A 49,401-nucleotide genomic window follows, 5' to 3' on the forward strand; every position below is an offset into this window, starting at 1 on the left:
CGGCGCCAGGCGGGGACCCGGAAAAACCCCGCCACGGCTGGAAAGTCGGGCCCTCGGCGTCCCAGCCGCTGCCGCGAGGTCGGCGCTCAGCCGGCCAGGGTGGCGGAGACGAGTTCCTTGGCCGCGGACTGCACCTCGGCCAGGTGCTCGGCGCCGCGGAACGACTCGGCGTAGATCTTGTAGACGTCCTCGGTGCCCGAGGGCCGGGCGGCGAACCAGGCCGACTCGGTGGTCACCTTGAGGCCGCCGATCGCCGCGCCGTTACCGGGCGCCTTGGTCAGCTTGGCCGTGATCGGCTCGCCGGCCAGCTCGGTCGCGGTGACCGCGGACGGGTCCAGCTTGGCCAGCTTGGCCTTCTGCTCCCGGTTGGCCGGCGCGTCCACCCGGGCGTACGCGGGTGCGCCGTGCTGCTTGATCAGCTCGGCGTACAGCTCGCTCGGCGAGGATCCGGTGACGGCTTTGATCTCGCTGGCCAGCAGGGCCAGCAGGATGCCGTCCTTGTCGGTGGTCCAGGTGCTGCCGTCGAGGGCCAGGAACGATGCGCCGGCGGACTCCTCGCCGCCGAAGCCGATCTCGCCGCTGCGCAGGCCCGGCACGAACCACTTGAAGCCGACCGGCACCTCGACCAGCGTCCGGCCGAGGCTCTCGGCCACCCGGTCGATCATCGACGACGACACCAGGGTCTTGCCGATCGCGGCGTCGGCCCGCCAGCCGTCCCGGTGGGCGTACAGGTATTGGATCGCCACGGCCAGGTAGTGGTTCGGGTTCATCAGCCCCCAGTCCGGGGTGACGATGCCGTGCCGGTCGGAGTCGGCGTCGTTGCCGGTGGCAATCTCGTACTTGTCCTTGTTCGCGATCAGGCTGGCCATCGCGTTCGGCGAGCTGCAGTCCATCCGGATCTTGCCGTCGGTGTCCAGGGTCATGAACGACCACTGCGGATCGACCGTCTTGTTGACCACGGTGAGGTCGAGATCGAGGTATTCGGCGATGTATTCCCAGTACTGGACGCTCGCGCCGCCCATCGGGTCGGCGCCGATGTGTACGCCGGCCTCGCGGATCGCGTCCAGGTTCAAGGCGTTGGCGAGGTCGTCGCAATAGCGGCTGAGGTAGTCGAACCGGTTCAGCTCCGGCTCCACCTCGCGGAACCGCTTGCGCCGGATGTCGGAGCCGTCGGCGAGCAGCTGGTTGGCCCGGGCCGCGATCGCGCTGGTCGCGTCGGTGTCGGCGGGTCCGCCGTGCGGCGGGTTGTACTTGAAGCCGCCGTCCCGCGGCGGGTTGTGCGACGGGGTGACCACGATGCCGTCGGCGGTGTTGCCCTCGTGGCCGGGGTCGGCGTTGTGGACGACGATCGCCCGGGACACCGCCGGGGTCGGGGTGTAGTCGTTGTCGCCCTCGCTGCAGACCGTGACGCCGTTGGCGATCAGGACCTCGATCGCGGTGGTCCAGGCCGGCTGGGACAGGGCGTGGGTGTCCTTGCCGATGTAGAGCGGCCCGGTGATGCCCTGGGCGGCCCGGTACTCGACGATCGCCTGGGTGGTCGCGGCGATGTGGGCGTCGTTGAACGCCGTGTCCAGGCTGGAGCCGCGGTGGCCGGAAGTGCCGAACACCACCTGCTGGTCGGGATCGGTCGGATCCGGGGTGAGGTCGTAGTACGCGTTCAGCACCGCGTCGACATCGATCAGGTCCTCGGGTAGCGCCTTCTGTCCGGCGCGCGGGTGTGCCATGAGGGTCATTGTGCCGATACCCGGACGAGTTCGGATCTGGGGTCGGCTCCGCTGGACGGGGCGGCACCGGCTTGGCCGGTTTGGCAAGATGGTCCCTCGTGAGTACGTCGAGTTTCAACCGTCCCGGGGCGATCGACCTGTCCGGTCTGGCCGCGAAGGCCAAGGCGAGCCAGGCGGGCAGGCCGGGCGGGCCCGGAGCAAGCGGCGCGGCCGGCGGGGGCGGGGCGTCCGGACGTGGGACGTACGTCGTCGAGGCGACCGAGCAGAGCTTCGAGACCGAGGCGATCCGCAAGTCGCTGATCCACCCCGTCGTGGTCGAGCTGTACTCACCGCGGGTGAAGACCGGGCAGCAGCTGTCCGACGCGCTGATCGAGATCGCGAACGCGTCCGAGGGCAAGTTCCTGCTCGTCCGGCTGAACGTCGACAGCGCGCCCTCGATCGTGCAGGCGCTGCAACTGCAGGCCGTGCCGACGGTGATCGCGCTGATCGGCGGCCAGCTGGCACCGCTGTTCCAGGGGGTGCTGGCCAAGGCCGAGGTGCAGCAGGCGATCGACAGCGTGATCAAGGCGGCGGTGGCCAGCGGACTGGTCGGCCGGGCGGAGCCGGTCGCCGGCACCGGGCCGGATCCCGACGGGCCGGCCGAGGACGAGGAGCCGGTCGCCGATCCGCGGTTCGCGGCGGCCGACGAGGCGCTGGAGCGCGGCGATTTCGCGGCGGCCGTGACCGAGTTCGAGAAGCTGCTGCAGGCCGACCCGAACGACACCGAGGCCAAGCTCGGCAAGGCCCAGGCCGGCCTGCTGGCCCGGACCGTCGCGCTGGATCCGGCGGCGGCGATCGCCGCCGGTGACGCGGCCGGTGCTTCGTTGGAGGCGCGGCTGGCAGCGGCCGACGTCGAGGTCGTGCTGGGCACGCCGGAGGCGGCGTTCGCCCGGTTGATCGCGGTCATCCGCGGCACCGCAGGCGCCGATCGCGACACCGTCCGCACCCGGCTGCTGGAGCTGTTCGAGACCGTCGGTCCCAACGACCCGCGGGTGCTCAAGGCGCGCCGCGATCTGATGGCGGCCCTGTTCTGACCTGACGCCGGAGGGGCCGCGGAGCCGACCCACGACGTCAGTCGACGGCGAATCCCTGCTCGCCGACCGGGTCCTCGGCCACGACCTCCACGCCGGTGACGTAGGTGTGGCCGGGTCCGGTGCGGGTCCACTCGATCATCTGCTCCACCGCGTCGGGCTCGCCCTCGAAGACGGCGTCCACCCGCTCGTCGTCCCGGCTGAGCGCCCAGCCCCGCACACCGAGCCGTTCCGCCTCGCGGAGATAGCTCTGCTTGAACGTGGGGTGTTTGACTCTGCCGGTCACGACGAGGCGGCGCCTGATCACGTCTTCATGATGCCCGAGCGGTCGGCGCCGGGCCAGTGCTCAGATCAGCCGGCGTTCGCGCGCGACCCGGACGGCCTCAGCGCGCGAGGAGGCGCCCAGCTTGCGATAGACGCTCTTGGCGTGCGTCTTCGCGGTGTTCGGCGAGATGTACAGCGCAGCGGCGATCTCGGAGAGGCTGAGCACGGAGTCGAGCCTGGACAGCAGCTCGGTCTCCCGCCCGGTGAGCGGCTCGCCGTCCTCCGTCGGATGGTCGGACCGGATCGACCGCCGGATCTGGTCGGCGCGCGCGGCCATCGCCGTCATCCCCTCGTCGAAGCCGGCCATCGCTCGGAGGGCCTCCGCCAACAGCGTCCGGGCCAGCGGCAGGTCGGCCAGCAGGACCGCGGTGCGGCTCATCGCCAGCAGGTGGTGCACGAGCGGCCAGGGGCTGAGCCCGGGGATCCGCCGGCGCAGCGCGAGGCCGAACTCCATCGTTGCCAGCGCCTGTTCCGGTTGGCCGGCGTCGGCCTGCACCTGACCCATCGCCGTGTACGCCAGCGAGACGGCTGGCATCGCCGACATGCTTCGCTCCTGGACGATCTCCATCGACGCCTGGGCGGAGGCCCGGGCACGCTCGGGCCGGCCGAGCTCGCTGAAGGACAGCGCCAGCAGCGCGAAGGCCTGGATCCGGACCACCGACGAGCCTCGCACGTTGTGGCCGGCCTTGCCGAGCACGTCCACGGCTTCCTCCAGGCTGCCCGTGACGTAGAGGGCGTGCCCCAGCGCGCTGTTGGCGAGCGCGTGCCACGGTGTCGTGTCGTCGATCTCCAGCGCCGCAGCGCGCCGGGCGGCGGCCAGCATCGGCGCGGGTCCGCGATAGCCGAACTGACCGCGCAGCATGGCGAGCACGGCGTCTGTGGAGTGAGCTCCGTCGGGCAGCGTGGTCGCCGGGCCGGAGGGATCCAGTCGATCGAGCCCGGCGAGTCGATCCAGCTGGGTGAGCCGGCGGTCCAGCTCGACCGGGACACCGGTCACCGCCGCGACCCAGGCCGCCGTCACGACCGTCGAGCGATGGTCATCGGCACCGGCGGCGACGATGTCGCGGACCCACCGCTGCGCCTCCGAGACCAGACCGGCGTCGTAGTAGGACAGCCAGTTCCGCTGGGCCATTCGGGCCGCCGCCTCGACCATCCCCGCGGCGAGCGCATGGTCGACCGCCGCTCCGATCTGGCCGGCCGCCTCCAGCCACTCCGCCGCCCGGCCGTGCAGGACGATCATTCGCTCCGGCTGCTCGGCCTCCAGCAGACTGCGCGCGACGGCCCGGAAGAGGTGGTGGAAACGGAACCAGCCCGACTCCGCGTCGAGCGGCACGATGAAGAGATTCGTCGTCGCCAGGTCGCGCAGCATCGCCGCGCCATCGGTGCGACCGGTCAGCCGATCGCACAGGGGCGCGCAGAACTCGTCCAGGATCGCCGCGGCGAGGATGAAGTCGCGGACCTCCGCGCTCTGCTGGCTCAGCACCTCCTCGATCAGGTAGTCACCGATGTAGCGGTTGGTGCCGGCAAAGCTCCTGACGAACTCGGTCGGGTCAGGCCAGCCGGCGGCGGTGAGAGCGGCCAGATAGAGACCGGCCGGCCAGCCCTCGCAGCGGTCGAGCAGCTGGCGGACGACCGGCTGGGAGAGCCCGAGACCTTCGGCGGCCAGCAGCCGCGATGCCTCGTCGAGGGTGAACGCGAGGTCGGCGGCGCGTATCTCCGGCGGCTCCCGGGCAGCCCGGGCGCTCCCCAGCCGCAGGCTCGGATCCGCGCGAGCGATCAGGACCACGTGCGCGCAGGCGGGCAGCCGCTGCAGGAGTGCCTCGACCTGGGTCAGGCATGCGCGCGAACGGATCCGATCGAAGTCGTCGATGACCACGGTGACGTCGCCGGCCGACATCGCGCCCGCCAGCGGGGACACCACCTGGTTCTCGATGTCGTCCTGGCCCGCCGCCACGAAGGAGGGGACGTCCCGGGCGACCGCGAAGCCGATCTCCGCCAGCGCGGTCGCGACGAGGGTCCAGAGCCGGACCGGCTCGTCGTCGGTGCCGTCCGGGGTCACCCAGGCGACCGCTCGGCCGCGGCCCGACGAGGCCAACCACTGCGACACCGCGGTCGTCTTGCCGTAGCCGGCCGGTGCGGATACCAGCACGACGGGCAGTCCGGCCGCGCGCTCGAGCTGGTCGATGAGCCGCGCGCGGACCACCGAGCCCATCCGGACCTGGGGCGGGCGCAGCTTGGCGTCCAGCAGCGCGTGCGCCGGCCGGCGTAACGGGTCTGCGACGACGGGCGGTTGCTCCGGCGGCGACGGATCGGGGGTGTCGATCCACCCATTGTGGGTGAGGTCGCGTACGGTCACGGTGCGACAGGCTGGGACGTCCCCGGCATCAGGTGATCACGAGAAGGAGTGCAGATGGCGATCGACACCTTCATGGTGTACGTCGGCGTGTACGCAGACGTCGAGCAGGCGAAGGCGGACTACGAGCTGGTCAAGGACCTCCACGTGAAGGCCGGCCTGATCGATGCGTACGACGCGGCCGTGATCGAGCGCCGAGCCGACGGCAAGGTCAAGATCGTGAGCAAGCACGAGACCCCGACCCGGGTCGGCGGGGTGCTCGGCGGCGGTGTCGGCCTGGCCACCGGACTGGTGGTCGCGCTGTTCCCGTTCGCGGCCATCGGCGGGGGCCTGCTGGCCGCGACCGCGGCGGGCGGAACGGTGCTCGGTGCGGTGGCCGGGCATGCCGCTGCCGGCATGAGCCGGGGCGACCTCAAGGAGCTGGGCGAGTCCCTGGACGCCGGGCAGGCCGGCCTCGTGGTGGTCGGCGTCTCGGACATGGGGGCGAAGATCGAGCGCGAGATGAAGCGGGCCGAGAAGATCGAGAAGACCCAGATCGAGGCCGATGTCGACGCGATCGAGCGTGATGCGGCCGACGCAGGAGCAGCGGGCTGAGCCGTCGGCCGGGCCGGAGCGGGGTGGCCGCGGGTGAGCGTCCCCAAGGGGCATCGCGATCCGTCTGCTCCGCGCCGGCCCGGTCCCGGCCTGGTTCCACTGATCGGGCAGCTGCGCTCCTACGAGCGCTCCTGGCTGCGCGGTGACCTGGTCGCCGGCATCGCCGTCGCCGCCCTGATCATCCCGAAGAACCTCGGCTACGCCGGGATCGCCGGCATCCCGCTGCAGAACGGGTTGTACGCGGCTGCAGCCGGGGCGATCCTGTACGCGATCTTCGGCAGCTGTCGACAGATCTCGATGGGACCGAGCTCTGGCCTGGCCGCCGTCGCGGCCAGTGCCGTCTTCGCCGCGTCGATCACCGACGGGAACGCCGTCGCCGCCTTCGTCGCCGGCATCACCTTGCTGTCGGGCATCTTGTTCCTGGTCCTGGCCGTCGCCCGGATGGGATGGATCGCCCAGTTCCTGTCCCGCGCGGTGGTGACGGGCTTCCTGTTCGGAGCCGCGATCGACGTCGTCATCGGCGAGCTGCCCAAGCTGACCGGAACCGAGGCGGACGGCTCGAACTCCATCTGGGAGCTGTTCTCCTGGGTGGCCGGGCTGCCGGACACCCACCGAACGACCCTGCTGGTCGGCGCGGCGTCCCTGGTCGTCGTCTTCGGACTCCGCGTGGTCGCGCCGAAGGTCCCCGGTGCGCTGGTCTTGGTGGTCGGCGGCCTGCTCGCGAACTGGCTGCTCGATCTCGGCAACCGGGGCGTGGCGCTCGTCGGCGACATTCCGAGCGGGTTGCCACGCCTGGTCGTGCCCGATTCCCGGCTGCTCGCCGAGCACGCCGGAACCGCGGCTACCGCGGCACTGGCACTGGTGATGATCGGGTTCTCGCAGACCGCCGGCGACGCACGGGCGTTCGCGGCGAAGCACCGATACCAGATCGACATCAACCAGGAGTCGGTCGCACAGGCGCTCGCCAACGGTGGCGCCGGACTGTTCCAGGGGATGCCGGTGTCGACCAGCCTCTCGGCGAGCTCGCTGAACGACCACGCGGGCGCTCGAACCGGCGTCGCCTCGATCGTCTCCGGGGTGACGGTGCTGCTGACCCTGGTGTTCCTGGCTCCGCTGTTCGCCGGTCTGCCCAAGCCGGTGCTCGCGGCACTGATCATCGAGGCGGTGGTGATGGGGATGATGGACGTCCCCGAGCTCCGCCGGCTCGCCCGGGTTCAGCGGTTCGACTTCGCCATCGCGGTGCTGGCGGTCGTTGCGACGCTGCTGGTCGGGGTGCTGGCCGGCGTGGTGATCGGCATCGGTCTGTCACTGCTCTGGCTGATCGCGGTCACCACCCATCCACACCTCCCGCTGCTGGGTCGAGAGCCGGGCACGCAGGCCTATCGCGATCTCGCCGCGCATCCCGGTGACGAGGAGATCGAGGGGGTCGCGGTCGTCCGGGTGGACGGCGGCGTCTTCTTCGCGACCGCGGACGCGGTCGAGGACCGGATCCGGGACCTGATCCAGGAACGCCCCGGCCTCGGACTGCTGGTGCTGGACGCCGCGGGGGTCAACCTCGTGGACGCGCAGGGCTCGGCGGAGTTTCGGGAACTCGTCCGGCTGGCCGGCGAGGCGCGGGTCGAGTTCCGGGTCGCGCGGCTGAAGCCCGCCGTCGCGGCCGTGCTCGAGCGGGACGGGGTGCTCGACGTCATCGGCCGGGACCACGTGCATACGAACGTGCATCAGGCGGTGGAGGCCGGCGTACGGCGTCGGGAGGGCCGGGCCACGGAAGCTTGACCCGGGCGGCCAGGCGGCCCGCGGCGACGCCGACGGCGGCACCGACGGCGACGCCGACCGCCACGTCGCCGGGGAAGTGGACGCCGGTGTAGACCCGCGAGAAGGCCACGGTTCCCGCGGCCAGCCGAAGGGGGAGCCGCAGCGCCGGCACGAGGTGGCCGACCGACATCGCGAACGCTGCCGCGGAGGCGGAGTGTCCCGAGGGGAACGACGTGGAGCCCGGCATGTCGACCCAGCGACTCTCCGGGACGCCGAGGCCGATCCGGTCGGGACGCACGCGCCGGCGGGCGCGCTTCATCGGTTGATTGACGACGAACGAGGTCGCGCCGATGGCGAGGACCCCGGTGATCGCCGCCCGCCGGCCGCGTCGACCGCCGAAGGCGGCGAGCGCGGCCGCGGTCAGGAACCACGGCTTGGAGTGGTTCGCGAAGTCCGAGATCAGTTGAAGCGGACGATCCAGCGCGGGTGTCGAGGTGTCCGCCACCAACCGGTAGACGGCGTGGTCGGCCCGCCGGAGCCGGTCGAGCAGCATCGTCATGATGTCATTTTCCGTTCTCCCGCCCGGCTGCCCGCGCGCCGAATGCGATCTGCCAGAGCCCGGCGACCGTGGCAGCGTTGCCGGCCGGGCGCCGAGAGGTCGAGCCCCGCAGCGCAGCCGCGCGCAACGGAAGGCGCACCGTCAGCGCGCCCGGCCGGCTGACGAAACGCAGCGGTGGTTCCAGCACCAGGGCCTCGCCGTCCACGCCGACCTCCACCGGCTCGCTCGAGCGGACCTCGAGCTGCCGCGCCGACCACTCCCGCCAGCCCTCGAACCGGGACAGCCGTCCGCTGAGCTCGAGCGCTGTCAATCGCTCGGCCTCGGCCGCCGAGGCAACGGTCAGGGCGACGACGCCCAGGATGCCGCCGTCGAGCCGCTGGCGGGTGGCGCCACCGCCCAGCTGGCCGATCCGATACGGGTTGTTCGAGACCAGCAGCAACTGGCCCGGGGCCACGTGCTCGCCGCCGGGCAGGGTGACCTCGAGCGTGGGCGGGGCAGCGCCGGGGCCGATCAGGTCGGGCAGCATGGCAGCCGCCGTCTGGAGCTTCGCGTCCCGATAGTCGGTGGACTGGACGACCTTCGCGTACACCCCCATCGCCGCGTTGTTGACGAAGGTTCGGCCGTTCACTTCGGCCAGGTCGACGACGACGTCGGCGCCGTCGCGAAACGCGTCCAGGGCCGCCGGTACGTCTTGGCGGTCGATCCCCAAGTCGAGGGCGAAGTGGTTGCGGGTTCCGGCGGGCACGACCACGAACGGGATTCCGGCGCGGCTGGCCAGCGAGGCGACCAGGGCCTGCGAGCCGTCCCCGCCCGCCATCCCGATCAGGTCGGCGCCACCGGCGATCGCGTCCTCGGCCAGCTCGCGCAGGTCGTCCTCCGGCGCGAGCACGATGGGTTCCACGCCCAGCGCGCGGCAGCGTTCCGCCAGGCCGAACCGGATCGCCTTGCCCCCGCCCGACTTGGGATTCATCAGCAGGACGGGACGGCTGGCCGGTGGCGCGGCCGTGACCGGCAGCGGCCCGTCCGAGTGCAGTGCGTAACGCGCTGCCGCTACCGAGATGCCGGCCAGCACGAGGCCGACGATCAGCACCCGCACGGTGTCGCTGTGCACCATCACCACGACGAAGCCGGCCAGCGCCGCGGCGCCGACGACCGCTGCGATCGCCCGGATCGCGCCCCGCCTGGTCATCACGTACCAGGCGGCGACGACCAGCACCGACAGCGTCAGCACCCCGGAGGCCAGCACCTCCCAGCGCTGCAGCACCGACAGCGCGACGTAGCCGATCGCGATGATCAGCGTCGCCAGGGCGAGGATCGCTGCGATCCGGCGGCTCGGCTTCACTCGCGCGGACCGACCGGTGCTCACCGCTCGCCCTGCGGTGACTGCCAGGTCGCCCCTGTCTGTCGAACGTAGGCGGCGACCGCGTCGTCGAGGGTCGGGTAGAAGTGACCGGGGTCGATGGTCGCGGTGAGTTCGTACCGCTCGATCTTGTCGCGGACGGGGTCCTTGAGCTCGGCGAAGACGAGGGAGATGCCGCGCTCGTTCAGCCAGCCGTCGAGCTCCTCGAGCATGTCGGCGGCGGTGGTGTCCACGTCGGTGACCGGCTCGGCGGCGATCACGACCCAGGTCAGCCGCTCGTCGGTGGTCGCGAGGTCGCGGACGGCCTCGGAGAAGGTCCGGGCGTTCGCGAAGATCAACGGCGCGTCGAAGCGATAGACGACCAGACCCGGCAGCCGTTCCGCATCGGGATAGCGCCGAGTGTCGTGCAGTCCGGACACGCCGGGCGCGCGGCCGAGCTCGGCCGCGTGCGGCCACCACGTCCGCCGGAAGACGTTCAGGATGGACAGGGCGATCGCGAGCGCGATGCCGGGCAGCACCCCGAGCAGCGCGACACCCAGCAAGGCGACGATCGAGAGCAGGAACTCCGCCCGGCGCTGCTGCCAGAGCCGCCTGGTGCCGGCGATGTCGGCCAGTGACAAGGCGGCCGCGACGACGATCGCGCCGAGCGTCGGCTGGGGCACGTACTGCATCAGGCCGGTCGCGAAGAGCAGCACGACGGTGATCACCACCGCACCCACCAGGCCGGTGACTTGCGACTTCGAGCCGGCCTGGTCGGCCACGGCGGTCCGCGAGCCGCTGGTGCTGACCGGGAATCCCTGGAACAGTCCGGCGGCGATGTTGGCCGCGCCGATGCCGATCATCTCCTGGTTGCCGTGCACCTGCTCACCGCGTCGGGCGGCGAAGGCCGACGCCGTCGACATGGTGTCGGCGAGGGCGACGACCGCGATGCCGATCGCCCCGAGTGCGAGCACCGGCAGGTCCGACCAGCGCACGATCGGCACCGTGAACGGCGGAAAGCCCTGCGGCAGTACGCCGATGGTGTCCAGTCCCTGATCCTGCAGGTCGAACGCGTTCACCGCGATCGACGCGAGCACGACGACGATCAGCACGCTGGGCAGTTTGGGCAGCAGGCGGTTCAGCAGCAGGATGCCGGCCAGACACGCGAAGCCCATCACCGCGGCGGTGGGATTGACCATCCCGGCGACGATGCCGCTGAAGACGGCACCCATCTCGCGCAGCAGGCCGTCGGCGTCGACCGAGAACCCGAGCAGCTTGGGCAGCTGACCGACGATGATGGTCAGCGCGAGGCCGTTCATGTAGCCGATCTGGGTCGGCTTGGAGAGCAGGTCGGCGATGAAGCCGAACTTGGCCAGCCCGGCGACGACCATGATCACCCCGACCAGAATCGCCAGCAGCGACGCGAGCACGATGGCCCGGGCCGGATCTCCGTCGGCCAGCAGCAGCGGTGCGATGGTCGCGGCGATCATCGAGCCGAGAGCCGAGTCGGGACCGAGCACCAGCACCCGGGACGGTCCGAAGATGGCGTAGCCGATCAGGCACAGGATCGAGGTGTACAGGCCGGTCACCGGCGGCAGGCCGGCGAGCTCGGCGTAGGCCATGCCCTGCGGCACGAGGAGGGCGGACAGCACCAGTCCGGCGACGATGTCGCGACCAAGCCAGGCGCGCTGATAGTTGGTGACGAGTGCGATGCCGGGCACCAACGACTGCCATCCGGCGCGCTCTGCGCGCGGGTGGGCGTCCGCGGTGCTCACGCGGTCCTTCCGCTCACCGTCGCAGGCTATCCGGCGGCCGTGTTGGTCGAATCGCCCGATCCGGGTGAGGGTCGGCACCGGCGACCGACGACGTCGATCAGCCCGTCTGGCCGGACCCGCCACCGGATCCGATCCGCCCAGACCCCCTTGGCGGCCGCGGAATGGTCCTTCACCCGATCAGGGTGACCCGCCGGCTCTGCCCGCCTCACTAGGCTCTCCGACGACCTCAGTAGGAAAGTGGTGACTCATGTCAGACCAGAAAATGCAGATGGCGGCGCCGTGGGCGCACGGCGTCACCGTCTTCGCCGGAGTGATCTTGATCGTCGGCGGCGGGTTCCAGGCCTTCGAGGCGCTGGCCGCGATCGTGCACGACAAGTATCTCGTCGTGCTGCCGAACTACATCTACGCCTTCGACCTCACCACCTGGGGTTGGATCCATCTGATCTTGGGGCTGGCGCTCGTGCTGGTCGGAATCTGTCTGTTGATGGGCCAGGGCTGGGCCCACATCGCGGGCATCGTGCTGGCGGGCCTGTCGGCGATCGTCAACTTCATGTGGCTGCCGTACTCACCGCTGTGGGCGATCATCGTGATCGCGATCGACGTCCTGGTCATCTGGGCGCTGATCTCCTCCCGCCGGTCGGGGAAGACGGCCTGAGCGCGGGCCCCCGGCAGGAGCGCGCCCGGGATGACTACGCCCACACTGGAGGGATCGACGGCGGACGGCCGGGCTAGCGCCGCGTATGCCCGGTCGGCCGCCGAGGTCCTCGAGGAGGCCGGCTCCGACGGCCAGCACGGGTTGGCCGAGGACGAGGCTGCCCGACGACTGACGACGTACGGCTCGAACGAGATCTCCGGCGAGAAGCCACCGTCGATCGTCGCGGTGGCGCTCGGCCAGCTTCGCGACCCGATGAACCTCATGCTGCTCGCCGTGACCGTGGTGAGCCTGCTCATCGGTGAGATCTCGACGGCCGTCATCGTGCTGGGGCTGATCGTGCTCAACATCGTGCTGGGGACGCGCCAGGAGCTGAAGGCGCGGGCCAGCGTCGACGCCCTGGCGAAGCTCCAGGTGCCGCAGGCACGCGTCGTCCGCGACGGGCGGCTGAGGATGCTCCCGGCGACCGGGATCGTGCCCGGCGACATCGTCGAGGTCGAGGCAGGCGACATCGTTCCCGCGGACGGCCGGATCCTGCGGTCGGCGACGCTGGAGACCCAGGAAGCGGCCCTGACCGGGGAGAGCGCGCCGATTCCCAAGGACAGCAACGTGCTCGCCTCCGACGACGTGGGACTCGGCGACCAGTCGAACATGCTGTTCCAGAACACGTCGGTCACCCGGGGAACCGGATCGATGGTCGTCACCGCAACCGGCATGCAGACCCAGATGGGTCAGATCGCCACCATGCTGACGAAGGTGACCAGGACGCGCTCACCACTCCAGAAGGAACTGGACGCGCTGACCAAGATCCTGGGCCTGATCGCCTGGGGCGCGGTCGCGGTGATCATCATCGTCGGCGTCGTCCGGGGGATACCGGTGCAGGAGGTTCTCCTGCTCGGCACCGCGATGGCCATCTCGGCCATCCCGACCGGTCTGCCCGCGTTCGTGTCCGGTCTGCTGTCGATGGGCGCGAAGCAGCTTGCCGAGGCGAAGGCCGTGGTCAAGAACCTGGCCGACGTCGAGACCCTCGGTGCGACCAGCGCGATCAACACCGACAAGACCGGCACGCTGACCATGAACGAGATGATGGTCTCGACGCTGTACGCCGGCGGCTCCTGGTTCGCGGTCACCGGGGAGGGCTACGCGAAGACCGGGGCGATCACCGCCGTTGCCGGCGCGCCGGTTCCTGACTTCACCCGGCTCGGCCTCGGGCTTGCGCTGGACACCGACGCCGTGGTCGGCGACGACGGTTCGGTGGTGGGCGATCCGACCGAGGCCGCCCTGGTCGTGCTCGCCGCGAAGCTCGGTGTCGACGTCGAGTCGACCCGCCGGGCCTACCCGCGGCTGGCCGAGGTGCCGTTCGACTCCGACTACAAGTTCATGGCGACGTTCCACCGGATCGCCCTGGACGGTGCCGAGCATGTGGTCGCGCTGGTCAAGGGCGCGCCGGACGTCGTGCTGGCGCGCTGCACCATGTCCGGCGGCCCACTCAGCGGGTCGCAGGTTCAGATCAGCGAGGCCGGACCGGGGATCGACGCGGCGAATCAGGAGATGGGCGAGCGCGGCCTGCGCGTGCTCGCGTTCGCGATCCGGTTGATCGAGAGTGCCGACGACCTCGCCGCCATGACCACCGATCCGATGTCGCTGATCCATGATCTCGCCTTCGCCGGGATGGCCGGGATCATCGACCCGTTGCGGGTCGAGGCGAAGGGAGCGGTCCGGGTGGCGCTGTCGGCCGGCATCGACGTTCGCATGATCACGGGCGACCACGCCGTCACCGCTCAGGCGATCGGTGCCGAGCTGGGCCTCGGCCCAGGCGCGATCAGCGGGGCCGAACTGCGGAAGCTGTCCGATCAGGAGCTGACCGGGCGGCTGCCACAGTTGCACGTCTTCGGTCGGGTCTCGCCGGAGGACAAGCTCCGGCTCGCCCGGACCATGCAGGCGCAGGGCCTGATCGTCGCGATGACCGGGGACGCGGTCAACGACGCCGCCGCGTTGAAGCAGGCCGACATCGGTGTGGCCATGGGCAGCGGCAGCGAGGTGACCAAACAGGCCGCCCGGATGATCCTCACCGACGACAACTTCGGCACGCTGGTGCACGCGGTCGAGATCGGGCGCCGGGTCTACGACAAGATCGTCTCCTATGTCCGCTACCAGATGACTCAGCTGCTGTCGCTGATCATGCTGTTCCTGGCGGCGACCGCCTTCGACATCAACGACGGCGTCGCGCTGACACCACCGATGGTGTTGTACCTGTTGTTCTTCGCCACCGCCGTCGGTGTCGCGATCATCGCCGTCGATCCGGGCGACCCCGACGTGATGCAACGCCCGCCACGCGATCCGAAGCTGGCGATCACCAATCGGAACGCGGTGATCATGTGGCTCTGCTATGCGGCCGTGCTGTTCCTGGCCGCCCTGGTTCCGCTGATCGCGGGCCCCGACCGGCCGAGCACGGACCAGCCGAGCATCTCGCTGACCATGACCTTCGTCGTGATGGGCCTGGGGACCGTGTTCAACGCGATCGTGAACCGGCGCGACCCGGCCAGCGGGCTGACCGCGCCGATCCTCAAGGCGCTCGCGATCGGCCTGATCCCGGTCGCGATGCTGATGCTCGGGACCCAGTTGCCTACTCTCCAGCGTGCACTGCTCACCACGACGCTCACTCCGCGCCAGTGGCTGGTCTGCACGGCGCTGGCGGCGGCGCTCCCGGTCGCGGTGGAGGTCGGCAAGGCGATCCGGCGGCGCCGGGCCTCCTCGACGGTGCCGAGCGACGTCGCCCATGCGGTGAGCCCGGAGCGGGCGCTGGCCGGCAGCCGCTGATCCGGGTCAGACCCCGGACTCGACAGGGATCCGGCCGTCCGCCGCCGCCTCGGTGAGCAACCCGAAGTCGTGCTCGTTCTTGTCGGCGTACGCGGCGGAGAACTCCGCGATCGCCTGCTCGAACGTGCCCTTGGAGCCGAGGTACGCCGCCACCGCCAGCCGATCGCCGGAGCGTGAGTGGGCGCGGGCCAGCGTCCAGGCGCAGTACTCGGCGTAGGCAGTCAGTCCCTCCGGGTCCAAGGTGTCGACCACCAGGGACCCCTTCCAGTCGCGCAGCTGCCGCAGGTAGTAGTCCGGGGCGACCCGGCGCCGGGAGTGGTGCCAGCCGAGCAGGACATCGCCGTACGCCTGCATCATCCGCTGGCCCTCGACCACGCGCTCGCCGTGGCTGCGGAACTCGGTCGGGGCGGTGTATGCCTCCAGCACCGAGCTGGTCGCCTCCTTGGCCTGCAGGATCAGTGGATCTTGATCGTCGACGCCGCGCAGCAGCACGATCCAGGCCCGGGTGCCCACACTGCCGACCCCGACGACCTTCCGTGCGATGTCGACGAAGGTGTACTGCTCGATCAGGTGACGCCGGTCGCGGACCAGGCTGCGGGCGTACTCCGAGAGCAGCCGGGACATCCACTCCTCGAGCTTGTCCGTCGCGACGCCGGGAAGATCGAGCTCGCGCGCGGGGACGACCAAGGGGGGGTCGCTGACGAAGCGCAGGCCACCGTGAACCGTCTCGGTCAGGCTCTTCAACGATCCGAGATGATCTCGTCCGTAGGCCTTGTCCAGCGATCGCCGCACCGTCCGCCTCGACTGCTTGGACCGGATCGCGCGCAGGCCGGGCAGCCCCGGCTGCACCGCCTGGTGGGCATACCAGACCGCCAGGTTCGACATGGCGGCGAACTCGCGCACCGCGGTGCGGTACGCACGCGTCGCCGTGACCACCACGCCACGCCGTTGCTTGGTGCTGAAGCCGTTGTTGCGGCCGGCGATCTCCAGGCTGGCGGCGAGTCTCTTCACGTCCCACTCGAACGGGCCGGGGTGGGTCTCGTCGAAGTCGTTGAGGTCGAACACCAGACGTCGCTCCGGCGACGCGAAGACCCCGAAGTTGCTGAGGTGCGCGTCGCCGCACAACTGGGTGGTGAGCTCGGTCCGCGGCCCACGGCTGAGGTCGTCTGCCATGATCAGCGCCGCGCCCCGATAGAAGGTGAACGGGGAGACGAGCATCCTGCCGTAGCGGACCGGTACCAGCTCGGGCACCCGGGTCGTCGACTGCCCGATCAGCAGTCCGATCGGATCCTGCTCGGAGTCGGCGCGAACGAGCTCGGCGTGGGCGTCGAGCGGCACGCTCGCGCGCGCCGACTTCCCGCTCTTCCATCGCTCTTCTCTGGTTCGAGGTCTCGGCGCGGCAATCATGATCTTGGACTAGCACCGCTCGGCCGGCCCGTCCAGCCGCCGCGGACAGCGTCGGGTTTCTCGTGGCGATCTTCACCCGAGCCGGGTGACGCCTCGGACGTCCGTCCGAGCGGTGGACGGACCGTCCCGGATCGGTCAGCCGCGTCCCGGATCGTCAGCAGAGCCCGAGCGCGCGGCCGCGTCGGAACGCCTCCGAGCGGCGGGAGACGTCCAGCTTGCGATAGAGCGACTTCAGGTGGGTCTTCACCGTGTTGGTCGACAAGAACAGGTCGGCGGCTATCTCGTCGTTGGTGCTCAGCGAGCCGAGGCGTTGCAGGATCTCCAGCTCCCGATCGCTGAGACCGACGTCCGCGTCGCCGGCTCTGGTCGCGGACGCGACCGCGGCCCGTTCCCGACTCGACCTGATCGAGGCCAGGAACGCGCCGTGCAGCTGCAGCAACGTCGAGTCGGTGGTCACGGCCACATGTAGCCAGCCCTTGGCCCACGCGATCGGCGTCCTGATCTGCTCGCGGCCCGCGTTGCGCAGAGCGCGGTCGATCAGGCCACGCTGCCGCCGGCCGTCGCCACGGGACTGGGCGAGCCGTGCCTCGATCAGCTCGAACTGGATCTCGCCGATCATGGACAGGGCTTCGACCGGGCGGGTACGCAGGGCGCTGCTCACTGCCGCGAGATCACCGAGGTCCAACCACGCTCGGGCCTGCAGCGCGGTTCCCTCCGCCGACGGATGCTCGTCGTCGTGCAGCAGCCGGAGCGCCTCCGCGGGCTGACCCAGATCCAGCTCGGTCTCGGCCCTGGCCAGGCGGAGCTGGCGGGCGAACCACCCCGTTCGGGCCACCGTGTGGTCGAGCGGGACGACGTCGCGGCTGATCCGCGGGTCGTCCACCGCCGCAGCAAGGCGAACCCCGGTCAGCCACGTCGCCGCGGCCACGCCTGGATCCGACCCACCGTCGGTCCGCCCGACGACTGCCTCGAGCCGCTGGCGAGCCTCGTCGAACTCGCCTCGGATCGCCTGGGCGAGGATCGTCGCGAGCTGGGCATGCACCACACCCGTCTCGGAACTGTCCGCCGAGCGATCGGTGAGCACCTGACGGGCGTGCCGGGTGCCCCGGGTGAGCTCGCCGCGCAGCGTTTCCAGCCAGGCGCGCTGACCCAGGCACGATGCCGCGGCCGCCTGGGCGGCAGTGCTCGACGACGGCACGGACCGGGACCGGAGGCTCCGTGCACCACGATGGAAGGCGACGTCGGCTCGTTCCGGGCTTCCGCGCCACAACAGGAAGGCGCCGAGATGGGAGTGCACGAACGGAACCAGCTCGGGCGCCGCCGCACGCAGGCTCAGCGACAGCTCCGATAGTTGTGTCCAGGCACGCTCGGCGTCCCGCAGACCTGCCGCCGCGTCTCCGCGGCAGCGTGCCAGCACCATCCGGAGCAAGGTCGCGGTGATCCGGTCCGCCGGGCCACCGGGAGTCTCGGCCGCACGATCCAGAGCGTCGGCGGCGGTCTCGAGCCAGCCCTCGTCGACCGCGACAGCGGCGGCGACGAGGGGTTCGGCCGCGGCCAGCGCCGACCTGACATCCGCGGGGCGAAGCTCGGGTGGCGTTCCCGCCGTCAGCCAGCGTGGCACGGCCAGCGTCTCCACGAGCCGGCGTGCGGCCCAGGCCCATTGCCCGGCGTCGACGGCGACCCGGATCGCGAGGTCCGTCTCGCCCTGCTCGTCGAGCCAGCGGGCCGCGCGAGTGGCGACACTGACGGTGAGCTCGGCGTCTCGGCCGAGCCGACGGCGCAGGGTCCGGCGGAGCAGCGGATGACAGCAGAAGCACCCGTCGGCTCCCAGCTGGACGAATCCGTGTCGGTCGGCCGGGAGAGCCGTCGGCAGGTCGGCCGGCTCGGCTGTGACTGCCTGGGCCAGTTCGGTGCTCACCTGCTCGACGATGCTGGTCCGGATCAGCAGATCGAGTGCCGCCGCGCTCAACGTCGGCAGCACCGTCGCGTCGAGATACTCCGTGATCTCGCGCTCGGTCTCCCGCAGCGCGGCCTCGGTCGTCGGGCAGCGCTCCAGGGCCGATGCGGCGAACCGGACGCCGCACGCCCAGCCAGCGGTCGTCGCCTCGACGGCGTCGACGGTGCTGGCGGTCGCGTCCACGCCATGCCGGCGCAGGATCTCCTCGATCTCGTCCGGAGTCGCCGCCAACTCGTCGGCGGTGATCGACGGGGTGTTCCCGGCCACGCCGAGCCGTTGGAGATCGAGCTGAGGGCGGCGGGTGCAGAGCAGAACGAATCGCACGCTCGGATCGGTGTCGCGCATCAGCCGTTGGAGCTCGCCGTTCAGATGGTCCTCGATGCCGGCCGCCGCGACATCCAGGACCACCACGACACGGCTCGCCACCCCCGTACTCAGCTGTGCGCGGAGCGCAAGGTCTCGGGTCGCGCCGGGCCCGCGCCAGCGAAGATCCGGCCAGAGCAGCACGGTGCTGCCCGGCAGACCGTCGGCCCAGGTCGACACGAGCGACGTCTTGCCTGATCCGCTGGGAGCGGAGATCAGCACGAGCCGGGATGCGGCGACCGCAGCATGCAGCCGTTCGGTGAGCCGCGGCCGGTCGACCACCCAGTCGGGCGTGCGCGGACGCGCGGTCAGCGGCAGCGGCGCGCGTCGGGTCGCGCCCTTGGTTCGGAGCACGTGCGGAAGGACCTTTCTGGGGCGCTCGGTTCTGCTTCCATTGACGCGCGATCCGGACCGGCTTGTCATCGCCCCACGCCGAAGTCACCCGGGTGAGATGTACGGCGACCCCGCCGGAACTCAGAGCAGGTGCCGGCGTCGTGCCGCGGCCACCGCCTCCGGGCGCGAATGCACGCCGAGCTTGCGATACAGACCCGAGGTCAGCGTCTTGATCGTGTTGCGCGATACGAACAGCTGGGCGGCGATCTCGGCGAGACTTCCCGTCCCGGCCAGCTTCTCGAGCACCTCCAGCTCGCGCGGAGTCAGCGATTCGCCGAGCGTCGAACGCTCCAGATCGCGCGGAGAGATCACCGAGGCCGCTCGGGCGAGCCTCGTTCGCATCGCCGCCATGCTGTCGTCGGACCAGCTGCACAGGTCACGCGCCTCGGCCAGCAGCCGCTCCGCGCGCTCCCGGTGACCGACCCGCGCGGTGGCGCGAGACATGGCGATCAGGTGATGGATCAGTGGCCAGGGACTCAGGCCGGGCACCTGCCGGCGAATGCGCAGTCCTTCGTCGAAGATGTCGGTCGCCTCCTCCAGCCACCCGGCCGCCGCCCGGGCGGCGCCCAACGCGGTGTAGGCGAACACGGACTGCGGGGATGCTCGCAGGGCGTGGGCACGGACCAGGGCCATCGCCGCCTCGGCCTGCTCGGTGCTCGCGTCGAGGTCGCCGGACTCTGCCAGGCACAGCGAGAGCGTCCCGACCGCCAACACCCGGACCGTGACCGGTGCCTCGGACGCCGCGGCGGCGCTGGCCAGCCGCGCGGCCGACTGCCGGAGGTCGCCCACGACGTACGTCGCATGACCGAGTGCCGCCTGTGCGGCGGCATACCACGGGGTACGGTCGTCGTCCTCCAGCTCCGTCGCGCGCCGCGCCTCCGAGAGCATCACCGCCGGCCCGTCGAACCCGAACAGCCCGCGGATGAGGAGCAGGGCGGACCGCGCCGAGCGCGTGCCGTCGGGCAGCGGGGACGGGTCGGTGATCCGCTCCAGTGCGCTGAGCCGGCGGCGCAGCTCCGTCCGCTGACCGGTGAGCGCCGCCATCCAGGCCGCCGTGACCGTCACCACGGCCCCGTCGCTCATGCCCTGGTCCGCCAGCGTCGCCAGCCAGCCGAGAACGGTCGCGGATCGGCCCGCGTCGAAGTAGCGGAGCCAGTTGGCTTGGACCAGGTCCGCGGCCCGCTGAGTTGCGGATGCCGCCAGCGCGTGCTGGACCGCCTCGTCCACGCGGCCGTGGGCGGCGAACCACTCTGATCCGCGCAGGTGCAGGGTCGTCGACCGGCCGGAATCGCTGGCCGCGAGGGCACTGCGCGCGAAGGAGGCGAACAGGTGGTGGAAGCGATACCACTTTCCGGCGCCGTCGAGCGGGACGAGGAAGATGTTGGCCCGCTCGAGATCACGGATCAGGCGGAACGCCGCGTGGGTCTCGGTGACGTGGTCGCCCAGCGAGGCGGTGAACCGGTCGAACACCGACAGATCCAGGATGAAGGCGCGCAGCTCGGGTGTCTGGGCGTTCAGCACCTCCTCGCTGAGGTAGTCGGCGATGAAGCGGTTGTTGCCGCTGAGTTCGTGGACAAAGTCGTCGGGGTCCGCCCGGCCGGTCAGGGCCAGCACACTGAGGTGGACGGCCGCCGGCCAGCCCTCGGTGCGCCGCTCGAGCTCGGTCACCGATCCGTTCTCGAGGCGGATGTCCGCGGCTCGCAGCAGCGTCTCGACCTCGGCGGTGGTGAAGGCCAGATCGCGGAGCCGGATCTCGGCGAGCCGGGCGTCGACCCGCAGGCGGCCCAACCGCAGTGCCGGGTCCGATCGCGACGCCAGCACGAGATGGGCGTTGCTGGGCAGATGCTCGATCAGCTGATCCAGCTGGGCACAGCATTCCGACGATCGGATCACGTGGCAGTCGTCCAGCACGATCGAGATCGGATCCGGTCCGGCCGACAGCGCGTCGCACAGCCGCGGGATGACGCGGGAACTCAGGGCGGTCGAGTTCATGGCCACGAACTCGGCTGCGGGTGTGGCGTGCCAGCAGCCGATCCGCTCCAGCGCGGAGGCGATGTGAGTCCACAGCCGCGTCGGGTCGTTGTCACCGGCGTCGAGGGTGACCCACACGGTGTGGCCGGCCGTGTCCCGGCTGCAGAACCACTGCGCGATCAGGGTGCTCTTGCCGTAGCCGGCCGGCGCGGCGACCAGGGTCACGGGCATCTGGACGGCGTCGGAGAGCTGCTGCAGCAACCTGGGCCGGTCGATCCACTCGGTTCGTGGGGTGGGCGGCCGGAGCTTCGCCATCTCGACGGAACTGAGCGCGGGCATCACCGATGCATCTCGGCGTCCCCCCTCGGGCCGGGCCGGCCGGACTGGTGGGCGCGGGATCGCCGACCTCCTCGGACCTTCGCGTGATGATCGAGCCGAGCCGGCGGCCGGCTCGACAATCCACAATAGTCCGACCTCCCGCCGCGAGTCGTCTCCGGCTCGGCGCCGGTGGAATCGAGTCATCGGCCGCCCACGCCGGACCCGCAGCCGCCACCTGATCCGGGTGAGTCGCCGATCGGACTGATTGTGCCAGCATCGGCTGCGTGACGACCGGTGCGACGCCGCCGAGCGGCGACCTGACGAAGCACGACCGCAGGCTCGGAATCCTGCTGGCCATGGCCATGTTCGTGCTGGTGGTCGACACCTCGCTGATGAACGTGTCGATCTCGGCGGTCGTCCACGACCTCGGCACGACGGTGAGCGGGGTCCAGGCCACCATCGCGCTCGAGGCGCTGGTCTCGGCCGCGTTCATCCTGATCGGCAGCCGGGTCGGCGACTTCATCGGTCGCAAGAAGGCGTACGTCCTCGGCCTGTGCGGCTATGGCATCGGGGCGACCGCGATGATGCTCGCCCAGAGCCTGACCGCGGTCATCATCTTCTGGGCGATCATCGGCGGGCTCGGCGCCTCCCTGCTGTTGCCCGCCATGCAGTCGCTGATCCACGGGAACTTCTCCGGCACCGCGCAGAAGAAGGTCTATGCACTGGTCGGGGCTGCGGCCGCCATCGCCGCCGCCGTGGGGCCGTTGCTGGGTGGGTTCATCACGACCTATCTGTCCTGGCGGGTCGGCTTCGGGCTCGAGGCCGTGATCATCCTGATCGTGCTGCTCGGCATCCGGCTGGTGCGCGATGCGCCGTACACCGGTCCGCGGGTGCTCGATGTCGGCGGCGCCGTGCTCTCCGTCCTCGGCATGGGTGGGGTCGTGCTCGGCATCCTCGTCTGGCAGGAGGGCGGCGAGGCGGTGGGCGTGCTGCTCGCCGTCGGCGTCGCGGCACTGCTCGGTCTGGCCTTCTGGCTGACCCGGCGTCACCGGGCCGGCAAGGCGACCCTGATCGAGCCCGACCTGTTCGCGTCCCCGGCATTCCGGCTGGGCATCTCCGGGCAGATGATGCAGCAGATAGCCCTCGGCGGGATGATGATCGCGCTGCCGATCTATCTGCAGATGGTGTTCGAGTACAACGCGATGCTGGCCGGCCTGTCGATGGCGCCGCTGTCGCTGAGCATGTTCGCGATCGCCCTGCTGGCGGGCAAGCGCGCCGGCAAACGTCGACCGAGCACGATCATCGGTGCCGGCTTCGCCCTCGCCACGATCGGAATGGTCATCCTCGTGCCGATCGTTCCGCGTGCGACGTCCGGCTGGTATCTGGTCGTGCCGTTGGTGCTGGCCGGATCCGGACTGGGAATGCTGGTCTCGCAACTGAACAACTACACCCTGTCGCCGATCTCGGAGGACCAGGTCAGTGAGGCCGCCGGCGTGAACTCCGCGGCCGGCTCGTTCGGGCTGTCCTTCGGACTCGCCTTCGCCGGCGCCATCATGCTGGCCAGCCTCTCCATCCTGTTCACCACGATGGCCGAACACAGTCCGGCCCTGTCCGCCGCCGATCAGCAGAAGGTGGCCGTGGCGCTGGAGGAGGACGCCCAGGTGATGAGCAACACCCAGCTCGATGCTCTCCTGGCGGACGAGCCGCCCGAGGTCAAGGCCGAGGTGCTCCGGATCAACGAGGTGGCACGAGCCCGGGCGCTCCAGGTCGCCCTGCTCGTACCGATCCTCGCCGGCGCGCTCGGGCTGGTGGGTGCGCTGCGGATGCGAAGACTTCCGGATCCCGACCCCTCGGCCTCGGTCGAGGGTATGGCCCTCGGCTGAGGCCCGACCCCGCCGCTTCACCATCGATGACACCGGCGGGGCCGGGGTCGTGCTCAGGCCTGGACCGGCTCCAACCTCAGCGAGACGGAGTTGATGCAATAACGAAGGTCGGTCGGGGTGTCGTACCCCTCGCCCTCGAACACGTGCCCGAGGTGGGAGTCGCAGGTCGCGCAGCGGACCTCGACCCGCTTCATGAACATGCTGTTGTCCTCGATGTAGCGGACCCGGTCCTCGGCCAGCGGGGCGAAGAAGGACGGCCAGCCGCAGTGCGACTCGAACTTCTGGTTGCTCCGGAACAGCTCGGCACCACAGGCTCGGCAGCGATAGACGCCCTCGGTCTTGGTGTCGGTGTACTCGCCGGTGAAGGGCCGCTCGGTGCCGGCCTGGCGCAGCACGTGGAACTCCTGGGGGTTGAGCTGCGCGCGCCACTCCGCCTCGGACTTGACGACCTTGCCGACCTGGCCGGCCGGGTTGTTGTTTGCGGTATCGGTCACGGTGGTTCTCCCTTCCTGACGTGGTTCATCTCTTCGGGCGACGGAGCAACAGCGCCCCCGCTCGGCTTGTTCCCTTGCGTCTGGAGTCGGTGTCGTACCCAGACGTTACGCTCGCGCTCATGCCCACACCTGCGGTGGAACTGGACGTCGCCGGCCGGACCGTCCGGGTCACGAGCCCGGACAAGGTCTATTTCCCCGACGTCACCCATGAAGGCTCGCGGGGCCTGACCAAGCTCGACGTGGTGTCGTACGTGCTGAGCGTGTCCGACGGCATCTTCGCCGCCCTGCAGGACCGGCCGGTGACGATGGAGCGCTGGCCCGGCGGCTATCGGCCCGACGCCGTGCTCTCCACCCGCGCCGACGGACACGGGGACGCGTTCTATCAGAAGCGGGCGCCGAGCCGTGGCATGCCGGACTGGGTGCAGACGGCGACCATCACGTTCCCGTCGGGTCGGACCGCCGACGAGGTGTGCACCACCGAGCCGGCCACCGTCGCCTGGATGGCGAACCTCGGCACGCTTCGCTGGCACCCGTGGCCGGTGAAGCGGTTCGACACCGACAAGGTCGACCAGCTCCGGATCGACCTGGATCCGCAGCCGGGCACGGACTTCCGCGACGCGGCCCGGGCGGCGGTCGAGCTGCGCGGCGTGCTGGCCGACGCGGGGCTCGCCGGTTATCCGAAGACCAGCGGCGGCCGCGGGGTGCACGTGTTCGTGCCGGTGGAGCCGACGTACGGCTTCGTCGAGGCCCGGCACGCGGTGATCGCGCTGGGTCGCGAACTATCCCGCCGGATGCCGGACCACGTGACGATCAACTGGTGGAAGGAGGAGCGCGGCGAGCGGATCTTCGTCGACTTCAACCAGATGGCGCGGGATCGGACGATCGCGTCGGCCTACTCGATCCGGCCGACCCCCGAAGCCCGGGTCTCGGCGCCGCTGAGCTGGGACGAGCTCGACGGCGCCGAACCGGAGGATTTCACCATCCCGACCATGCTGACCAGGTTCGCTGACCGGGGCGACGTCTGGGCGCCGTTCTACGCCGAGCCGGCCGGCCGGCTGGACGCCGCCCTCGAGCTGTACGCGCGGGACGAGCGAGAGCTCGGCACCGGCCACGAAGGCGGCGCCGAGATGCCGTATCCCCCCGACTACCCGAAAATGCCCGGCGAGCCGCCCCGGGTTCAGCCGAGCCGCAAGAACGAGGCGAACTGGTCCTGACTGGCCGCCGGGGTTCCCGCCCACCGGTCGATTCGGATCAGCCGGCGCCGCAACGCGCGGCCGCTGCAGCTGCGCACCGCGTACGCCCGCAGCAGTTCCCAGCCCTCGGCCAGGGGATCGGTCGGCGGCCGCCGACGCTGGTTCAGCTCGGCGAAGAACGTCACCTCGGGGGAGTAGCTCACGACGCTGCCTTCCTTGTTCGCCCGGTCCTCGGGACGATCCGCCCGCTGCGTCGTCGCCGCGGCTCCGCGCGTCAAGGAGTACCGTAGCGGCCTTTCCCGTGCGTGCCCATCAGCTGGACGGCGGATGTCCACCGGGCGAACGCAACCGGTCGCCGACCACCAGCAGGTCAGGCCCGGCGACGGTAGAGCAGGAACAGCGTCTCGTCCTCGGCGTGCAGCGCCTGGTGCAGACCGAAGTGCCGCGGGTCGGGCAGGGCCGGGCCGCGGGTGCTCCGCCGCCCGTCCCCGGCCACCATCATCGGCGAGATGGTCAGCGACACCTCGTCCACCAGATCGGCCGCGAGCAGATCGCGGTGCAGCTGCGGCCCGCCCTCGCACAGCACCCGGGACTGGCCGCGTTCGGCCAGCAGGTTTGCGACCGCCGGCAGCGAGACGGACTCGCCCGGCAACCGGACGACGTCGACGCCGGCGTCGCGCAGCTCGTCCAGCGGCCCGTCCGCCCGCTCGGTGGTGATCAGGCACACGGGGCCGCCCGGTCCAGCGGCCGGGGTGGCCACGGCCGGGTCGACCCGGCCGCTGGCACTGACGATGTTCAGCGTCGGGTACGCGCTCAGTCCCTCGGCAGCGCGCAGGTCCCGTTGCCAGTCGGCGAGGTCGACCGCGCGATAGCCCTCGGCCCGGACCGTGCCGGCACCGACCAGAATCGCGTCCGACAGCGCCCGGTGCAGCGCGAAGACGTAATGATCGCTCGGTGTGTTGATCGACCCGGAGCGGCCGTCCGCGCCGGAGATCGAGCCGTCCAGGGTGGAGACGAAGTTCGTCCGGAGCCGGATCCGGCCCTCCTCGTCGGCGGGTTCGTGGCGATAGATCGTGGCGAGGGCGTCGGCCGAGATTGGGCCCGGGGCGGCGGCCGACCGGCTGAAGAGCAGCTGCACCCGGTCATCCTCTCAGGGTCGCCGGCGCAGGCCGACGACGCTGGGGCCACGGCCGGACGTACGGCACAATGCGGCCATGGCCAAGAAGCAGAAGAAGTCTGCGAAGACGCCGTCGGCTCCGCTTCCGCTGAGCGATCTGCTCCGGCTGCCGCACGGGCCGGTGGACCTGAGCACGCTGGATCCGCGGGCCACGCCCGGCTTCCCCGGCAAGGACAAGAGCGATGCGCCGGCCGCGACCGAGGTGATCGGGCCCGAGCTGAGCGAGCTGCAGGAACGGTTGTACGCAGCGGGGCGCGCCGCCGAGGCCGGCGCGCCGAGCGTGCTGCTGGTGCTGCAGGGAATGGACACCTCCGGCAAGGGTGGCGTGATCCGGCACGCGATCGGCCTGGTCGACCCGCAGGGGGTCAAGATCAAGGCGTTCAAGGCGCCGACCGCCGACGAGCGGGCGCACCCGTTCCTGTGGCGGATCACCCGCGAGCTGCCGCCGCCCGGCATGATCGGGATCTTCGACCGCTCGCAGTACGAGGACGTCCTCGTGGTGCGGGTGAACGAGCTGGTCGCCAAGTCGGTCTGGTCGGCCCGCTATCGCACCATCAACAACTGGGAGGCGAAGCTCGCGGCCAAGGGGACCGTGATCATCAAGTGCTTCCTGCACATCTCGGCCGAGGAGCAGAAGGCGCGGCTGCTGGCCCGATTGGACGACCCCAGCAAGTACTGGAAGTACAACCCCGGCGACGTCGACGAGCGGGCCAAGTGGCCCGCCTATACCGAGGCGTACGAGGCGGCGCTGGAGAAGGGCAATACCGAGGTCGCGCCGTGGTACGTCGTCCCGTCCGACCGCAAGTGGTATCGCAACTGGGCGGTGGCCCAGCTACTGCTGGAGCACCTGCGGGCACTCGCCCTCGGCTGGCCGCCCGCCGACTTCGACGTCGCCGTCGAGCGCAAGCGCGTCGCCGCCTCCTGAGCCCTCCTAAACCCGCGAGTTGTCAGGTTCTCAGCGAGCCATAGCTCGCTGAGAACCTGACAACTCGGGGGAAGGGGGGAGGAAGAGGCGCTCAGACCGCGGCGAGGTGGCGCACCGGGGTGGGCTCCTCGTCGTCGTCGATCTCGGGCAGGTCGAGGTCGACCAGCTCCATCGCGGCGACCAGGTAGCGGGCCAGGGCGGTCTCGATCACCTCTGGCTCCGGCCCCATCGGTTCGGCCACGGCGATCGCACCCATCTCCAGCGCCCGCCCGCTCTGCCGGGCGTAAGTCGGGTCCGGGGCCAGGAACCAGCTGCCGACGGCGATATGCCGGCGGCCCTGGGCGCGCAGCGTCCGGACGGCCTCGGCGGTGGACGGGCCGGAGCCGGACGCGAAGGCGGTCACGCACGGCAGCTTGTGGTGGGTGGCCCACTGCCGGGCCCGGCGGGAGACCAGCGAGTTGCTGCGGACGTCCTCGCTTCCGGCGGCCGCGAAGACCAGCCCGTCCAGCTCGCTGACCCGGCTGGCGCGCAGCGCCTCGCGGAGCCGGCGGTCGACCACGGCGAGCAACTGAGCCTCCGGACCGACCGGCCGGGAGACGGCGCAGCGCAGCGACGGGTGCGCCGTCCTCAGCTGCGCCACCAGCGCGTCCAGATCCGCTGGACCGTGGAAGGCCGACGACAGCAGCAGCGGCAGGAAGACGACTTCTTCCACGCCGCGCTTGACGAGCTTGTTCACGACCTGCGTAGCGGTCGGCGGGCGAAGTGGTTCGGTCGTCGCTTCGCTCCGCGGGTCGACGAACGCGACGTGGACGTCGAGCTCGGGCCGGATCTCCAGCAGGCCGTCGCGGATCCCGTGGCTGACTTGTGCCACGCCGGGATGGTCGCTGCCGTTGCCGAGTAGGACCAGGGAAGGAGCAGTCATGTGGGCCCCCTTATGCGGTGCTGCCGACGGCAGCGTCGAGTGTGTCGTGGTGGTGGGTGGGCAGCCCGGCGGTGATCGCGGTCGGGCCGGCCATCGCGGCGCCCAGCGTCCAGCCGTCAGCCTCGTCGACGATGATGAAGGCTCCGGTGGCGCGGTGCTCCCGGTAGGGGTCGACCGGCAGTGGCGCGGCCAGCGCCAGCTTGACCCGGCCGATGTCGTTCAGGCTCAGCGTCCGCTTCTCGACCCAGGTCGGGTGCTCGCCCTCGCCGGGATCGAGATCGAGCACCGCGTCGATGGAGCGCACGATGGCCTTGGTGATCGAGGTGCCGTGCTGGACCAGCACCCGGGATCGCTCGGCGAGGTCCCGCTCGGCCAGCCAGCACACGGTGGCGCTCACCTCGCGCAGCGCCGCGGGCGGGGCGTCGGTGGCGGCCAGGATGTCGCCGCGCGACACGTCGACGTCGGAGGCCAGCCGGATCACCACGGACTGACCGGCGACGGCCATCTCCAGCGGGCCGTCCGGGGTGTCGATCGCCTCGACATGGGTGTGCGAGCAACGCGGCAGCACCGTGATCTCGTCGCCGACCTTGACCCGGCCCGACTCGATCTTGCCGGCGTAGCCGCGGTAGTCGCCGTCGACCGCCGGAGCGTTCGCGGCCCAGGGCGCGAGCTTGGCCGACTGCGGCCGGATCACGTACTGCACCGGGAAGCGGAAATCGGCGCCGACAGCGGTCGGGGTGTCGTCGACGGTCTCCAGGTAGCCGAGCACGGTCGGCCCGTCGTACCACGGGGTGCGGTGCGACCGGGTCACCACGTTGTCGCCCTCGGTCGCCGAGACCGGGATGCAGTGGCTGTCGCGCACGCCCAGGCTCCTGGCCAGCAACGAGAAGTCGGTGGCGATCTTGGTGAACACCTCCTCGGAGTAGTCCACCAGGTCGAACTTGTTCACCACCAGGACGACGTGCGGGACCCGCAGCAAGGAGGCGACCGCGAGGTGGCGCCGGGTCTGCTCGACCACGCCGTTGCGGGCGTCGACCAGCAGCACGATCACGTCGGCGGTGGAGGAGCCGGTGACGGTGTTCCGGGTGTACTGCACGTGTCCGGGGCAGTCCGCCAGGATGAACTTGCGGACCGGGGTGGCGAAGTAGCGGTAGGCGACGTCGATGGTGATGCCCTGCTCCCGCTCGGCCCGCAGGCCGTCGGTCAGCAGAGCGAGGTCGGCGCTGGCCAGCCCTTTGCGCCGCGACACCTGCTCGACATGATCGAGGGTGTCGGTCAGCACGGAGTTGGTGTCGAACAGCAGCCGCCCGACGAGGGTGGACTTGCCGTCGTCGACGGAGCCGGCGGTCGCCAGACGCAGCAGCGTCCGCCCCCCGACGGGAGCACTGGGTGCCGGTGGCATCAGAAGTAGCCCTCTCGCTTGCGGTCTTCCATGGCGGCCTCGGAGAGCCGGTCGTCGGCGCGGGTCGCGCCGCGCTCGGTCAGCGTCGACAGCCCGACCTCGGTGATCACGTCGGCGACGGTGGTCGCGCTGGACAGTACGGCCGCGGTGCAGGACATGTCGCCGACGGTGCGATAGCGGACCGACCGGATCTCGGCGGACTCGCCGTCCTTGAGCGGGGTCACCGGGGTGATCGCGATCCACATGTCGCCGCGCTGGACGACCTCGCGGTCGTGCGCGTAGTAGATCGACGGCAGGGCGATCTTCTCGGCCTCGATGTAGTCCCAGACGTCCAGCTCGGTCCAGTTGGACAGCGGGAACACCCGGACATGCTCGCCGGGCAGGTGCCGGCCGTTGTAGAGCGACCACAGCTCCGGGCGCTGGTTGCGGGGGTCCCACTGGCCGAACTCGTCGCGCATGCTGAACACGCGCTCCTTGGCCCGAGCGCGCTCCTCGTCGCGGCGGCCGCCGCCGAACACGGCGTCGTACTCGCCGTTCTGGATGGCGTCCAGCAGCGGCACGGTCTGCAGCGGGTTGCGGGTGCCGTCCGGGCGTTCGCGGAGCCGGCCGTCGTCGATGTAGTCCTGCACCTTGGCGACCTGCAGCTGGGCGCCGTAGAACGCGACCGACTCGTCGCGATACTCCAGCACCTCGGGGAAGTTGTGCCCGGTATCGACGTGCAGCACCCCGAACGGGATCGGCGCCGGCCAGAACGCCTTCGCGGCCAGGTGCAGCATGACCACGGAGTCCTTGCCGCCGGAGAACAGCATCACCGGCTTGGCGAACGTGGCCGCGACCTCGCGGATGATGTGGATCGACTCCGACTCCAGCGCCTCGAGCTCGGTCAGCGGCCGCAGCCCGAGCGAGGACAGCTTGCGGTTCGTCTGGGAGTGCACGGCGCTTGTCATTGGAGCTCCCGGTCGATGATGGCGGTGAGCAGGGCCTTGGCGAGCTCGACCGAGGTGGACAGGTCGACCCGGCCGGTGTCGATCACCAGCTCCGCGCTGGTCGGCTTCTCGTACGGGTCGTCGACGCCGGTCATCCCGGTCAGCTCGCCACGCCGCGCCTTGGCATACAGGCCCTTGACGTCGCGGGACTCGGCCAGCTCCAACGAGGTCGAGACGAAGACCTCGGCGAACGGTACGTCGTGGCTGGCGTGGTCGTCCCGGACCGCGGTGCGGGCGTCGATGTACGGCGCGATCACCGGCACCAGCACGATCACGCCGTGTCCGGCGAGCAACCGGGCCACGTAGCCGATCCGCTTCACGTTGATGTCGCGGGCCTCCCGGCTGAAGCCGAGCTCGGCGGACAGGTGGGGGCGTACCTCGTCGCCGTCGAGGACCTGCACCCGCAGGCCCGCGGCGCGGAGGTCGGCGGCCACCGCGTGGGCGATGGTCGACTTGCCGGCCGACGGCAGTCCGGTGAACCAGAGGGTGGCGCCGGTCCCGGTGGCCGCGAGGCCGGCGACCTCGAGCACCTGGATTTCGGTATCAGTCATCGTCGTTTCTTCGGGGAGTGGATTCAGAGATGGATGCCGCACTCGGTCTTGCCGAGTCCGGCCCAACGCCCGGCCCGCGGATCGGCCGCGTCGGCCTTCTGCGTGCACGGCTCGCAGCCGATCGACGGATAGCCGTCTTCCAGCAGCGGGTTGACGATCAGGGAGTTCTGCTCGATGTAGTCGGCGACCTCGGCGTCGGACCAGCGGGCGATCGGAGCGAGCTTGATCAGGTCACGCTTGGCGTCATAGCCCACGATCGGGGTCTTCGCGCGGGCGGGCGAGTCCGCCCGCCTGACCCCGGACGCCCAGGCCCGGTAGCCCTGCAGCGCGTCGTTCAGCGGCTCGACCTTGCGCAGGGCGCAGCACTGATCGGGATTGCGGGCGAACAGGTCCTTGCCCCACGCCGCGTCCTGCTCGGCCACGGTCTGCTTCGGGGTGACGGTGATCAGATTGACGTCGTACACGGCCTGGACGGCGTCCCGGGTGCCGATCGTCTCGACGAAGTGGTAGCCCGTGTCGAGGAACACCACGTCGATCCCGGGGGCGACTCGCTCGGCCAGATGGATCATCACGGTGTCCGCCAGGGACGACGTCAGGACCAACCCGGGTCCGTACGTCTCGTACGCCCAGGTCAGGATCTGTACCGCGGACGCGTCCTCGAGCTCGGCGCTGGCGCGCATGGCGAACGCGCGACGAGACTTCTGGTAGGCGGTCTCGGACTCGGTGGCGATCGTGGTCACGTCTCCTCCGTTCGGCCCGGATTCGGTCGCAGGCCCAGGAACGTGATGGAGAACGCCCGGCCGCAGCTCCGGCATTCCCAGCCGTGCTCCAGCGGGAACAGCGTCTCCTCCGCGCAGTACGGGCAGTAGAGGATCTGCTGGCGGGTGGCGGTGTGGCTGCTCACGCCGACGTCCGTCGGCGCGCCCGGACCGGCACCCGGCACGCTCATGCCAGGACGGATTCGTCGGCACGGGCCACCCACTGGGCGAATCGTTCGTCGGACTCGCGGCCGGCCAGGTAGGCCCGGGCCAGCCGCTCGACGTAGTCGGGCACCTCGTCGGCCGTCACCTTGTGACCGCGCAGCTTGCGGCCGAAACCGGCATCCAGACCGAGACCGCCGCCCAGGTGCACCTGGAAGCCCTCGACCTGGGTGCCGTCCGGACCGGCCACGAGCTGGCCCTTCAGGCCGATGTCGGCGACCTGGATCCGCGCGCACGAGTTCGGGCAGCCGTTGATGTTCACCGTGATCGGGGTGTCCAGCGCACCGAGCCGGCGCTCCAGCTCGTCGATCACCCGGGCGGCCTGGGCCTTCGTCTCGACGATGGCCAACTTGCAGAACTCGATCCCGGTGCAGGCCAGCACCGAGCGCTTCCAGGCGTTCGGGCGGGCGGACAGCCCGATCTCCTCCGCCTCGGCGATCAGCCCGTCGAGCTGCTCACCCGCCACGTCGAGCACCAGCAGCTTCTGCATCGGCGTGGTCCGGATCCGCTGCGAGCCGTGCTTCTCGGCCAGGTCGGCGAGCGCGGTCAGCGCGCTGCCGGAGGTCCGGCCGGCAGCCATCGAGAAGCCGACGAAGAACCGGCCGTCCTTCTGCTCGTTGATCCCGACATGATCGCCGGGTGCGGTCGGCGTGATCGGTGCCGGCCCGTCGACCAGGTTCCGCTTCAGGTATTCGGTCTCCATCACGGCGCGGAACTTCTCGGTGCCCCAGTCGGCCACCAAGAACTTGATCCGGGCGCGGTGCCGCAGCCGTCGGTAGCCGTAGTCGCGGAAGACCGCCACCACGGCGGCCCACACCTCGGCCACCTCCTCCTCCGGCACCCAGGCACCGAGGCGCTGGGCCAGCATCGGGTTGGTGGACAGACCGCCGCCGACCCAGAGGTCGAAGCCGGGGCCGTACTCGGGGTGGTTCACGCCGACGAACGCGACGTCGTTGATCTCCGGCACCACGTCCTGCGACGGGTGACCGGTGATCGCGGTCTTGAACTTGCGCGGCAGGTTCGCATACTGCGGGTCGCCGATGTAGCGGTCGACGATGTCGCGGATCGCCCGGGTCGGATCGATGATCTCGTCCGCGGCGATGCCGGCGACGGGGGAGCCGAGGATCACCCGCGGGCAGTCGCCGCAGGCCTCGGTGGTGGACAGCCCGACCGCCTCCAGCCGGCGCCAGATCTCGGGTACGTCCTCGATCCGGATCCAGTGCAGCTGCACGTTCTGGCGATCGGTGATGTCCGCGGTGTCGCGGCCGAACTCGGTCGAGATGGCGCCGATCACCCGCAGCTGCTCGGTGGTCAGCGCGCCGCCGTCGATCCGGATCCGGAGCATGAAGTACTCGTCGTCCAGTTCGTGCGGCTCGAGGGTGGCGGTCTTGCCGCCGTCGATGCCGGGCTTGCGCTGGGTGTACAGGCCGTACCAGCGGAAGCGGCCGCGCAGGTCGCCGGGATCGATGCTGGCGAAGCCGCGGACCGCGTAGATGTTCTCGATCCGGGCCCGGACGTTGAGCGGGTGGTCGTCCTTCTTGGACTGCTCGTTCGGGTTCAAGGGCTCCCGGTAGCCGAGCGCCCACTGACCCTCACCGCGCTTGCGGGCGGTGCGCGCGGGCCGGGTGGGGCGGGTGGGGGTCTGGGTCATGATGGTCCTCGGTCGGGGGGCCGTCACGCGTCACGGGCGCGGGCCGGCGGGCGGGGTCGAGAGGGGGTGCGAGGCAGAGCTCAGCACGCCATGAAATGACACATCATCGACTCCGTCCGACCGAAGTCGACGAAGCGGCGCGCGGTCAGCCAGGACGGCTGATACCGGGTCGCGAGCACCGGCCGGGGGCCGGCGAGCAACTCCGATTCGATGCGCATGCCATACACCCTGTGCCACCGGTGGACCAGACGCAACTTGAAATCCCAAAAAATGAGACGCGCGTCCGCATTTTGGACAAGTGCCGGCGCACCCCGGCCCGAATTCGGATCCCTCCCGTCGATTCGGATCCGCTACACGGGATCCGGCGCACTACCGGGGATCCGGCGCGTGACAGGGGATCCGGCGCGTGACAGGGGATCCGGCGCGTGACAGGGGATCCGGCGCGTGACAGGGGATCCGGCGCGTGACAGGGGATCCGGCGCGTGACAGGGGATCCGGCAAGCCACAGGGGATCCGAGAAGCAGCGAGGTGAGAGCCGAGCGGCGAGCAGCGGAGGAGGGGCTGAGCCGGGCGATCGCCGTTTAGTGGTCGGGGTCACGCTCGCGGGCACGGATCTCGGCGGCGGTGCCGGGACCCGGCAGCGGTCCGGGCAGGTCGTCGACCCGGTCGGTCCGCCCGGCGTCACCGGCGGGGTCGACGGCGGCAGTCGGACCGTCCGCACCGGCACGGAGGCGCGCCGAGTCGCGCGGACGCCCCTCGAGCATCGTGGACAGCTCGGTCTTGGCGTTGTCCAGCTTGGTCGCCGCGCGGTTCCGGTCGTCCTCGCTCGGGTGCAGTCCGGACAGCCGCGGCCAGACCTCGTCGGCGGCCGCGTTGAACGAGGCGCCGATCAAGATGGCGAGCGAGATGACGTACAGCCAGATCAACAGCGCGATCGGCGCGGCCAGCGGGCCGTAGATGGACGTACCGCCGACCGACTGGCCGAGGAACAGTCGCAGCAGATAGCTGCCCAGCACCCAGATCAGCATGGTCAGCCCCGCTCCGGGCAGGTTCGCCCGCAGCCTGGTCCGCAACGGCACGGCCAGGTGATACAGCACGGCCAGTACGAACACCGAGCCGACCAGCACGATCGGCCAGTACAGCGACGTGATCCAGGAGACCCGGATCGGCACCACCCGGTCGACCAGGGTCGGGCCGGCCAGCACCAGGGGCAGCACGACGATCCCCACCAGCAGGAAGACGAGATAGAGCCCGAAGGACAGCGCGCGGGTCTTGACTATGCCGCGCTGCCCGCCGAGGCCGTACATGATCGTGATGGTGTCCACGAAGACGTTGAGCGCGCGCGACCCCGACCAGAGCGCGATCACGAAGCCGATCGAGATGATGTCGAAGCGTCCCCCGGCCAGTACGTCGTCGAGGGTCGGCGCGATGACGGAGTCGACCGCCTCGGGGGTGAGCGCCTGGGAGGCGAGCGCCAGCACCTGGTCGCGGAAGCCGGCGATCGTGCGGACGTCGAAGCGCTGCGCGACGTAGCCGATCGCACCGGCGAGGCCGAAGATCAGCGGCGGCAGCGAAAGGATCGTGAAGAAGGCGGCCTCGGCGGCGAGCCCGGTCACCCGGTAGCGGATCGACGCGCCGACCGTGTGCGCGGTCAGCCGCCAGGTCGCCCGGCCGAATCGGCGGGCACGGTCGGGGAGCCACGGCGCTCGCTGCGACTCACTCGAGCTGGCCACCCGTGAAGCCTACGGTCCGCTCCGCCTTTGTTCGGTCTTAAGCGGCGCGCCGTGCACTGGATCTCACCGGCCCGGCGCGGGCCGATCAGTCCAGGAGGAGGACTCATGCCCATCCCGATCACCGTCAGCTCGACCATCCTGACCCAGATCTTCGGCAGCTGGTTCCCCGATCCCGACGGCCCGGAGTGGAAGGGCCCGGGCGGCCCGCGGGTTCGGGTGTTCGAACGGTTCCTCGAGGCCGCGCTGAACCCGCAGCCGCTGCCGCCCGGCGACCCGACCGTGGTGCTCGGCGTGCGGGCCATGATCGACCGGGCCGTCGATCGGATCGAGGAAGCCGGGATCATCGTCATCGGCGGCGACCTGCAGCATGTGGTCGAGGGCACCAGCGCCTCGATCAAGCGATTCCTCGACGACGAGTTGTGCCCGCGACCGCCGCGACCCTGGCCCTGGCCGCACGTCAGCAGCGATCCGCTGACCGAGCAGCGGGTCACGCCCGCCGTGCTGGCCCGGTGCGGCCTGGAGTTCCTGCACGCGGCGGAAAACCTCGACGGCCATCCGCTGCAGCAGACGTTCGCCGATGCGGCGGCTCAGCTGTTCGACGTCGCGGCCCAGCGTCAGGCGGGCTGAGTCCGATGGCACAGGTGCGTGGCGATTCGACCACCCCGGCCGACGCCGGGGTGCTGGGCAGCAACACCGGCGGTGGGCCGGCGATCTGGGGCGCGGCCAACCCGGCCGGTCGCGGCATGGTCGGCGTGTCCGAGGAGGGCACCGGGGTCTGGGGGCACACCAAGACCGGCCGGGGAGTGGTCGGCGTCTCCGACACCGGAGTCGGCGTCTGGGGTGCGAACAAGTCCGGCCGAGCCGTGGTCGGCGCCGTCGACGAGGACGGCACCGGCGTCTGGGGTGAGGTGAAGAGCGGCACCGGCGTGGTCGGCGCCGTGCACGAGGGTGCCGGAGTCGGCGTCTCCGGTCGATGCGACACCGGCGACGGCGTGGTCGGGGTGGGCCGGCGCGGCGTGGTCGGGATGAGCGCCGACTACCAGGGGGTGTACGGCCACAGCGGCGACAACGCCGGTGTGGTCGGCGAGAGCGACCGGATGCACGCGGTGTTCGCGATCACCCACAGCCCGACCGCGGCCGGGGTCTATGCCACCAACACCGCCGGTGGTCAGGCCGCGCTGTTCGAGGGCGCGACGACGCTCCGCGGCCGCTGCACGGTCGACGGCGACTGCGTGGTCACCGGCGACTGCGTGGTCACCGGCGACCTGGTGCTGGCCGGGGCCGACGTGGCCGAGCAGTTCGACGTGGCCCCCGGGGCGGAGGTCGGCCCGGGGTCGGTGGTGGTGCTGGACCGGGAGGGCCGGCTGGCCCCGACCACCGAGCCGCACGACTGCCGGGTGGTCGGCATCGTCTCCGGCGCCGGCGACCGGGTGCCTGCGCTGGTGCTGGACCGGGGGTCCGATCCGGCCCGCGCTGCCGCCCGGCAGCCGGTGGCGGTGGTCGGCAAGGCCTGGTGCCTGGCCGACGCTACGGACGGACCGGTCAGGCCGGGCGACCTGCTGACCTCGGGCCGCCGGCCCGGTCATGCCCAGGTCGCCGGCAACCCGCTCGACGCGTTCGGTGCGGTGATCGGCAAGGCCCTGACCGGCCTCGAGTCCGGGACCGGCCAGGTGCTGGTCCTGGTGGGACTGGGGTGACCCGGCCATGAGCGGGACATCGGTCCGGCACGTGGTCGGCGGCGGGCTCTCGCTGGAGCGGCTCCGCGCCCTGGACGGCCAGCCTCGGCCCGCCGGGGCCCTCGGCCTGCTCGCCCGCTACGTCACCGACGTCGTGCTGGACGAGCCGCTGATCACCGCCGACGGCGTCGCCCTCGGCGGCCACCACCGGGTCACCCTGCACCGGGACGGCCGGTTCCGCTACGAGGGCCACGTCCGGGCGACCGGCTGGCCGTCGTACACCGTCTCGCTGGCGACCCGGATCCTGGCAGGAGACGGCACCGTCTTCACCTTCGCCGCCCAGGGTGCGGTGCACGGCACGAACGAGGCCGGTGACCGCGAGCACTCGTGGGTGATGGAGGGCAGCAACCCGATGATCGCGCTGCACTGGGCGAACCTGCGGCATGCGAGCTGGGACCACAACCTGCAGTACGACGTGGACTTCTTCGGCGACGTCGGTGACGTGGCGCTGTTCGTGCTGAAGTGGACCGTGGCGGCCGCGGTCGGCCCGGTCGGGGTGATCGTGCTGCTGGCAGCGGAGGCGATCGACCGGCTGAACCTGCAGGAACTGGCCCTGCCGGCGACGGTCGGCCTGCTGCTGACCGGCGGCGTGGTGCTGATCCTCGGTCCGGGAATGCTCATCCCGGCCCTGATCGTCGGCGTGGCCGGCGGTCTGATCACCGCGGCGCTGGTGCACCAGCGCACACTGACCGACGCCGAGTACGCGTTCGCGGACCGGGTCTTCGCCGGCACCCTGCCGCGGGAGCGGATCCGGCTGACCAACCTGGTCGGCAAGGACGATCGCGCGTTCACCGTGCCCGGGCCGGGCGGGGCGATCCTGGTTAATCTCGGCGACGGCTTCGACGACCCGATGGGCTACACCGGTCACGGCGGTCCGGAGCGGAACGTGCGCGCCGCGGGCCAGCTGCTGATCCACGAGCTGACCCACGCCTGGCAGATCGCGCACAGCCACTTCCTGCCGGGAATGATGTGCTCGGCGATCGGCAACCAGGTCGGCACCCTCGGCGGCGACATGACGGTGTACGCGTACGGTCCGGCCGGCCCGAACTTCGACACCTTCAACCTCGAGCAGCAGGGATCGATCGTCGATGGCTGGTTCGCCGGCAATCTGGCCCGGACCGAGGGGCCGCAGCGGCGGTACGTGCCGATGCTGGCCGACGACGCCAATCCATACTGGCGCTATTTACGCGACCACATCCGGGCCGGGGTGGCCTGACGGCCGATACGCTGCGGGGATGCCCGCCGCCGGGGGCGGTGGCCGGGTGCGCGATGGGCGGGTGCGGCGCTGGTGGAGCTCCGGGTGCTGGGTCCGGTGGAGGTGGTCGACGGCGACCTGGCCGGCGCCGTCGGCGGCCCGATCCCGCGCGCGATCCTCGCCCTGCTGGTGATCAGCCCCGACCCTCTCGGCCGCGACCGGCTGATGGACGAGCTGTGGGGGGCCGAGCCGCCGCGGACCGCCGTCAACGCCCTGCACGTCCACCTCAGCACCGTCCGGCGGCTGCTCGGCGACCGGCTGCGGACCACCGCCGCGGGGTACATGCTTGCGCTCGGTCCGGACGACACGGTCGATCTCGCCGAATTCGACGCCGGCCTGCGCGAGGCCACCCTGCACGGCTTCCGCACCGCGGCCGGGCTGTGGCGTGGCACGCCCTTCGCCGGTGCCCGGCCGACTCCGAGCCTGGACGCGGAGGCGGTCCGGCTCGCCGATCGCCACGCGGAGGCGCTGCACGGCATGGGGCTGGCCGCGCTGGAGGCCGGCGACGACGCGGGCGCGGTGACCGAGCTGACGCCGGCGGTGGCGACGTACCCCACGCACGAACGGCTGACCGCCACGTTGATGCTGGCCCTGCACCGGGCCGGGCGGAGCGCTGACGCGGTGCGCTGCTTCGCCGCGTTGCGCTCGGCGCTGGCCCGCGAGCTCGGCGTCGAACCGGGACCGGAGGTGACGTCGCTGGTCCGGGCGATCGAACGGGACGACCCGACTCTGGCCCGCCCGGCGGAGTCGCGGCTGCCGGTCGCGCCGACCCGGTTCGTCGGCCGGGAGCAGCAGCTCGCCGAGACCTCCGACCTGCTCGGCCGGCACCGGGTGCTGACCGTGGTCGGCCCGGCCGGGATCGGCAAGACCCGGTTGGCGGACGAACTGATCCGGCGCTGCACGGCGGACTATCCCGGTGGGGTGGTGCCGGTCGACCTGAGCCGGTTCGCACCCGAGCTGGACCTGCGGGCGGAGCTGGCCGCGGTGCTCGATCTGCGGGTGGAGCAGGCCGCCGCGGTGCCGGCCCTGCTGGCCGCGCACGCCGCCGGCCGGCGGCTGCTGCTGGTGCTGGACAACTGCGAACACCTGCTGGCCTCGTGCGGGCTGCTCGTTCGCGACATCGCCGCCGAGGCTCCGACGGTCCGGGTGCTCGCCACCAGCCGGATCCCGCTCGGCGTCCCCGGCGAGCAGGTGTACGTCCTCGGCGGCCTCGGGCTGCCGTCGGTCCGGGCGGAGCCGGTCGAGATCGTCGAGGCCGAAGCGGTCCGGCTGTTCGCCACCCGGCTCGCCGAGGCCCGCAGCGGCCAGGGTCTGCGGCCGGCGGAGGCGCTGGCAGCCGGCGAGCTGTGCCGCCGGCTGGACGGGCTGCCGCTGGCGCTGGAGCTCGCCGCGGTCCGGGCCAGGACCATGGCGATCAGCGACCTGCACGCCCGGCTCGACGCGCAGATCGACGTGCTGTCCCGGCGGGGTCCGATGGCAGGCTCGCACGCGAGCCTGCAGGCGTCCCTGGACTGGAGCGTGGAGCTGCTGCCCGAGCGGCTGCGCCGGCTGTATGCCCGGCTGAGCGTCTTCGAGGGCGCGGTCGACGCGGAGACGATCGCCTCGGTGGTGGCATCGCTCGGCGACCGGCCGGGCGCGTCCGTCGACGACGTGATCACCGATGTCGCCGAGCTCGCCGACAACTCCTTGCTGGCCGTCGACCTGTCCACCGTGCCGACCCGCTACCGGATGCTGGCCGTGATCAGGCTGCACGCCCACCGGCTGCTGGTCGAGGACGGCGAGGAGGACGCGGTCCGGGCGCGGCACACCGGGATGGTGCTGGCGCTGGCCGCGGCGGCGGCCGAGCCGCTGGCGACGTACGACCCGGCGTGGTTGCGCCGGATCAACGCGTTCCACGACGACATCCGGACAGCGATCGACCGCCTGGTCCGGGCCGATCCGGTGGCGGCGCTGCAGGTGTGCACCCAGGTCTGGTGGTACTGGCTGACCGGGAGCCGGAGCGCCGAAGGGTTGTCCCGGCTGGGCGATTGCCTCGGCCGGGCCGTGGACGCGGACTGGCGGCTGCGGATGACGGGTCACCGGGCTGCGGGTGCGCTGGCGCGGCAGATGGGAGACCTGGAGCTGGCCCGGCGACAGATCGAGGCGGCGCTGGGTCTGGCCGAGGAGGCCGCCGACGACGCGGCCATCGCCACCTGCCTCGGCTCGCTGGCCATCACGCTGACCGCGTTGGGGGATCTGGACGGGGCGGCCGCGCAGGCCGGTCGCGCGATCGCCATCCACCGGAGCGCGGGCAACCTGCGCGCGGCAGCCAACGGGCTGAACAACCTCGCCGTGATCGAGCGCGGGCGGGACCGGCTGGAGCAGGCCGACGCCTTGCTGGCCGAGGCCGATGAGATCGCGGCAGCGGTCGGGGCGCAGCGGCTGAGCGCCGCCGTCTGGACCAACCGGGCGACCATCGCACGCCGCCAGGGTCGTCACGCCGACGGCCATCGGCTCGCGCTGACCGCACTCCGCGGCTATACCGAACTGGGCTACCTGGACGGTCAGCTGGACGGCGCCGAGGCGGTCGCGCTGGCGCTGATCGGGCTGGGGGAGCCGGCCGAGGGACTGACCGTGCTGGAGGTCTGCGGCCGGGAGCGGGACGCGTCGGCGACGTACGCGTTCGTGCCCGATGAGGTCGCCGAGCGGGACGCCGCCGAGCTGGCCGCGCGCGACGCCCTCGGCCCGGCCGCGTCCCGAGAGTGTCGCGACCGCGCCCGTGAGATCGGCTTCGCCGAGTTGGTCGCCCGGCTGCTGGACGAGCCGTCCGGCTGAGTGCTGTCGCATTTCGGGCGCTCGAAGCTCGGTCCCGCCCGAATCGGGCAGCAGCGGTCGATCGAGCGCCCGAAATGCGCCACTTGCCCGCGGCGAGGATGTCCCCGATCCTGACCTCGCCCGCCGCTACGATTCAAAAATCCTTTGTCCCACGCCCGATGGGGACGACGACCACGAAGGGAAGTCTCATGACGTACCAGCCGCCGCCCGGGCCTGTCGGGCCGCCGCCGCAGGATCCGGGCCGCACGCTCGGCATCGTCGGCCTGATCTTGGCGATCTTCTGCAACCTGATCGGCTTGATCATCAGCATCATCGCCTACACCCGCTCCAAGAACGCGGGCTACAAGAACAACATCGCGATGGCCGGCATCATCGTCGGCGCCGTGCTGCTGGTGCTGAGCCTGATCCTCAACTTCACCGGAGCCCTCCGCGGCATCATGGGCCGATAACTCGAGCCCAAGTGTGTTTGAGGCTGGCCCGGCAACCGCCGGGCCAGCCTTTTTGTGTGCCTGACTCTTGGGCACCGATCGTTCGCGATATATCGTTGACCTATCGCCGTCGAGCAGTCGACCGGAGGCGGTCGGCACCGAGGGACGGCAGGGAGAGGTTGGTGCTCGTCATGACCGGTGCATACGCGATGGACACGCCCTGGCTCTGGTTCGCCCGGCAGTGCGGCGGAGGTCCCTGGGCCGAGCGGCTGCGGGCCGAGAGGTTCCGGGCCGAGAGGTTCCGGGGCGAGCGACTCCGGCAGGCCAGGGACGACTGGTTCGCGGCGATGGGCGCCCGCAAGGCGAGCCACGGGCCGCACGCCTACGGCCCATGGGGACCCTGGGCCCCCTTCGCCGGCCAGCCTCCGTTCGGGCCGCCCTTCGCTCCCGGCTGGGGCCGGGGTGGACGCGGGCCCAAGGCCCGCCGCGGCGACGTCCGGGCCGCGATCTTGTCGGTGCTCTCAGACGCGTCGCTGAACGGCTACCAGATCATCCAGGAGATCGCCGACCGCAGCGGCGGCGCCTGGAAGCCGAGCCCGGGTTCGATCTACCCCACCCTGCAGCAGCTCGAGGACGAGGGTCTGGTTCGGGCCGACTCCGCCGACGGGAAGCGGACGTACAGCCTGACCGAGGAGGGCCGGACGTACGTCGCCGAGCATGCCGACGAGGTCTCCGCGCCCTGGCAGTCGATGGCCGACGCCGAGGCCGCCGACGACGGGCTCAAGCCGCTGATCGCCCAAATCGCCGCCGCCATCTGGCAGATCGCCTCGGTCGGTACGCCCGAGCAGCAGGCCCGCGGCCGGGAGGCTCTGGTTGAGCTGCGACGTAAGCTGCATAGCATCCTGGCCGAGCCCGACCCGAGCCCGACCGACAACGCTGGCGAGAGCACAGACGAGGCGCAATGACTGGCTATTCGGGGAATTCACCGTCCTGGGGACGACCGGATCCGCGCAGCGGGATCCCGCCGTGGATGTGGCCGGTGGTGATCGACGCGCGACAGCGCGAGGTGACGCCGGCGACGCCGGTCCGGATCGGAGACGCCGAGCGCGACGAGGCGGTCTCCGCCCTGGGCGACCACTTCGCCGCCGGCCGGCTCACCCGGGAGGAGCTCGACGAGCGGATCGACCAGGCGGTGCAGGCGAAGTTCAGCACCGATCTGGAGCCGCTCTTCGCGGACCTGCCCAAGGCCGAGCGCGAGCCGGCGCGGACCGGACCGCGGCCGGGCCGGCCGCGCCAGGGCTCGCCGCTGTTCCTGATCCTGCCGCTGATGGTGATCGGCCTGGTGCTGACCGCGCTGGCTCTCGGCACGCCGCAGATCCTGTGGGGCCTGGTCTGGATCGCGATCCTGGGCCGGTTCTGGGGCGGCCGGTGGGGTGGTGGCCGCGGACCGCACGGCCCGTACGCCCATCGGCCGGGACCTCCCGCGCACTACCGCTGACCCGGAGTAAGGTCCACGCTGGCCGCCGTCCCCAGCGCCGGATCGGCGCGCGACGGCCCGGGAGACACCAGACCGATGCCACGCGTGTTCAACTTCAGCGCCGGACCAGCCACTCTGCCTGAGGAGGTGCTCGCCCAGGCCGCGGAGGAGATGCTGGACTGGCACGGCTCGGGGCAGTCGGTGATGGAGATGTCCCACCGGGGCAAGGAGTTCATCTCGATCGCGGCCGAGGCCGAGGCGGATCTGCGCACGCTGCTGGACATCCCGGACGGCTACCACGTCTTGTTCCTGCAGGGCGGGGCGACGCTGCAGTTCGAGCTGATCCCGATGAACCTGATGCGCGGCAAGCGGAGCGTGGACTATGTACACACCGGCGAGTGGGCCAAGAAGGCGATCGCCGCCGCCCGCGGGCTGGCACCGAGCGTGAACCTGGCGGCGAGCGCGGAGGACCGCGGCTTCACCTACGTCCCGCCGCAGTCCACCTGGCGGCTGTCCGACGACCCGGCGTACGTCCACTACACCGCGAACGAGACCATCGGCGGGGTCGAGTACCACTGGATCCCGGAGGCCGGCGACGTGCCGCTGGTCAGCGACATGTCCTCCAACATCTTGTCCAAGCCGCTGGACGTGTCGAAGTTCGGCCTCATCTACGCCGGGGCGCAGAAGAACATCGGCCCGGCCGGCCTGACCATCGTGATCATCCGGCCCGACCTGGTCGGGCTCGGCGTGCCGACCCCGCCGCTGATGATGGACTACGCCACCCACGTGAAGTCGGAGTCGATGCACAACACGCCGCCGACGTACGCGATCTATATCGCCGGGCTGGTGTTCAAGCGGCTGCTGGCAACCGGCGGGCTGGCGGGTGCGGAGGAGCGCAACATCGCCAAGGCGGCGGTGCTCTACGACTTCCTGGACGCGTCCGACTTCTATGCCAACCCGGTCGATGTCGCGGACCGCTCCCGGATGAACGTGCCGTTCACGCTGCCCGACCCGGCCCTGGACGCTGAGTTCCTGGCCGGCGCCAAGGAGCGGGGCATGGTGCAGCTGAAGGGACATCGCTCGGTCGGCGGGATGCGGGCCTCGATCTACAACGCGATGCCGATCGAGGGGGTCCGGGCCCTGGTCTCGTACATGGCCGAGTTCGCCGCGAGCAAGGGGTGAGCGTGAGCGGGCTCGATCAGACGGGAGACAGCATGAAATACCGGGTGCGGGTGCTCAACCAGGTGTCGACCAACGGTCTGAAGCGACTGCCGTCGGAGCGGTTCGCCGTGTCGGCCGACGCCGAGGAGCCGCACGCCATCCTGCTCCGCTCGGCCGATCTGCACCGTGCGCCGATCCCGGACAGCCTGCTCGCTGTCGGCCGGGCCGGGGTCGGGGTGAACAACATCCCGGTGGCCGCGCTGTCGGCCCGCGGGGTGCCCATCTTCAACTCCCCGGGCGCGAACGCCAACGCCGTCAAGGAACTCGTGCTGTCCGGTCTGTTGCTCGCGGCCCGGAACCTGGACGGCGCGCTCGGCTTCTCCGGCCGGCTCGACCCGTCCGATCCGGAGCTGGAGGCCCGGGTCGAGGCCGGCAAGAAGGAGTTCGCCGGCTACGAGCTCGCCGGCCACACCCTCGGTGTGATCGGGCTGGGCAAGATCGGCTGCCTGGTCGCCGACGCCGCGATCAAGCTGGGCATGAAGGTGATCGGGTACGACCCGGAGATCACGGTGGACGCGGCCTGGAGCCTGCCGTCGACGGTGAAGAAGGCCCATCACCTCGGCGAGGTGCTGAAGCACAGTGATTTCGTCACCTTGCACGTGCCGCTGCTGGAGGCGACCCGCAACATGATCGACGCGGCCGGCGTCGCCCAGCTGCGCAGCGGTGCGGTGCTGCTGAACTTCTCCCGCGGCGGTGTGGTGGACGAGGCGGCGGTGATCGACGCCTTGGAGACCAAGCGGCTCGGCCACTACGTCTGCGACTTCCCGGCACCGCACCTGATCGGTCGCGGGGGAGTGATCCTGCTGCCGCACCTCGGCGCCTCGACCCGCGAGGCCGAGGAGAACTGCGCCATCATGGTCGCCGAGCAGGTGCGTGACTACCTGCTGGACGGCAGCATCGTCAACGCGGTGAACTTTCCGGCCGTGACGTTGCCGCGCGAGTCCCCGTTCCGGATCGCGATCGCGAACGCCAACGTGCCGAACATGGTCGCCCAGGTGTCGCACGAGATGGGTCAGCAGGGACTCAACATCGCCACCATGACCAACAAGTCCCGCGGCGACATCGCCTACACGCTGGTCGACGTGGACAGCCACGTGCCCGACGGTGTGATCGCCGGGATCGCCGCCCTGGAAGGCGTGCTGAAGGTCAGGTACCTCCCGCTCGCCGACTGACCCGGCGCGGGCGTCTCCCGACCGCAGACTGAGTTCCCCGCCGGCCGCCCCACCCCTCCCGGTGCCCGCGACCGACGGGTCGCGTGGCTCCCTGGGCCCGTTCCCACCTCCGACGATGTCGGCGACCCCTTGACCAGTGGATTCCACTTGTGTCATAGTTCTTGCATTCCACTTGTCGAATGGTTTGAGGGTCGATCCGATCCTCGCGACGGAACGGACGCACGAGCGATGAAGCTGGAGCACATCTTGCTGGGGGCCCTCCTGGAACGCCCCAGCACGGGCTACGACCTGAAGAAGTTCATGGACACCCACGGCCGCTTCCTGCGGTCCAACACCCAGATGAGTCAGGTCTACCGATCGCTGACCGCGATGACCGACCGCGGCTGGGTGCGGTTCACCGCCGAGGACCGGCCGGGTGCCCAGGACGCCAAGATCTACTCGGTGACGGCCGAGGGGGCCACGGTCTTCCTGGACTGGCTCACCGGCGCCTACCAGCCGCCCACCCGGTTCGAAGATCCCGAGCTGTCCGGCCGGCTCGCCTTCGCCGGCTTCATGACGATCGACCAGCTGATCCGGCTGCTCGACGTCGAGATCGAGGCCCGTCGCCAGCAGGTCGCCCGCTATCGCTTCCGCGACCGCGACATCGACTTCGAGCCCACGATCGCCTTCGACCAGACGCTCGCGCGCTCGCTCGGCCAGCGGCTGCACGAGATCGGCGCCGCGGCCATCGACACCCACATCGAGCAACTGACTGCGCTCCGCGACGACCTGCTCGACGGCCACCTGCCTGCCCGGGCGGCCACCGAAACCCTGACCGAGAAGGAGATCTCGCGATGAAGGCGATCATCGTCATGTTCGACAGCCTGAACCGGCACCTGCTGCCGCCGTACGGACCGTCGTTCGTGCACGCCCCCAACTTCGAACGGCTGGCAGCCCGCACGGTCACCTTCGACAACTGCTATGCCGGCTCGATGCCGTGCATGCCGGCTCGCCGCGAGATGCACACCGGCCGGTACAACTTCCTGCACCGCAGCTGGGGGCCGCTCGAGCCCTGGGACGATTCGATGCCGGAGCTGCTGAAGCGCTCCGGGGTGCACACGCACCTGGTGTCGGACCATCCGCACTACTGGGAGGACGGCGGGGCGACGTACCATCCGCGCTACTCGACCTGGGAGTTCTTCCGTGGCCAGGAAGGCGATCCGTGGAAGGGCGTGGTTTCGGCCGGCGTGAACCAGGGCGGGTTCAAGAACGCCCTGCACCGGCAGGACCAGGTGAACCGGTCGTACATGCCGACCGAGGACGAGCACGCGCAGACCCTCACCTTCGAGGCCGGGCTGGACTTCCTGCGGACCAACGCCGACGCGGACAACTGGCTGCTGCAGATCGAGACGTTCGACCCGCACGAGCCCTTCTTCACCCACCAGCACTACAAGGATCTCTATCCGCACGACTACGACGGACCGCAGTTCGACTGGCCGGCCTACGAGCGGGTCACCCAGGATCAGCAGACGGTCGACCACGTGCGGAACGAGTACGCCGCCCTGGTCACCATGTGCGACCGCTCGCTGGGACGCGTGCTCGACGCGATGGACGAGCTCGGACTGTGGGACGACACGATGCTGCTGGTCAACACCGACCACGGTTTCCTGCTCGGCGAGCACGGCTGGTGGGCCAAGTCGGTCCAGCCGTGGTTCAACGAGTTGGTGCACTTGCCGATGTTCCTGTGGGATCCGCGGTTTCCGGCGGCAGGGGAGCGGCGCGACGCGCTGGTCCAGACCGTCGACATCGCGCCCACCATGCTGGGCTACTTCGGGCTGCAGCCGACGGCCGATATGCAGGGTGGCGACCTGGCAGCCGTCGCTCGGGCCGACCGCCCGCTGCGCGACGGCGCGCTGTTCGGCATCCACGGCGGCCACGTCAACGTCACCGACGGTCGCTACGTCTACATGCGGGCGCCGGAACGGCCGGACAACGCGCCGCTGGAGGAGTACACCCTGATGCCGACCCACATGCGGGGGCGGTTCGAGGTCGCCGAGTTCGCCGACGCCGAGTTGGCGCCCGCGTTCGGTTTCACCAAGGGCGTACGTCCGCTGCGGATGACCGGGCGGGCGGCGATCAATCCGTACGCCTACGGCACCCTGCTGTTCGACCTGGAGACCGATCCGGGCCAGCGGCACCCCATCGTCGACGACGCGATCGAGCTCCGGATGATCGAGCTGCTGGTCACGCTGATGCGGGCCAACGAGGCGCCGGAGAGCCAGTTCGTCCGGCTCGGGCTGCCCGCGATCGGTGCCGTCGGATCACAGCACCTGCTGGTCTCGCGACAGGCCGATCGGGCCGCCGAGGCCGCGGAACCCCTTCCCCCGTTGGAGAGTTTCGCCTCCGGCGACCTCGGACTGGACACCCCGCTGCACGAGCTGCTGGCCAATCCGGCGGCCGCGCACGTGATTACCACGCACCTGCCGGCACTTCGGCACAACGAGATGATCAACATGATCGCCGGCTCCTCGATCTATCAGATCGCCGCCGTCGTCCCCGTTCCGCACCGGACCCTGTCGGCGGTCGCCGACGAGCTCGCCGCACTTCCCGCGTGAACCCTCACACCGTCCACCACCACCCGAATCCGGCATGAACCGCGCAAGATCAGAGAGGATCTCCATGACCACGACCGCCCCCGTCGACGACCCCACCGCAAGCCCAGCGGGTGGCCCGGTCGAAGGCGCCGAACAGGCCCGCCACGTCCCGCACCGCTGGCGCAACCTCGCCACGCTGACCGGAGTCACCGTCGTCGACAGCACCGAGGCGGGGCTGACGACGACGCTGTTCCCGACGATCTCCGCGGCGCTCCGGCTGAACACCGGCCAGCTCGGCATGCTCGCCGCGCTGGGCAAGCTCGTTGCCGTGCCGTTCGGCCCGGGCTGGGTGTGGCTCGCCGGACGTACCTCGCGGCGGACCGCCTTGATCGCCGCCACCGTGGCCGGCGGCGTGTTCGGCATCATCGCCGGTTTCGCGAACGACTTCACCCATCTGCTGATCGCGAACACACTGATGGCGGCCTGCATCATCGGTGCCGGACCGATCTCGAACTCGATCATCTCCGACTCCTTCGACGACGCCCATCGCGGCCGCGCGGTCGGCTACTTCTACGGCATCAGTGCGCTGCTCGGCTCGTTCATCGGCCCGCTGGTTGCGCAGCTGTCCGGCTTCTCCGACGGCTGGCGCTACGGCATGTGGGCGATCGGCGCGATCTGCATCCTGGCCGGCCTCGGCATCCTCGTCTTCTATCGTGAGCCGGGCATCGGTGCCGCCGAGCGGCAGCTGGCCGACCTGTCCTCGAAGGACCGGCGCGGACAGAAGGTGACCTTCGCCTCGGTCCTGTCGCTGTTCAAGATCCCCACCTTCAGCATCATGATGGCCTCCCGGCTGCTGTCCGGGCACCTGCTGATCGCGGTGTTCGGCGTGCAGTTCCTGGTCACCGAGCGCGGCTTCACCAACGCCGTCGCCGCGCTCGTGCTGCTGCCGTTCGGCGTGGGCTACTTCGCCGGCACCGTCGGCGGCGGCTGGATCGTCACCCTGCTCGACCGCGTACTGCCCCGGCGCGGCCGGGTTGCCTTCATCCAGTGCGCCCAGATCCTGTTCGCCGTGATCGCCTTCTTCGGCACCCAGTTCCACTACTCCGAGATCGGTGTGTACGCGGTCTTCTGGGCCCTGATGGGCTTTGCGCAGGGCCTCAACCCGGGCGTGAACCGGCCGATCGTGATGTCGGTCGTGCTGCCGGAGCTGCGCGGGCAGGCCTTCGCGATCTTCCTGACCGTGTTCGAGACGATCGGCTGGGCGTTGTTCTCCCTCGGCGCCGGCGTGCTTGCCGAGTCGCTCGGCATCCAGACCGTGTTCCTGTGGATCCTCGTCGGCCTGATGCTGGTGAACGCGGTGGTGCTCTCCGCGCTGTACGTCACCTACCCGAAGGATCGGGCCCGGGTGACCGACGAGCTGGAGGAGCGCCGGGCCGCTGCGCTGAGCTGATTGC

General features: G+C 70.8%; 41 protein-coding genes. 20 read left to right on the forward strand and 21 right to left on the reverse strand.

Translation table 11 applies throughout. The features are described 5' to 3' along the window. Window positions 1-86: 86 nt before the first annotated feature. Window positions 87-1,724 carry a phosphoglucomutase (alpha-D-glucose-1,6-bisphosphate-dependent) gene (gene pgm, locus ABD747_RS17750; protein ID WP_344807031.1) on the reverse strand — a complete coding sequence of 546 codons (1,638 nt, stop codon included), beginning with the start codon at window positions 1,722-1,724 and terminating at the stop codon, window positions 87-89. 98 nt (window positions 1,725-1,822) lie between these two features. Here pgm and ABD747_RS17755 point away from each other — a divergent pair, with 98 nt between their 5' ends. Continuing rightward, entirely contained in the window at window positions 1,823-2,797 is a 975-nt protein-coding gene (locus tag ABD747_RS17755) for a tetratricopeptide repeat protein (RefSeq protein ID WP_344807033.1), read from the forward strand. Window positions 2,798-2,834: 37 nt separating this feature from the next. Here the strand turns inward: ABD747_RS17755 and ABD747_RS17760 are convergent, their stop codons facing one another. Both ABD747_RS17760 and ABD747_RS17765 read right to left on the reverse strand, forming a co-directional pair. Then, a complete protein-coding gene (locus ABD747_RS17760; RefSeq protein ID WP_344807035.1) occupies window positions 2,835-3,101 on the reverse strand; it encodes an acylphosphatase in 267 nt (88 codons plus the stop codon). A 39-nt stretch (window positions 3,102-3,140) separates the two neighbouring features. Next, window positions 3,141-5,474, reverse strand: coding sequence for a LuxR C-terminal-related transcriptional regulator (locus ABD747_RS17765; protein ID WP_344807037.1), 2,334 nt, complete (start codon window positions 5,472-5,474; stop codon window positions 3,141-3,143). Between the two features lie 54 nt (window positions 5,475-5,528). Here ABD747_RS17765 and ABD747_RS17770 point away from each other — a divergent pair, with 54 nt between their 5' ends. Together ABD747_RS17770 and ABD747_RS17775 are read left to right on the forward strand one after the other, a co-directional pair. Beyond that, window positions 5,529-6,065: a hypothetical protein gene (locus ABD747_RS17770; protein ID WP_344807039.1), complete on the forward strand. Its 537-nt coding sequence runs from the start codon at window positions 5,529-5,531 to the stop codon at window positions 6,063-6,065. Window positions 6,066-6,098: 33 nt separating this feature from the next. Continuing rightward, entirely contained in the window at window positions 6,099-7,841 is a 1,743-nt protein-coding gene (locus ABD747_RS17775; RefSeq protein WP_344807041.1) for a SulP family inorganic anion transporter, read from the forward strand. On the opposite strand, the gene ABD747_RS17780 is transcribed toward ABD747_RS17775, so the two are convergent. The 3 genes from ABD747_RS17780 to ABD747_RS17790 are packed head-to-tail and all read right to left on the reverse strand — an operon-like array spanning window position 7,753 to window position 11,493. After that, a complete protein-coding gene (locus ABD747_RS17780; protein ID WP_344807043.1) occupies window positions 7,753-8,379 on the reverse strand; it encodes a phosphatase PAP2 family protein in 627 nt (208 codons plus the stop codon). The genes ABD747_RS17775 and ABD747_RS17780 overlap by 89 nt on opposite strands. A gap of 4 nt (window positions 8,380-8,383) precedes the next feature. After that, window positions 8,384-9,745 carry a diacylglycerol/lipid kinase family protein gene (locus ABD747_RS17785; protein WP_344807045.1) on the reverse strand — a complete coding sequence of 454 codons (1,362 nt, stop codon included), beginning with the start codon at window positions 9,743-9,745 and terminating at the stop codon, window positions 8,384-8,386. Further along, a complete protein-coding gene (locus ABD747_RS17790; protein WP_344807047.1) occupies window positions 9,742-11,493 on the reverse strand; it encodes a SulP family inorganic anion transporter in 1,752 nt (583 codons plus the stop codon). The genes ABD747_RS17785 and ABD747_RS17790 overlap by 4 nt, the downstream gene beginning before the upstream one ends. A gap of 247 nt (window positions 11,494-11,740) precedes the next feature. Between ABD747_RS17790 and ABD747_RS17795 the strand changes: the two genes are divergently transcribed. Together ABD747_RS17795 and ABD747_RS17800 are read left to right on the forward strand one after the other, a co-directional pair. Then, a complete protein-coding gene (locus tag ABD747_RS17795) occupies window positions 11,741-12,148 on the forward strand; it encodes a DUF7144 family membrane protein (protein WP_344807049.1) in 408 nt (135 codons plus the stop codon). 30 nt (window positions 12,149-12,178) lie between these two features. Then, window positions 12,179-14,965, forward strand: coding sequence for a cation-translocating P-type ATPase (locus tag ABD747_RS17800; RefSeq protein ID WP_344807051.1), 2,787 nt, complete (start codon window positions 12,179-12,181; stop codon window positions 14,963-14,965). A 6-nt stretch (window positions 14,966-14,971) separates the two neighbouring features. Here the strand turns inward: ABD747_RS17800 and ABD747_RS17805 are convergent, their stop codons facing one another. From ABD747_RS17805 to ABD747_RS17815, 3 genes are all read right to left on the reverse strand, one after another. Further along, window positions 14,972-16,303 (reverse strand): DUF2252 domain-containing protein, encoded by a 1,332-nt coding sequence (locus ABD747_RS17805; protein WP_344807053.1) that lies wholly within the window; start codon window positions 16,301-16,303, stop codon window positions 14,972-14,974. A 223-nt stretch (window positions 16,304-16,526) separates the two neighbouring features. After that, window positions 16,527-19,046 (reverse strand): LuxR C-terminal-related transcriptional regulator, encoded by a 2,520-nt coding sequence (locus tag ABD747_RS17810; RefSeq protein ID WP_344807055.1) that lies wholly within the window; start codon window positions 19,044-19,046, stop codon window positions 16,527-16,529. A gap of 120 nt (window positions 19,047-19,166) precedes the next feature. Beyond that, window positions 19,167-21,395 (reverse strand): LuxR C-terminal-related transcriptional regulator, encoded by a 2,229-nt coding sequence (locus ABD747_RS17815; RefSeq protein WP_344807057.1) that lies wholly within the window; start codon window positions 21,393-21,395, stop codon window positions 19,167-19,169. Window positions 21,396-21,658: 263 nt separating this feature from the next. On the opposite strand from ABD747_RS17815, the gene ABD747_RS17820 reads away from it, so the two are divergent. After that, on the forward strand, window positions 21,659-23,257 hold the full coding sequence (locus tag ABD747_RS17820; RefSeq protein WP_344807059.1) for an MFS transporter: 1,599 nt from the start codon (window positions 21,659-21,661) through the stop codon (window positions 23,255-23,257). 53 nt (window positions 23,258-23,310) lie between these two features. Here the strand turns inward: ABD747_RS17820 and msrB are convergent, their stop codons facing one another. Continuing rightward, complete coding sequence (gene msrB / locus ABD747_RS17825) at window positions 23,311-23,751, reverse strand: peptide-methionine (R)-S-oxide reductase MsrB (protein WP_344807061.1); 441 nt, start codon at window positions 23,749-23,751, stop codon at window positions 23,311-23,313. A 119-nt stretch (window positions 23,752-23,870) separates the two neighbouring features. Here msrB and ABD747_RS17830 point away from each other — a divergent pair, with 119 nt between their 5' ends. Next, window positions 23,871-24,965, forward strand: a complete 1,095-nt coding sequence (locus ABD747_RS17830) for a DNA polymerase domain-containing protein (RefSeq protein ID WP_344807063.1) — start codon at window positions 23,871-23,873, stop codon at window positions 24,963-24,965. Here ABD747_RS17830 and ABD747_RS17835 read toward each other — a convergent pair. Beyond that, the gene (locus tag ABD747_RS17835) at window positions 24,929-25,222 is read right to left on the reverse strand and encodes a hypothetical protein (RefSeq protein WP_344807065.1); all 294 of its coding nucleotides are present in this window, start codon (window positions 25,220-25,222) and stop codon (window positions 24,929-24,931) included. The genes ABD747_RS17830 and ABD747_RS17835 overlap by 37 nt on opposite strands. A gap of 92 nt (window positions 25,223-25,314) precedes the next feature. Then, complete coding sequence (locus tag ABD747_RS17840; protein WP_344807067.1) at window positions 25,315-26,082, reverse strand: dihydrofolate reductase family protein; 768 nt, start codon at window positions 26,080-26,082, stop codon at window positions 25,315-25,317. Between the two features lie 76 nt (window positions 26,083-26,158). Here ABD747_RS17840 and ABD747_RS17845 point away from each other — a divergent pair, with 76 nt between their 5' ends. Further along, the gene (locus ABD747_RS17845) at window positions 26,159-27,046 is read left to right on the forward strand and encodes a PPK2 family polyphosphate kinase (protein ID WP_344807069.1); all 888 of its coding nucleotides are present in this window, start codon (window positions 26,159-26,161) and stop codon (window positions 27,044-27,046) included. Between the two features lie 91 nt (window positions 27,047-27,137). On the opposite strand, the gene ABD747_RS17850 is transcribed toward ABD747_RS17845, so the two are convergent. From ABD747_RS17850 to ABD747_RS17890, 9 genes are all read right to left on the reverse strand, one after another. After that, window positions 27,138-27,968, reverse strand: a complete 831-nt coding sequence (locus ABD747_RS17850) for a sirohydrochlorin chelatase (protein ID WP_344807071.1) — start codon at window positions 27,966-27,968, stop codon at window positions 27,138-27,140. Window positions 27,969-27,978: 10 nt separating this feature from the next. Further along, window positions 27,979-29,370, reverse strand: coding sequence for a sulfate adenylyltransferase subunit 1 (locus tag ABD747_RS17855; RefSeq protein WP_344807073.1), 1,392 nt, complete (start codon window positions 29,368-29,370; stop codon window positions 27,979-27,981). Beyond that, window positions 29,370-30,317, reverse strand: coding sequence for a sulfate adenylyltransferase subunit CysD (gene cysD, locus ABD747_RS17860; protein ID WP_344807075.1), 948 nt, complete (start codon window positions 30,315-30,317; stop codon window positions 29,370-29,372). The genes ABD747_RS17855 and cysD overlap by 1 nt, the downstream gene beginning before the upstream one ends. Beyond that, on the reverse strand, window positions 30,314-30,907 hold the full coding sequence (gene cysC / locus ABD747_RS17865) for an adenylyl-sulfate kinase (RefSeq protein ID WP_344807077.1): 594 nt from the start codon (window positions 30,905-30,907) through the stop codon (window positions 30,314-30,316). Before cysC ends, cysD begins: the two co-directional genes overlap by 4 nt. 23 nt (window positions 30,908-30,930) lie before the next feature. Continuing rightward, window positions 30,931-31,647, reverse strand: a complete 717-nt coding sequence (locus ABD747_RS17870; protein ID WP_425562557.1) for a phosphoadenylyl-sulfate reductase — start codon at window positions 31,645-31,647, stop codon at window positions 30,931-30,933. After that, entirely contained in the window at window positions 31,644-31,856 is a 213-nt protein-coding gene (locus ABD747_RS17875; RefSeq protein ID WP_344807079.1) for a hypothetical protein, read from the reverse strand. Before ABD747_RS17875 ends, ABD747_RS17870 begins: the two co-directional genes overlap by 4 nt. Further along, complete coding sequence (locus ABD747_RS17880) at window positions 31,853-33,538, reverse strand: nitrite/sulfite reductase (RefSeq protein ID WP_344807081.1); 1,686 nt, start codon at window positions 33,536-33,538, stop codon at window positions 31,853-31,855. The genes ABD747_RS17875 and ABD747_RS17880 overlap by 4 nt, the downstream gene beginning before the upstream one ends. Before the next feature lie 80 nt (window positions 33,539-33,618). Then, on the reverse strand, window positions 33,619-33,756 hold the full coding sequence (locus tag ABD747_RS17885; RefSeq protein WP_344807083.1) for a hypothetical protein: 138 nt from the start codon (window positions 33,754-33,756) through the stop codon (window positions 33,619-33,621). A gap of 363 nt (window positions 33,757-34,119) precedes the next feature. Further along, window positions 34,120-35,271: a YihY/virulence factor BrkB family protein gene (locus ABD747_RS17890; protein WP_344807085.1), complete on the reverse strand. Its 1,152-nt coding sequence runs from the start codon at window positions 35,269-35,271 to the stop codon at window positions 34,120-34,122. A gap of 105 nt (window positions 35,272-35,376) precedes the next feature. Between ABD747_RS17890 and ABD747_RS17895 the strand changes: the two genes are divergently transcribed. From ABD747_RS17895 to ABD747_RS17950, 12 genes are all read left to right on the forward strand, one after another. Then, on the forward strand, window positions 35,377-35,898 hold the full coding sequence (locus tag ABD747_RS17895; RefSeq protein WP_344807087.1) for a hypothetical protein: 522 nt from the start codon (window positions 35,377-35,379) through the stop codon (window positions 35,896-35,898). A gap of 5 nt (window positions 35,899-35,903) precedes the next feature. Continuing rightward, window positions 35,904-36,968: a hypothetical protein gene (locus ABD747_RS17900; protein ID WP_344807089.1), complete on the forward strand. Its 1,065-nt coding sequence runs from the start codon at window positions 35,904-35,906 to the stop codon at window positions 36,966-36,968. A 7-nt stretch (window positions 36,969-36,975) separates the two neighbouring features. Further along, window positions 36,976-38,223, forward strand: a complete 1,248-nt coding sequence (locus ABD747_RS17905; RefSeq protein WP_344807091.1) for a hypothetical protein — start codon at window positions 36,976-36,978, stop codon at window positions 38,221-38,223. A gap of 84 nt (window positions 38,224-38,307) precedes the next feature. Then, on the forward strand, window positions 38,308-41,076 hold the full coding sequence (locus ABD747_RS17910; RefSeq protein WP_344807093.1) for a BTAD domain-containing putative transcriptional regulator: 2,769 nt from the start codon (window positions 38,308-38,310) through the stop codon (window positions 41,074-41,076). Between the two features lie 188 nt (window positions 41,077-41,264). Then, entirely contained in the window at window positions 41,265-41,525 is a 261-nt protein-coding gene (locus ABD747_RS17915; RefSeq protein ID WP_344807095.1) for a hypothetical protein, read from the forward strand. Window positions 41,526-41,695: 170 nt separating this feature from the next. Next, window positions 41,696-42,469: a PadR family transcriptional regulator gene (locus ABD747_RS17920; protein WP_344807097.1), complete on the forward strand. Its 774-nt coding sequence runs from the start codon at window positions 41,696-41,698 to the stop codon at window positions 42,467-42,469. After that, on the forward strand, window positions 42,466-43,002 hold the full coding sequence (locus tag ABD747_RS17925; protein WP_344807099.1) for a DUF1707 SHOCT-like domain-containing protein: 537 nt from the start codon (window positions 42,466-42,468) through the stop codon (window positions 43,000-43,002). Before ABD747_RS17920 ends, ABD747_RS17925 begins: the two co-directional genes overlap by 4 nt. 75 nt (window positions 43,003-43,077) lie before the next feature. Then, window positions 43,078-44,163 carry a 3-phosphoserine/phosphohydroxythreonine transaminase gene (serC, locus tag ABD747_RS17930; RefSeq protein WP_344807101.1) on the forward strand — a complete coding sequence of 362 codons (1,086 nt, stop codon included), beginning with the start codon at window positions 43,078-43,080 and terminating at the stop codon, window positions 44,161-44,163. 2 nt (window positions 44,164-44,165) lie between these two features. After that, entirely contained in the window at window positions 44,166-45,374 is a 1,209-nt protein-coding gene (locus tag ABD747_RS17935; RefSeq protein ID WP_344807103.1) for a phosphoglycerate dehydrogenase, read from the forward strand. A gap of 228 nt (window positions 45,375-45,602) precedes the next feature. Continuing rightward, on the forward strand, window positions 45,603-46,211 hold the full coding sequence (locus tag ABD747_RS17940) for a PadR family transcriptional regulator (protein ID WP_344807105.1): 609 nt from the start codon (window positions 45,603-45,605) through the stop codon (window positions 46,209-46,211). Then, window positions 46,208-47,968 carry a sulfatase gene (locus ABD747_RS17945; RefSeq protein ID WP_344807106.1) on the forward strand — a complete coding sequence of 587 codons (1,761 nt, stop codon included), beginning with the start codon at window positions 46,208-46,210 and terminating at the stop codon, window positions 47,966-47,968. Before ABD747_RS17940 ends, ABD747_RS17945 begins: the two co-directional genes overlap by 4 nt. Window positions 47,969-48,032: 64 nt before the next feature. Then, a complete protein-coding gene (locus ABD747_RS17950; protein WP_344807108.1) occupies window positions 48,033-49,397 on the forward strand; it encodes an MFS transporter in 1,365 nt (454 codons plus the stop codon). Window positions 49,398-49,401: the final 4 nt, after the last annotated feature.

This window comes from Microlunatus ginsengisoli (assembly GCF_039537205.1).
Taxonomy (GTDB): domain Bacteria; phylum Actinomycetota; class Actinomycetes; order Propionibacteriales; family Propionibacteriaceae; genus Microlunatus; species Microlunatus ginsengisoli.

Bases quoted from the DNA above. Each gene is read 5' to 3' on its own strand.
- pgm (WP_344807031.1), bottom strand. From the start codon at position 1,724: ATGGCACACCCGCGCGCCGGACAGAAGGCGCTACCCGAGGACCTGATC.
- ABD747_RS17770 (WP_344807039.1), top strand. From the start codon at position 5,529: ATGGCGATCGACACCTTCATGGTGTACGTCGGCGTGTACGCAGACGTC.
- ABD747_RS17780 (WP_344807043.1), bottom strand. From the start codon at position 8,379: ATGACGATGCTGCTCGACCGGCTCCGGCGGGCCGACCACGCCGTCTAC.
- ABD747_RS17795 (WP_344807049.1), top strand. From the start codon at position 11,741: ATGTCAGACCAGAAAATGCAGATGGCGGCGCCGTGGGCGCACGGCGTC.
- ABD747_RS17800 (WP_344807051.1), top strand. From the start codon at position 12,179: ATGACTACGCCCACACTGGAGGGATCGACGGCGGACGGCCGGGCTAGC.
- ABD747_RS17815 (WP_344807057.1), bottom strand. From the start codon at position 21,395: ATGCCCGCGCTCAGTTCCGTCGAGATGGCGAAGCTCCGGCCGCCCACC.
- ABD747_RS17830 (WP_344807063.1), top strand. From the start codon at position 23,871: ATGCCCACACCTGCGGTGGAACTGGACGTCGCCGGCCGGACCGTCCGG.
- ABD747_RS17845 (WP_344807069.1), top strand. From the start codon at position 26,159: ATGGCCAAGAAGCAGAAGAAGTCTGCGAAGACGCCGTCGGCTCCGCTT.
- ABD747_RS17850 (WP_344807071.1), bottom strand. From the start codon at position 27,968: ATGACTGCTCCTTCCCTGGTCCTACTCGGCAACGGCAGCGACCATCCC.
- ABD747_RS17855 (WP_344807073.1), bottom strand. From the start codon at position 29,370: ATGCCACCGGCACCCAGTGCTCCCGTCGGGGGGCGGACGCTGCTGCGT.
- cysD (WP_344807075.1), bottom strand. From the start codon at position 30,317: ATGACAAGCGCCGTGCACTCCCAGACGAACCGCAAGCTGTCCTCGCTC.
- cysC (WP_344807077.1), bottom strand. From the start codon at position 30,907: ATGACTGATACCGAAATCCAGGTGCTCGAGGTCGCCGGCCTCGCGGCC.
- ABD747_RS17875 (WP_344807079.1), bottom strand. From the start codon at position 31,856: ATGAGCGTGCCGGGTGCCGGTCCGGGCGCGCCGACGGACGTCGGCGTG.
- ABD747_RS17880 (WP_344807081.1), bottom strand. From the start codon at position 33,538: ATGACCCAGACCCCCACCCGCCCCACCCGGCCCGCGCGCACCGCCCGC.
- ABD747_RS17885 (WP_344807083.1), bottom strand. From the start codon at position 33,756: ATGCGCATCGAATCGGAGTTGCTCGCCGGCCCCCGGCCGGTGCTCGCG.
- ABD747_RS17895 (WP_344807087.1), top strand. From the start codon at position 35,377: ATGCCCATCCCGATCACCGTCAGCTCGACCATCCTGACCCAGATCTTC.
- ABD747_RS17900 (WP_344807089.1), top strand. From the start codon at position 35,904: ATGGCACAGGTGCGTGGCGATTCGACCACCCCGGCCGACGCCGGGGTG.
- ABD747_RS17905 (WP_344807091.1), top strand. From the start codon at position 36,976: ATGAGCGGGACATCGGTCCGGCACGTGGTCGGCGGCGGGCTCTCGCTG.
- ABD747_RS17915 (WP_344807095.1), top strand. From the start codon at position 41,265: ATGACGTACCAGCCGCCGCCCGGGCCTGTCGGGCCGCCGCCGCAGGAT.
- ABD747_RS17920 (WP_344807097.1), top strand. From the start codon at position 41,696: ATGACCGGTGCATACGCGATGGACACGCCCTGGCTCTGGTTCGCCCGG.
- ABD747_RS17925 (WP_344807099.1), top strand. From the start codon at position 42,466: ATGACTGGCTATTCGGGGAATTCACCGTCCTGGGGACGACCGGATCCG.
- serC (WP_344807101.1), top strand. From the start codon at position 43,078: ATGCCACGCGTGTTCAACTTCAGCGCCGGACCAGCCACTCTGCCTGAG.
- ABD747_RS17940 (WP_344807105.1), top strand. From the start codon at position 45,603: ATGAAGCTGGAGCACATCTTGCTGGGGGCCCTCCTGGAACGCCCCAGC.
- ABD747_RS17945 (WP_344807106.1), top strand. From the start codon at position 46,208: ATGAAGGCGATCATCGTCATGTTCGACAGCCTGAACCGGCACCTGCTG.
- ABD747_RS17950 (WP_344807108.1), top strand. From the start codon at position 48,033: ATGACCACGACCGCCCCCGTCGACGACCCCACCGCAAGCCCAGCGGGT.